The 54,835-nt window shown below is 69.6% G+C and carries 62 protein-coding genes and 2 tRNA genes (1 of these 64 cut by a window edge); 46 read left to right on the top strand and 18 right to left on the bottom strand.

Going from position 1 to position 54,835, the window contains the following annotated elements:
* From IEY82_RS12940 to IEY82_RS12925, 4 genes are all read left to right on the top strand, one after another.
* A protein-coding gene (locus IEY82_RS12940) for a FecCD family ABC transporter permease (protein ID WP_225263209.1) crosses the window boundary here: on the top strand, window positions 1-196 show its final stretch. The gene continues 794 nt to the left of window position 1, outside the view; only the last 196 of its 990 coding nucleotides appear in the window; the start codon falls outside the window, past its left edge; its stop codon occupies window positions 194-196.
* A complete protein-coding gene (locus IEY82_RS12935) occupies window positions 193-1,212 on the top strand; it encodes a FecCD family ABC transporter permease (protein WP_225263207.1) in 1,020 nt (339 codons plus the stop codon). Before IEY82_RS12940 ends, IEY82_RS12935 begins: the two co-directional genes overlap by 4 nt.
* A complete protein-coding gene (locus tag IEY82_RS12930) occupies window positions 1,209-2,021 on the top strand; it encodes an ABC transporter ATP-binding protein (protein WP_189124327.1) in 813 nt (270 codons plus the stop codon). The genes IEY82_RS12935 and IEY82_RS12930 overlap by 4 nt, the downstream gene beginning before the upstream one ends.
* Window positions 2,022-2,075: 54 nt before the next feature.
* Window positions 2,076-2,152: transfer RNA gene (locus IEY82_RS12925), tRNA-Met, on the top strand.
* A 107-nt stretch (window positions 2,153-2,259) separates the two neighbouring features.
* On the opposite strand, the gene IEY82_RS12920 is transcribed toward IEY82_RS12925, so the two are convergent.
* Both IEY82_RS12920 and IEY82_RS12915 read right to left on the bottom strand, forming a co-directional pair.
* Entirely contained in the window at window positions 2,260-2,919 is a 660-nt protein-coding gene (locus IEY82_RS12920; protein ID WP_189124326.1) for a hypothetical protein, read from the bottom strand.
* Between the two features lie 115 nt (window positions 2,920-3,034).
* Entirely contained in the window at window positions 3,035-3,790 is a 756-nt protein-coding gene (locus tag IEY82_RS12915; protein ID WP_189124325.1) for a class I SAM-dependent methyltransferase, read from the bottom strand.
* Between the two features lie 72 nt (window positions 3,791-3,862).
* On the opposite strand from IEY82_RS12915, the gene IEY82_RS12910 reads away from it, so the two are divergent.
* Entirely contained in the window at window positions 3,863-4,429 is a 567-nt protein-coding gene (locus IEY82_RS12910; RefSeq protein WP_189124324.1) for a CGNR zinc finger domain-containing protein, read from the top strand.
* Between the two features lie 227 nt (window positions 4,430-4,656).
* Here the strand turns inward: IEY82_RS12910 and IEY82_RS40145 are convergent, their stop codons facing one another.
* Together IEY82_RS40145 and IEY82_RS12900 are read right to left on the bottom strand one after the other, a co-directional pair.
* Complete coding sequence (locus IEY82_RS40145) at window positions 4,657-5,013, bottom strand: ClpX C4-type zinc finger protein (protein ID WP_189124323.1); 357 nt, start codon at window positions 5,011-5,013, stop codon at window positions 4,657-4,659.
* Window positions 5,014-5,030: 17 nt separating this feature from the next.
* On the bottom strand, window positions 5,031-5,390 hold the full coding sequence (locus IEY82_RS12900; protein ID WP_189124322.1) for a tetratricopeptide repeat protein: 360 nt from the start codon (window positions 5,388-5,390) through the stop codon (window positions 5,031-5,033).
* Between the two features lie 362 nt (window positions 5,391-5,752).
* On the opposite strand from IEY82_RS12900, the gene IEY82_RS12895 reads away from it, so the two are divergent.
* From IEY82_RS12895 to IEY82_RS12880, 4 genes are all read left to right on the top strand, one after another.
* Window positions 5,753-7,543: a glycosyltransferase family 2 protein gene (locus tag IEY82_RS12895; protein WP_189124321.1), complete on the top strand. Its 1,791-nt coding sequence runs from the start codon at window positions 5,753-5,755 to the stop codon at window positions 7,541-7,543.
* Between the two features lie 74 nt (window positions 7,544-7,617).
* Window positions 7,618-8,622 carry an energy-coupling factor ABC transporter permease gene (locus IEY82_RS12890; RefSeq protein ID WP_189124320.1) on the top strand — a complete coding sequence of 335 codons (1,005 nt, stop codon included), beginning with the start codon at window positions 7,618-7,620 and terminating at the stop codon, window positions 8,620-8,622.
* Between the two features lie 25 nt (window positions 8,623-8,647).
* Window positions 8,648-9,403, top strand: a complete 756-nt coding sequence (gene cbiQ / locus IEY82_RS12885) for a cobalt ECF transporter T component CbiQ (RefSeq protein ID WP_189124319.1) — start codon at window positions 8,648-8,650, stop codon at window positions 9,401-9,403.
* Window positions 9,404-9,438: 35 nt separating this feature from the next.
* Complete coding sequence (locus tag IEY82_RS12880) at window positions 9,439-10,182, top strand: energy-coupling factor ABC transporter ATP-binding protein (RefSeq protein ID WP_189124318.1); 744 nt, start codon at window positions 9,439-9,441, stop codon at window positions 10,180-10,182.
* Here the strand turns inward: IEY82_RS12880 and IEY82_RS12875 are convergent.
* Window positions 10,157-11,176, bottom strand: coding sequence for a potassium channel family protein (locus IEY82_RS12875; protein WP_189124317.1), 1,020 nt, complete (start codon window positions 11,174-11,176; stop codon window positions 10,157-10,159). The two genes, IEY82_RS12880 and IEY82_RS12875, sit on opposite strands and share 26 nt — an antisense overlap.
* 73 nt (window positions 11,177-11,249) lie before the next feature.
* Here IEY82_RS12875 and IEY82_RS12870 point away from each other — a divergent pair, with 73 nt between their 5' ends.
* The 4 genes from IEY82_RS12870 (at window position 11,250) to IEY82_RS12855 (ending at window position 13,912) form a co-directional block, all read left to right on the top strand.
* Window positions 11,250-11,588 (top strand): STAS domain-containing protein, encoded by a 339-nt coding sequence (locus tag IEY82_RS12870; RefSeq protein WP_101785558.1) that lies wholly within the window; start codon window positions 11,250-11,252, stop codon window positions 11,586-11,588.
* A gap of 48 nt (window positions 11,589-11,636) precedes the next feature.
* Entirely contained in the window at window positions 11,637-12,410 is a 774-nt protein-coding gene (locus IEY82_RS12865; protein WP_189124316.1) for an SDR family oxidoreductase, read from the top strand.
* A 6-nt stretch (window positions 12,411-12,416) separates the two neighbouring features.
* A complete protein-coding gene (locus IEY82_RS12860; protein WP_189124315.1) occupies window positions 12,417-13,181 on the top strand; it encodes a crotonase/enoyl-CoA hydratase family protein in 765 nt (254 codons plus the stop codon).
* A 101-nt stretch (window positions 13,182-13,282) separates the two neighbouring features.
* A complete protein-coding gene (locus IEY82_RS12855) occupies window positions 13,283-13,912 on the top strand; it encodes a rhomboid family intramembrane serine protease (RefSeq protein WP_189124314.1) in 630 nt (209 codons plus the stop codon).
* A gap of 163 nt (window positions 13,913-14,075) precedes the next feature.
* On the opposite strand, the gene serC is transcribed toward IEY82_RS12855, so the two are convergent.
* Window positions 14,076-15,185 (bottom strand): phosphoserine transaminase, encoded by a 1,110-nt coding sequence (gene serC / locus IEY82_RS12850; protein WP_189124313.1) that lies wholly within the window; start codon window positions 15,183-15,185, stop codon window positions 14,076-14,078.
* A gap of 215 nt (window positions 15,186-15,400) precedes the next feature.
* Complete coding sequence (locus IEY82_RS12845; protein WP_189124312.1) at window positions 15,401-16,507, bottom strand: citrate synthase 2; 1,107 nt, start codon at window positions 16,505-16,507, stop codon at window positions 15,401-15,403.
* A gap of 176 nt (window positions 16,508-16,683) precedes the next feature.
* On the opposite strand from IEY82_RS12845, the gene pdxH reads away from it, so the two are divergent.
* From pdxH to IEY82_RS12820, 5 genes are all read left to right on the top strand, one after another.
* Window positions 16,684-17,337, top strand: coding sequence for a pyridoxamine 5'-phosphate oxidase (gene pdxH, locus IEY82_RS12840; protein ID WP_189124311.1), 654 nt, complete (start codon window positions 16,684-16,686; stop codon window positions 17,335-17,337).
* Window positions 17,338-17,346: 9 nt separating this feature from the next.
* On the top strand, window positions 17,347-18,582 hold the full coding sequence (locus tag IEY82_RS12835; RefSeq protein ID WP_225263203.1) for an MFS transporter: 1,236 nt from the start codon (window positions 17,347-17,349) through the stop codon (window positions 18,580-18,582).
* Between the two features lie 177 nt (window positions 18,583-18,759).
* Window positions 18,760-19,464 (top strand): iron-dependent transcriptional repressor DtxR, encoded by a 705-nt coding sequence (locus tag IEY82_RS12830; protein ID WP_189124310.1) that lies wholly within the window; start codon window positions 18,760-18,762, stop codon window positions 19,462-19,464.
* 123 nt (window positions 19,465-19,587) lie between these two features.
* Window positions 19,588-21,810, top strand: coding sequence for an ATP-binding SpoIIE family protein phosphatase (locus IEY82_RS12825; RefSeq protein ID WP_189124309.1), 2,223 nt, complete (start codon window positions 19,588-19,590; stop codon window positions 21,808-21,810).
* A gap of 16 nt (window positions 21,811-21,826) precedes the next feature.
* Complete coding sequence (locus IEY82_RS12820) at window positions 21,827-22,603, top strand: alpha/beta fold hydrolase (RefSeq protein WP_189124308.1); 777 nt, start codon at window positions 21,827-21,829, stop codon at window positions 22,601-22,603.
* On the opposite strand, the gene IEY82_RS12815 is transcribed toward IEY82_RS12820, so the two are convergent.
* Both IEY82_RS12815 and IEY82_RS12810 read right to left on the bottom strand, forming a co-directional pair.
* The gene (locus IEY82_RS12815; RefSeq protein ID WP_189124307.1) at window positions 22,600-22,761 is read right to left on the bottom strand and encodes a hypothetical protein; all 162 of its coding nucleotides are present in this window, start codon (window positions 22,759-22,761) and stop codon (window positions 22,600-22,602) included. The two genes, IEY82_RS12820 and IEY82_RS12815, sit on opposite strands and share 4 nt — an antisense overlap.
* A 37-nt stretch (window positions 22,762-22,798) precedes the next feature.
* Window positions 22,799-23,944 carry an acyl-CoA dehydrogenase family protein gene (locus tag IEY82_RS12810; protein ID WP_189124306.1) on the bottom strand — a complete coding sequence of 382 codons (1,146 nt, stop codon included), beginning with the start codon at window positions 23,942-23,944 and terminating at the stop codon, window positions 22,799-22,801.
* A 185-nt stretch (window positions 23,945-24,129) separates the two neighbouring features.
* Between IEY82_RS12810 and IEY82_RS12805 the strand changes: the two genes are divergently transcribed.
* The 6 genes from IEY82_RS12805 to IEY82_RS12780 all read left to right on the top strand — a co-directional run bounded on the left by IEY82_RS12805 (window position 24,130) and on the right by IEY82_RS12780 (window position 30,417).
* Window positions 24,130-25,509, top strand: a complete 1,380-nt coding sequence (locus tag IEY82_RS12805; RefSeq protein WP_189124305.1) for a hypothetical protein — start codon at window positions 24,130-24,132, stop codon at window positions 25,507-25,509.
* Window positions 25,506-26,291, top strand: a complete 786-nt coding sequence (locus IEY82_RS12800; RefSeq protein WP_189124304.1) for a class F sortase — start codon at window positions 25,506-25,508, stop codon at window positions 26,289-26,291. The genes IEY82_RS12805 and IEY82_RS12800 overlap by 4 nt, the downstream gene beginning before the upstream one ends.
* Before the next feature lie 194 nt (window positions 26,292-26,485).
* A complete protein-coding gene (locus tag IEY82_RS12795; RefSeq protein ID WP_189124303.1) occupies window positions 26,486-27,760 on the top strand; it encodes a hypothetical protein in 1,275 nt (424 codons plus the stop codon).
* Window positions 27,761-27,766: 6 nt separating this feature from the next.
* On the top strand, window positions 27,767-28,507 hold the full coding sequence (locus IEY82_RS12790) for a class F sortase (protein ID WP_189124553.1): 741 nt from the start codon (window positions 27,767-27,769) through the stop codon (window positions 28,505-28,507).
* Between the two features lie 23 nt (window positions 28,508-28,530).
* Window positions 28,531-29,199: a hypothetical protein gene (locus tag IEY82_RS12785; protein ID WP_189124302.1), complete on the top strand. Its 669-nt coding sequence runs from the start codon at window positions 28,531-28,533 to the stop codon at window positions 29,197-29,199.
* A 72-nt stretch (window positions 29,200-29,271) separates the two neighbouring features.
* Window positions 29,272-30,417 (top strand): acetyl-CoA C-acetyltransferase, encoded by a 1,146-nt coding sequence (locus tag IEY82_RS12780; protein ID WP_189124301.1) that lies wholly within the window; start codon window positions 29,272-29,274, stop codon window positions 30,415-30,417.
* A gap of 144 nt (window positions 30,418-30,561) precedes the next feature.
* Here the strand turns inward: IEY82_RS12780 and IEY82_RS12775 are convergent, their stop codons facing one another.
* The 6 genes from IEY82_RS12775 to IEY82_RS12750 all read right to left on the bottom strand — a co-directional run bounded on the left by IEY82_RS12775 (window position 30,562) and on the right by IEY82_RS12750 (window position 33,099).
* On the bottom strand, window positions 30,562-30,810 hold the full coding sequence (locus IEY82_RS12775; protein WP_225263201.1) for a hypothetical protein: 249 nt from the start codon (window positions 30,808-30,810) through the stop codon (window positions 30,562-30,564).
* On the bottom strand, window positions 30,811-31,674 hold the full coding sequence (locus IEY82_RS12770) for a hypothetical protein (RefSeq protein WP_189124300.1): 864 nt from the start codon (window positions 31,672-31,674) through the stop codon (window positions 30,811-30,813).
* Window positions 31,665-31,973, bottom strand: a complete 309-nt coding sequence (locus tag IEY82_RS12765; RefSeq protein ID WP_189124299.1) for a hypothetical protein — start codon at window positions 31,971-31,973, stop codon at window positions 31,665-31,667. Before IEY82_RS12765 ends, IEY82_RS12770 begins: the two co-directional genes overlap by 10 nt.
* 61 nt (window positions 31,974-32,034) lie before the next feature.
* Entirely contained in the window at window positions 32,035-32,418 is a 384-nt protein-coding gene (locus IEY82_RS12760) for a YbaB/EbfC family nucleoid-associated protein (RefSeq protein ID WP_189124298.1), read from the bottom strand.
* The gene (locus IEY82_RS12755) at window positions 32,415-32,819 is read right to left on the bottom strand and encodes a YbaB/EbfC family nucleoid-associated protein (protein WP_189124297.1); all 405 of its coding nucleotides are present in this window, start codon (window positions 32,817-32,819) and stop codon (window positions 32,415-32,417) included. Before IEY82_RS12755 ends, IEY82_RS12760 begins: the two co-directional genes overlap by 4 nt.
* A gap of 139 nt (window positions 32,820-32,958) precedes the next feature.
* Window positions 32,959-33,099 carry a hypothetical protein gene (locus IEY82_RS12750; RefSeq protein WP_189124296.1) on the bottom strand — a complete coding sequence of 47 codons (141 nt, stop codon included), beginning with the start codon at window positions 33,097-33,099 and terminating at the stop codon, window positions 32,959-32,961.
* Between the two features lie 258 nt (window positions 33,100-33,357).
* On the opposite strand from IEY82_RS12750, the gene IEY82_RS12745 reads away from it, so the two are divergent.
* The 4 genes from IEY82_RS12745 (at window position 33,358) to IEY82_RS12730 (ending at window position 38,537) form a co-directional block, all read left to right on the top strand.
* On the top strand, window positions 33,358-35,220 hold the full coding sequence (locus tag IEY82_RS12745) for an acyl-CoA dehydrogenase family protein (RefSeq protein ID WP_189124295.1): 1,863 nt from the start codon (window positions 33,358-33,360) through the stop codon (window positions 35,218-35,220).
* A gap of 206 nt (window positions 35,221-35,426) precedes the next feature.
* On the top strand, window positions 35,427-36,695 hold the full coding sequence (locus IEY82_RS12740) for an extracellular solute-binding protein (RefSeq protein WP_225263199.1): 1,269 nt from the start codon (window positions 35,427-35,429) through the stop codon (window positions 36,693-36,695).
* A 73-nt stretch (window positions 36,696-36,768) separates the two neighbouring features.
* Window positions 36,769-37,653 (top strand): carbohydrate ABC transporter permease, encoded by an 885-nt coding sequence (locus IEY82_RS12735; protein WP_225263197.1) that lies wholly within the window; start codon window positions 36,769-36,771, stop codon window positions 37,651-37,653.
* Window positions 37,653-38,537: a carbohydrate ABC transporter permease gene (locus IEY82_RS12730; RefSeq protein WP_189124549.1), complete on the top strand. Its 885-nt coding sequence runs from the start codon at window positions 37,653-37,655 to the stop codon at window positions 38,535-38,537. Before IEY82_RS12735 ends, IEY82_RS12730 begins: the two co-directional genes overlap by 1 nt.
* 18 nt (window positions 38,538-38,555) lie before the next feature.
* On the opposite strand, the gene IEY82_RS12725 is transcribed toward IEY82_RS12730, so the two are convergent.
* Window positions 38,556-39,290 (bottom strand): class I SAM-dependent methyltransferase, encoded by a 735-nt coding sequence (locus IEY82_RS12725; protein ID WP_189124294.1) that lies wholly within the window; start codon window positions 39,288-39,290, stop codon window positions 38,556-38,558.
* 124 nt (window positions 39,291-39,414) lie between these two features.
* Between IEY82_RS12725 and IEY82_RS12720 the strand changes: the two genes are divergently transcribed.
* Both IEY82_RS12720 and IEY82_RS12715 read left to right on the top strand, forming a co-directional pair.
* On the top strand, window positions 39,415-39,954 hold the full coding sequence (locus tag IEY82_RS12720) for an RNA polymerase sigma factor (RefSeq protein WP_189124293.1): 540 nt from the start codon (window positions 39,415-39,417) through the stop codon (window positions 39,952-39,954).
* Window positions 39,941-40,852: a hypothetical protein gene (locus IEY82_RS12715; RefSeq protein ID WP_189124292.1), complete on the top strand. Its 912-nt coding sequence runs from the start codon at window positions 39,941-39,943 to the stop codon at window positions 40,850-40,852. The genes IEY82_RS12720 and IEY82_RS12715 overlap by 14 nt, the downstream gene beginning before the upstream one ends.
* A 9-nt stretch (window positions 40,853-40,861) precedes the next feature.
* Here the strand turns inward: IEY82_RS12715 and IEY82_RS12710 are convergent, their stop codons facing one another.
* A complete protein-coding gene (locus tag IEY82_RS12710) occupies window positions 40,862-41,911 on the bottom strand; it encodes an adenosine deaminase (protein ID WP_189124291.1) in 1,050 nt (349 codons plus the stop codon).
* A gap of 69 nt (window positions 41,912-41,980) precedes the next feature.
* On the opposite strand from IEY82_RS12710, the gene IEY82_RS12705 reads away from it, so the two are divergent.
* Genes IEY82_RS12705 through IEY82_RS12690 form a run of 4 tightly spaced genes read left to right on the top strand, consistent with a single transcriptional unit; the run spans window position 41,981 to window position 44,579 of the window.
* Entirely contained in the window at window positions 41,981-42,481 is a 501-nt protein-coding gene (locus IEY82_RS12705; RefSeq protein WP_189124290.1) for a SigE family RNA polymerase sigma factor, read from the top strand.
* On the top strand, window positions 42,478-43,374 hold the full coding sequence (locus IEY82_RS12700) for a PASTA domain-containing protein (protein ID WP_189124289.1): 897 nt from the start codon (window positions 42,478-42,480) through the stop codon (window positions 43,372-43,374). Before IEY82_RS12705 ends, IEY82_RS12700 begins: the two co-directional genes overlap by 4 nt.
* 41 nt (window positions 43,375-43,415) lie before the next feature.
* Entirely contained in the window at window positions 43,416-44,036 is a 621-nt protein-coding gene (locus IEY82_RS12695; RefSeq protein ID WP_189124288.1) for a hypothetical protein, read from the top strand.
* 42 nt (window positions 44,037-44,078) lie between these two features.
* Window positions 44,079-44,579 (top strand): YdgH/BhsA/McbA family protein, encoded by a 501-nt coding sequence (locus IEY82_RS12690; RefSeq protein WP_189124287.1) that lies wholly within the window; start codon window positions 44,079-44,081, stop codon window positions 44,577-44,579.
* Window positions 44,580-44,583: 4 nt separating this feature from the next.
* Here the strand turns inward: IEY82_RS12690 and IEY82_RS12685 are convergent, their stop codons facing one another.
* Window positions 44,584-45,792 carry a pyridoxal phosphate-dependent aminotransferase gene (locus IEY82_RS12685; protein WP_189124286.1) on the bottom strand — a complete coding sequence of 403 codons (1,209 nt, stop codon included), beginning with the start codon at window positions 45,790-45,792 and terminating at the stop codon, window positions 44,584-44,586.
* 169 nt (window positions 45,793-45,961) lie between these two features.
* Between IEY82_RS12685 and IEY82_RS12680 the strand changes: the two genes are divergently transcribed.
* The 12 genes from IEY82_RS12680 to IEY82_RS12625 all read left to right on the top strand — a co-directional run.
* Window positions 45,962-46,034 (top strand) — tRNA-Trp (locus IEY82_RS12680).
* Between the two features lie 77 nt (window positions 46,035-46,111).
* Complete coding sequence (secE, locus tag IEY82_RS12675; protein WP_189124285.1) at window positions 46,112-46,357, top strand: preprotein translocase subunit SecE; 246 nt, start codon at window positions 46,112-46,114, stop codon at window positions 46,355-46,357.
* A 64-nt stretch (window positions 46,358-46,421) separates the two neighbouring features.
* A complete protein-coding gene (gene nusG / locus IEY82_RS12670) occupies window positions 46,422-47,180 on the top strand; it encodes a transcription termination/antitermination protein NusG (RefSeq protein WP_189124284.1) in 759 nt (252 codons plus the stop codon).
* Window positions 47,181-47,317: 137 nt separating this feature from the next.
* Entirely contained in the window at window positions 47,318-47,749 is a 432-nt protein-coding gene (gene rplK, locus IEY82_RS12665; RefSeq protein WP_189124283.1) for a 50S ribosomal protein L11, read from the top strand.
* Window positions 47,750-47,805: 56 nt separating this feature from the next.
* Window positions 47,806-48,525: a 50S ribosomal protein L1 gene (rplA, locus tag IEY82_RS12660; RefSeq protein WP_189124282.1), complete on the top strand. Its 720-nt coding sequence runs from the start codon at window positions 47,806-47,808 to the stop codon at window positions 48,523-48,525.
* A gap of 156 nt (window positions 48,526-48,681) precedes the next feature.
* Entirely contained in the window at window positions 48,682-49,509 is an 828-nt protein-coding gene (locus IEY82_RS12655; protein ID WP_225263194.1) for an SCO4651 family lipoprotein, read from the top strand.
* Window positions 49,510-49,747: 238 nt separating this feature from the next.
* Window positions 49,748-50,272 (top strand): 50S ribosomal protein L10, encoded by a 525-nt coding sequence (gene rplJ / locus IEY82_RS12650; protein ID WP_189124281.1) that lies wholly within the window; start codon window positions 49,748-49,750, stop codon window positions 50,270-50,272.
* 69 nt (window positions 50,273-50,341) lie between these two features.
* Window positions 50,342-50,734, top strand: coding sequence for a 50S ribosomal protein L7/L12 (gene rplL, locus IEY82_RS12645; RefSeq protein ID WP_189124280.1), 393 nt, complete (start codon window positions 50,342-50,344; stop codon window positions 50,732-50,734).
* 249 nt (window positions 50,735-50,983) lie between these two features.
* Window positions 50,984-51,985 (top strand): ABC transporter ATP-binding protein, encoded by a 1,002-nt coding sequence (locus IEY82_RS12640; protein WP_189124279.1) that lies wholly within the window; start codon window positions 50,984-50,986, stop codon window positions 51,983-51,985.
* 92 nt (window positions 51,986-52,077) lie between these two features.
* Window positions 52,078-52,578: an Rv1363c family protein gene (locus IEY82_RS12635; RefSeq protein ID WP_189124278.1), complete on the top strand. Its 501-nt coding sequence runs from the start codon at window positions 52,078-52,080 to the stop codon at window positions 52,576-52,578.
* A complete protein-coding gene (locus IEY82_RS12630) occupies window positions 52,575-53,069 on the top strand; it encodes an Rv1363c family protein (RefSeq protein ID WP_225263192.1) in 495 nt (164 codons plus the stop codon). Before IEY82_RS12635 ends, IEY82_RS12630 begins: the two co-directional genes overlap by 4 nt.
* 437 nt (window positions 53,070-53,506) lie before the next feature.
* Window positions 53,507-54,835: DNA-directed RNA polymerase subunit beta family protein (locus IEY82_RS12625; RefSeq protein WP_506336433.1), on the top strand; the 1,329-nt coding region annotated here is incomplete at its 3' end.

The raw sequence follows: 54,835 nt of genomic DNA, 5'->3' as shown, positions 1-54,835 counted from the left end.
GCGGCTGTCCGCCGGATCCATCCCCTGGCTGATGGCCCACACCGTGCTGCTCGGCCCGATCATGCTGCTGGTGTCGGACATCGCCTCGCGGGTCCTGCTGCCCACCGGTGAGGTGCCCGTGGCCGTCGTCACCGCCTTCCTGGGCGGCCCCGTACTGATCTGGGTCGTCCGGCGCTACGGGGCGGTGTCCCTGTGAGCTCCCTCGTGCTGCGCGCCGGCCCGTACTCGGTCATGGTCGAACGGCGTACCGTGCTGGTGTCGCTCGCGCTCGTCGGCGCCGGGCTGGCCCTCGCCCTCGCCGGGCTCTGCCGAGGCGCCTCCTGGGCCACGCCGTCGGAGGTGCTCTCGGCGCTCGCCGGCCAGGGCGACTCGGTGGTGGTGATCCGTGACTGGCGGCTGCCCCGCGTGGCCGCCGCGCTGGTCTTCGGCGCCTCCCTGGGGCTGGCCGGCGCGGTCTTCCAGAACCTCACCCGCAACGCGCTCGGCAGCCCGGACGTCATCGGCCTCGACGCCGGCGCCTACACCGGCGCGCTGGTCGCGATCACCGTGCTGAGCGGGACCGCCGCGCAGCTCGCCATCGGCTCGGTGGCCGGCGGCCTGCTGGCCGCGCTCGCCATCTACGTCCTGTCGCTGAAATCCGGGCTCAGCGGGCTGCGGCTGATCGTCATCGGCATCGCCATGAACGCCATCCTGACCGCGGTCAACTCCTGGATCGAGCTGCGCGCCGAGCTGGAGGTGGCGATCGCCGCCACCGGATGGAGCGCGGGCTCGCTGAACGGCGTCGACTGGGACGAGGTCCGGCTGCCGTTCCTCATCATCGGCGGGCTCATGCTGGTGCTGGTCACGCTGTCGCACGCCATGCACCAGTCCGCTCTCGGCGACGAGCTCGCCATCACCTCCGGTGTGGGCCTGAACCGGCTCCGGCTGCTGCTCGTCCTGGTCGGTGTCGGCTGCACCGCCACCGTGACGGCGATCGCCGGGCCGATCGTGTTCATCGCGCTCGCCGCCCCCCAGATCGGCCGCCGCCTCACCGGCGCCGCCGGCGTGCCCCTGGTGCCCGCCGCGCTGACCGGCGCGGTGCTGCTCCTGGCCGCCGACCTCGTCGCCCAGCTGCTGCTGGCGCCGATGGCGCTGCCGGTCGGCGTGGTGACGACCGCGATCGGCGGGTGTTATCTCATCTGGCTGCTCTTCAGGGAAGTGAAGCGACCGTGACCGCACCTCCGACCGGACGCCCGGCCGCACCTCCGGCCACCCGGCTCGCCGCCCGGGACATCACGCTCGCGTACGGCGAGCGGGTGGTGTCGGCGAACGTCGACCTGGACGTCGTGGACGGCGCGTTCACCGCGATCATCGGCCCGAACGCCTGCGGGAAGTCGACCTTGCTGCGGTCCTTCGTGCGGCTGCTCAGGCCCACGACCGGCACGGTCTCCTTCGACGGCCGCGACGTCTTCGGCTACCAGCCCAAGGCCATCGCCAGGGAGATCGGATTCCTGCCCCAGCAGCTCGCCGCCCCGGAGAACATCGCCGTCAGGCGGCTCGTCGCCCGTGGCCGCTACCCGCACCAGTCGCTGCTGTCCACCTGGTCGGCCGAGGACGAGCGGGCCGTGCACGAGGCTCTGGCCGCGGCCGGCGTCGAGGAGCTGGCCGAGCGGCCGGTGGAGGAGCTGTCCGGCGGCCAGCGCCAGCGGGTGTGGGTCGCGATGGTGCTGGCCCAGGAGACGCCCTATCTCCTGCTCGACGAGCCCACGACGTTCCTCGACATCACGCACCAGTACGAGTTGCTCGCCCTGTTCGCCCGGCTGCGTGACGAGGGGCGCACGGTCATCGCCGTGCTGCACGACATCAACCAGGCCTGCCGGTTCGCCGACCATCTCGTGGCCATGAAGGACGGGCGGATTGTCGCCCAGGGCGCACCGGCCGACATCGTGGACGCGGCGCTCATCCAGGAGGTGTTCGACCTGCCGTGCGTCGTCGTGCCCGACCCCGCCGTCGGCACCCCCATGATCGTGCCCACCCCCTGATGTCCGCGTGCCTGGCGCGAGTGGTCCAGAAGTCGGGTAGTCTTATCTCAGCGACGCGGGGTGGAGCAGTTCGGTAGCTCGCTGGGCTCATAACCCAGAGGTCGTAGGTTCAAATCCTGCCCCCGCTACCAATCGAAACGCCCTCCTGGAGATCTCCCGGAGGGCGTTTCGCATGTTCGCCGTGTCCGATGGAGGCACGGCCCGCAGATCCGGGCCGTGCCGACGGGGTGTCAGCCGTTCACACGCCGGGGAACTGTGCGTCCGGGCAGCACTTCAGCTGGAAGTCCTTGAACCTCTTCAACGTCGCCTGCCGGGCGGCCTGCTTCTGCTCCGGCGTCATCTGCCCCCAGGTGGCGTCGTTGGTCTCCTGGGTCTTCGCGCCGCCGCGGGCCACCATGAAGGACTGGTAGCGCTTGTAGCAGTCGCGTCCCCGTGCGGACCTGTCCTGCCTGAAGGCGCGGACGCAGGTGCGCTCCGCCGCTCGCCACGCGGCGATCTTCTCGGAGTCGGGGCCCGAACGGTCGTGGTCGTGATCGCTGCCCCGGCCCCGGTCGTGGTCGTGATCGTGGTCACGGCCCTGGTCGCGGCCCCGGCCCCGATCATGGTCACGGCCCCGGTCGTGGTCGCGGCCCCAGTCCTGATCGTGATCGTGGTTGCGGCCCCGGTCGTGGTCACGGCCCCGGTCGTGACCGTGGTCGTGGTCACGGCGTCGGTCATGGTCGTGGTCGTGGTCACGGTAGGACACGGTGGACGCCGGCTGCGGAGCCGCGCCCGCGCACACGGGGCCGCGGGCCTGGGCATAGGCGGCGCTGCCGGCTCCGAGGCCGGGGACGGCGCAGGAGGTGAGCACGACGGCGCCGAGGACCCTGGTAAGCACGGGCATGAGATTTCCGTTCATGTCCTTTGCTTGTAGTCACCCCGATGGCCGGCCTCACCCCGGACGCGCGTGCCGGGGCCGATTCTTGGTGGCTGCTTGGGACGTGGGTGAGGGTGGGACGGTGCGGATGTCCCGATCAGTCGCGGATGGCGCACAGCAGGCGGTTGTTGCCGCGCTGCCACAGGGTGCCGGTTTCCCGGAACCCCGCGTCGCGGAGGGCTCCGACGTGCGTGGAGAGCAGGTGCGACTCGGAGCCGTGGTGGTGGGCGCCCGCGGTGACGCGCTCCACGTGGAGGTCGGCGAAGGCGGGGTCGGCGGCGACCGCGTCCCACCACTGGCGCCAGTCCTCGGGGCGGTCGCCGGCGAACCTGCGCTCGGTCTCCCGATCGTGTACGGCGCGTTCGAGACGGGCGATGGCCGGGGTGGTGTCGTCGCTGTCGAGGTGGTCGCCGTTGAGCAGCAGACCGCCGGGGCGCAGGACGCCGGCCAGTTCGGCGTACATCGGCCGGAGGTCCTCCTCGGAGATCCAGTGCAGCGCCGTGGTGCTCACCGCGGCGTCGGCGGGCCGGTCCAGTCCGAGCGACCGTGACCAGCCGGGGCGGCGCAGGTCGGCGGAGACGAACGTGAGCCGAGGGTAGGCGGCCCGCCCGAGCCCGAGCAGCAGCGGGTCGGCGTCGACCGAGATGACGGTGGCCTTGGGCAGCCGGTCGAGCAGGCGGGCGGAGAGTGACCCGGGGCCACAGCCGAGGTCGATGACCAGCGGATCGGGGCGGTCAAGGGCCTCGACCGCGTCGATCAGCGCGGTGAAGCGCTCCTCGCGGTCGGGCAGGTAACCCTCCTGCTGGCGGTCCCAGCGCGCGATCCAGTCGAGTGCGGCATCGTGGGTGAGCACAATCGTCTCCTTGTGACTGTCATCTATAATTTCGACAGTTACAAGCTAGAACACAAAGGTGTAACCAGTCAATTGAACTTCAACAGTCACACGGACTTGGTCGTGCGGGTGGCGGTGGAGCTGGTCAACGCGCTGACCCCAGGCGAGAGACATGGCCGGGCCGTCCCCCCGCGCGGCGATCGCGTCGCGGCCACTGACAGCGCCCTGCGTGCCGTCTATCCGAGTCATCGCGAAGTCACCGAGGCGGAGGCCGACGAGCTCGCCGCGACCGCGGCCCGGCTCCGCGCCGTCTTCGAGGCGGTCGCGCGGGACGACCTCGACGCGGCGGCTCAGCAGGTCAACGACCTGCTGGCGGAGACCCGCGCCCGGCCCATGCTCGAACGGCACGACGGCGAGCCCTGGCACCTGCACTTTCACGGGCCCGGCGGCACCATGGCCGGCGACTGGGCGGCGAGCTGTGCCACCGGGCTCGCGATGGTGCTGGGCAGTGAGTTCGGCGACCGCCTCGGCGTGTGCACGGCGCCGCACTGTGACCGCGTGTACGTGGACGTCTCCCGCAACGGCACCCGCCGGTTCTGCTCCACGGCCTGCCAGAACCGGGTCAAGACGGCGGCCTTCCGGGCCAGGGGCAGAGCGTGACCGGGCCCCCTGCTCCAGCTCCCCGGAGTGCGGCCGGGGAGCTGGAGCCCGTTTCATTCAGCGGCGAGCCGCTCCGCCTCTTCGTGCAGGGCCACGATCAGGACCAGCTCCAGCTGGATCGCTTCGAGATCGGACCCCGCGAGGCCGTCTAGGACGCGCATGGTGGGCCTCCCTGGTTATGGGACGTCCCACGAGTCACATCGGTTTACCGCCGCCGGACGAGGTCGTTACCGGAAGCGTTCCCAGGCCGACTGTCGCGTCATGCCGAGGGAGGCGCCGATGCGCTCCCAGCTGACGTCGCGGGTGCGCAGGTGGCGCACCCAGTCGTGCAGGTTGTCGTCGATCTGCGCCTGCACGGCGACGATCTTGGGGAGATGGTCGAGGACCTGGTCGTCGGTCAGTGTCTCCCACGGGGGGAGCCGTGGCCCGGTGGAGGCGGAGAGCCGCTCGTCCTTCAGGATCTCGGAGCACAGGCCGACGCACTCGTCGCAGATGTGCACGCCGGCCCCGGCGATCAGCTTGGTGACTTCCTCGCTCGTCTTGTGGCAGAACGAGCAGCGGAGCTTCTCTTTCCAGTCAGGCATGGCCTGACAGTGATGCGTCAGGCAACACCTGACAAGCGGGTCGCCCGCTCACGTTCCATCTGAGCCTGGATGATCTCCTGGCGCTCCTCGTTGATCCTGCGGCAGATCGTGACGTAGGCGTTGAGCACCTTGCGGTACGCCTGACGCGCCTCGTCGAGCTGGGAGGTGAGCATGAGGATCCGCACCGGATCGCCCTCCCGCTCGGCCTCGGCGAGCAGCGCTCGCGCCTCGTCCACGATCTCCTCCGCCCGCACCCTCGTACGGCGGAGCAGCGCCGAGCACTCGTAGAGCTCTGCCAGTCGTGCGGAGGAGACGATGAACTCGGCAGTGTGCACGGCCGAGCCGGACGCCATCCGGCTACGCAGATCAGGTCCCAAATCCGCCCCCTCTCCGGTCAAGGTTGCCTAAGCGTAGACGCGCCGGGGCCCCCAATGGATCACCCGTAACCCTCGGAGGGTAAGGCACCCCTCCCGGTGGAGAAAGTTCTCCACTCCAGGTGGGAAAACAGCGCCCCCTCAGGTGATTCGCTGGTCACTAATTGTGGTGCTTGGCGGATTTACCTGCACTGATCTGCGCTTCGTGGCGAATCGCACGGGACGGGAAATGGGGCGGACGAAGACCGGCGATCGGCCCCCCGGGAACCGGCGTTGGTCACATACTGAAACGAGTCGGGAGCGAATCGTAACGGCTGAGGGGCGCGGCTGTGACTGTGACGACATCTGGGAAAGGCGAGGAGGCAGTGGATGTCAGCATCGTCATCCCGGCCCGCGACGCCCGCCCCTACCTGGACCGATGCCTTACCTCGGCGCTCGTCCAGCGGGTGCGCAAGGAGATCGTGGTCGTCGACGACGGGTCGACGGACGGCACCGCGGAGCTGCTGGAGCTCTACGCCGCCTACCACCCCGACGCCGTCAGGGTGGTCCGCCTCGACGGCCTCGCCGGCAGAGGCGCCGGACGGCCGCGCAACGTCGGCCTCCAGCACGCCACCGGCCGCTACGTCTTCTTCTGCGACGCCGACGACTATCTCGGCGCCGAAGCCCTGGAGCGGATGGTCGCCATGGCCGACCGCAACGGCTCCGACATCGTGCTCGGCCGGATCGCCGGCCACGGCCGCCGGGCGCCGGTCTCGATGTTCACCCGCAACACCGAGCGGGCCGGCTTAGCCGACAGCGCCGTCTACAACAGCCTGTGCTGCTTCAAGCTCTACCGCCGCGACCTGCTCGAACGGCATCGCATCAGGTTCGCCGAGGGAGTGCTCGTCGGCGAGGACCTCCACTTCACGGTGCACGCCTACTGCCACGCCGGCGTGATCTCCGTGGTCGCCGACTACGACTGCTACCACCTGGTCGCCCGGCCCGACGGCAGCAGCGTCATGCAGCAGCCCGACAGCAGGGACCCGGTCGCCTGGCTGGCGATGATCAGGGGCCCGATCCGGCTGATGACCGAGCACATCCCGCCCGGCCCACTGCGCGACCACCTGCTCGGCCGGCATTTCCGGCTCGACGCGTTCGCCCAGCTCGGCGCCCCGTTCCTGGCGGCCGACGAGGTACGCCGCAAGGACATCGCCGAAGGCGTGGCCGCGCTCTGCGACGAGTGGCTGACCCCCGGCGTCTACGAGCGGCTCCACCGCACCGACCGGGAACGGCTGGCCGCCCTCGGCGACGTCGACCGGCTGGCGCGGCTGGCCCGCATAGAGAACGCCGCCGTGCGCCGCCGCCTCACGGGGCTGCGCTGGGAGGCCGACCGGCTGGTGGTCTCCGGCACGGCCGCACTCGACGGCATGCGCGTGCACCACGGCATCTACCTCGTGCTGCGGGCCCGGAGAGACCCGGCGGCCGAGGTGGTGGTGCCCGCCGGCTACGACGGCGACGAGTTCACCGCTCTGGTCGACGTGGGCGCGCTCGACTCCGGGATCTGGGACCTGCGCGTCGCGATCGAGCTGGAGGGCGTCGTCAGGTCCGGCCGGCTGGGCGCCGACCGTGACGACGACGTGGCCCGGCCCGCGCCCCGGCTCATCGACGGCGTCGTCGCCATGCCGTACTTCACCAGGGACAACGGCAACCTCAGCGTCGACATCGGCGGGCACCTGCGGACGGTGCCCGGCAACGCGCGGCTGACCAGGACGAGATGGTCGCTCGGCCACCGGCTGGTGATGGACGGCGAGGTCACGGTCGCGGGGGCGATTCCCGAGGCGTCCGTCGTGCGCCGGGTGGTCTGGCGCGAGCGGCGCACGGGCGGCGAGTACGCCGAGCCGGTGGTCGCCCTGCCGGGCGGCGGCTTCACGGCCCGGCCGGCGGTCGGCGGGTTCGCGCCCGGCACCTGGGACGCCTATCTGGAGGTGGAGCTGGGCGGGCCGCCGGCGAGGTTCAGGATCGAGGCCGACGCCGCGACGGTCGCCAAGCCGTGCCGGTTGCGAGCAGCGGCCCTGCTCAGGAGCGTGCGGCCCTACGCCACCCCGGGTAAGGGGAAGTTGAGCGCCGTTGTGCGCAAAATCACGGCTCGTGCGCTGGTGAGAAGGTTCCTTCGCTAATTGCCATCTATGTGCAACTGCAAGGCGATGTCCTAAAGTAGGCCCTGTTCTTCTCGCCTCTTTCGGAGGATGTCGTGCACGTACCCGATGGCTTCTTCAACGCCGCCGTGTCCATCTCGGCCGGAGCGGTCGCGGCCGCCGGGGTCGCGGTCTGTCTGCGCGGCGCCAAGCGTGAGCTCGACGACCGCACCGCTCCCATGGCGGGTCTCGTCGCCGCGTTCATCTTCGCCGTCCAGATGCTCAACTTCCCCGTCGCCGCGGGGACCAGCGGCCACCTGCTCGGAGGCGCGCTGGCCGCGATACTCGTCGGGCCGTACACAGGTGTCCTGTGCATGGCCGTGGTCCTGCTCGTGCAGGGCGTGTTCTTCGCCGACGGCGGGCTGACGGCGCTGGGCGTCAACATCACGATCATGGGCATCGTCACCGTGCTGGTCGGCTGGGGTGTCTTCCTGCTGGTCAGCCGCGTGGCCAGGGGCAAGGGCGCCATCACGGTGGCCGCGTTCCTCGCCGCGCTGGTCTCGGTGCCCGCCTCCGCGCTGGCGTTCACGCTGCTGTTCTGGATCGGCGGCACCGCGCCGATCGAGGTGTCCGCGGTGGCCGCCGCGATGGGCGGGGTGCACGTGCTGATCGGCGTCGGCGAGGCCGTGATCACCGCTCTCACCGTGGGCGCGGTGCTGGCCGTCCGGCCCGACCTGGTGTACGGCGCGCGCGGCGTGGCCGCTCCGCTGGTGCTGCGGGGTCCGGAGGGCGCCACGACGGTGCAGCCCGAGCGGCCGGTGGCCACGGGCGGCGGGATCAGGCCGTTCCTGCTCGGTGGCCTCGGTGTGACGGCGCTGCTGGCCGGGGTGGTGTCCTTCTTCGCCTCCTCCAGCCCCGACGGGCTGGAGTCGGTCGCCGAGGAGAAGGGTTTCCTCGGCCAGGCGACCGACCACCTGTTCGGCTCATGGGCGCTGGCCGACTACGGTGACGTGGGCGGCATCCCGGTGGGCGTCGCGGGGATCCTCGGCGTGGGGCTGGTGCTGCTCATCGCCGGAGCCGTGGGTTACGCCGCGCGTGGTCGCGACAGGGTCAGGGTCTGAGCACGTGAACGAGAGACGGTGAGTGGTGGGCGCGGGGCATCGGCATCAGCTCTATCTGCCGGGTGGTTCGGCCGTGCACCGGCTGCCGCCGCAGTGCAAGCTGCTCGCCGTCTTCTCCTTCGCCCTCGTGGTCGTGGCCACGCCGAGGGAGCGGTTCTGGGCGTTCGCGGTCTACGCCGTGATGCTGGTGGCGGTCGCGCTGCTCGCCAGGGTGCCCCTGCCCTACGTCCTGCGGCGGATGGTGATCGAGCTGCCCTTCGTGCTGTTCGCCTTCCTCATCCCCGTCATCGGGATGGGGGAGCGCATCACGGTGCTCGGGCTCTCGCTGAGCGTCGAAGGGCTCTGGGCGGCGTGGAACATCCTGGCCAAGGCGACCCTCGGCGTGGTCGCCTCCATCCTGCTGGCCGCCACGACCGAGCCGCGCGTCATCCTGCTCGGCGCGCAGCGGCTCCGGCTGCCGAGCCTGCTGGTGCAGATCGCCATGTTCATGCTCCGCTATCTGGACGTGATCCTGGACGAGATGCGGCGGATGAAGGTGGCTCGGGAGTCCCGGGGCTTCGAGGCACGAAATTTCCGGCACATCCCGGTGATCGCCCGGTCGGCCGGCGCCCTGTTCATCCGCTCGTACGAGCGGGGTGAGAGGGTGCATCTGGCGATGCTGAGCCGCGGTTATTCAGGTCAGATGCCGATAATCGGCGAAATTTCGGCGTCTGCTAGGCAGTGGGGCACCGCGCTCGCCCTGCCGATCCTCGCGCTGGCGGTGTTGGGACTGTCGCTGTGAACTCTCTGAACGTGACTCAACGGAACTCTCCGAACGTGAACTCTCTCGAAGTGAGCCGTCTCGCCTACGCCTACCCCGACGGGACCCAGGCCCTGTTCGGCGTCGACTTCACGATCGGCAGGGGAGAGCGGGTCGCCCTGCTCGGCCCCAACGGCGCCGGCAAGACCACGCTGGTCATGCACCTCAACGGCATCCTCACCGCCGGCCACGGCGCGGTCACCGTGGCCGGCACCCCGGTGCGCAAGGACACCCTCAAGGAGATCAGGCAGCGCGTCGGCCTGGTCTTCCAGGATCCCGACGACCAGCTCTTCATGCCCACGGTCAGGGACGACGTCGCCTTCGGCCCGGCCAACTCCGGCGTCGCCGGAGAGGAGCTGGAACGGGTCGTCAAGGCGGCCCTCGACCGGGTCGGCATGCTCGACGCCATCGACCGGCCGCCCCACCACCTGTCGTTCGGCCAGCGCCGCAGGGTGGCCGTGGCGACCGTGCTGGCGATGGCGCCCGAGATCCTGGTGCTGGACGAGCCGTCGTCCAACCTCGACCCGGCCGCCCGCCGGGAGCTGGCCGAGATCCTGCGCTCGCTCGACGTCACCGTGCTCATGGTCACCCACGACCTGCCGTACGCGCTGGAGCTCTGCGACCGCTCGCTCATCCTGTCGGACGGCGTGATCGCCGCCGACGGGCCCACCCGCGAGCTGCTGGCCGACGTCGAGCTGCTCGCCGCCCACCGCCTGGAGCTGCCGTACGGCTTCGCTATCCCGGCGCCGGAACGTGGATGACCACGACCCGGTCGCCCGCCCGGAGGGTTGACACACGGGGGTCGGCGTAGGTCATGACCTCGCGGCCCCTGACCACGGCCACCACGATCTCCTCGCACGCGGAGGGCGGCCTGCCGACCTCCTCGGGCGCCACCGCGCGCTCGAACAGGTCGAGGCCCCGGCCGTAGGCGAGGAAGTCCTCGATCAGGGTGCTGACCGCGGGGCTCTGGGTGGCCACGCCGAGCATCCGGCCGGCGGCCTCGGATGACGTGATCACCACGTCGGCGCCGCTCTGCCGTACCAGCGGGTCGTTCTCGGCCTCGCGGACGGCGGCCACGATCGTCGCGGTGGGGTTGAGGCTGCGGGCCGTGAGCGTCACCAGAGCCGAGGTGTCGTCGCGCTGGGTGGCGACGATGATCTCCTTGGCGGTGCCGATGCGGGCGCGGTTGAGCACGTGACTGCGGGTGCCGTCGCCGACGACCCCGACGAACCCGTCGGCCGTGGCCTCGTCGATCATCGCCGGCTGGGGGTCGACCACCACGATCGAGTCGCGGGTCCGCTCATTCTCCAGCAGCGTGCGGATCGCCGCCCGGCCCTTGGTGCCGTAGCCGATGATCACCGTGTGATCGTGCAACCTGGCCCTCCAGCGTTCGATCCTGATGGCATCACGGGTGCGCCTGGTGAGAACCTCGAGCGTGGTGCCCACGAGGACGACGAGGAACGCGATGCGCAACGGCGTCACGGCCACGATGTTGATGATCCTGGCCTCGGAGCTGACCGGGGTGATGTCACCGTAACCCGTGGTGGAGATCGACACCGTGACGTAGTAGAGCGCGTCCAGCAGCGACACCTTGCCGTCGGCGGTGTCGCGGTAGCCGTCCAGATCCATCGCCACCAGCGCGAACATCGCCAGGACGATCGCCGCCGCGATCGCCATGCGGCGCAACACCGCTCGCAGCGGGCTCAACGGGATGACCGGAAGGCGCACTCCCGTCTCCGACTCGTCCTCCCGCATGCGACTGATCGTAGTTGTGCATGCCCGGTATCCGGGGATGTCGAAGTACAGTGGCTCATCGAGGAGGGGCCCAATGAAGCTGCGGCTTGCGCGACATGCCCTGGGCGACGCCGTGGTGGTCGCCGTTGAGGGCGAGCTCGATCTGTTCACCGCCCCGTTCCTCCGCGACGAGGTCCGAGACGCCATCAAACAGGACAGCGCCCGGCTCGTCCTCGACCTCCAGCAGCTGTCGTTCATGGACTCCAGCGGCCTGTCCGTGCTGATCGAGGCGTGGCGGCTGGCCACCGGAGAGGGCGGCGGGGTCTCGCTGGCCGCTCCGCAGGCGCCGGTGGCCCGCATCCTGCGCACGACGGGGCTCGACCGGCGCATCAAGGTCTACTCCGACGTCGACAGTGCCGTGGGTGAGATTTAACCGCCCCCGAGTAGAACTTCATTCGGTACGCGGGTTAGGGTCCCGGTTATGGACGTGAACGGATCTGCAGCAATAATCTCCGGCGGTGCCAGCGGCCTCGGTGAGGCCACCGCCCGTGAGCTCGCGCGACAGGGCGCGACAGTGGTCATCGCCGATCTCAACGAGGAGCGCGGCAAGGCCGTCGCCGACGAGCTCGGCGGGGTCTTCGCCAAGACCGACGTGTCGGACGACGAGCAGGTGCAGGCGGCCGTGGACGCCGCCGTCGCCACCGGCAAGCCGCTGCGCGTGGTCGTCAACAGTGCGGGCATCGGCTGGGCCGAGCGCACCGTCAACCGTGACGGCTCCCCGCACAGCCCGGCCTCCTACCGCAAGGTCATCGAGGTCAACCTGATCGGCACGTTCAACCTGATGCGCATCGGCGCGGCCGCGATCTCCAAGACCGAGCCGGTCGACGCCGACGGGCAGCGGGGCGTGGTCGTCAACACCGCCTCCGTGGCCGCCCTCGAAGGGCAGACCGGCCAGCTGGCCTACTCCGCCTCCAAGGGCGGCATCGTGGGCATGACGCTGCCCGCGGCCCGCGACCTGGCGGCGATCGGCGTGCGGGTCAACACGATCTGCCCCGGCATCATCGACACCCCCATCTACGGCTTCTCGGCCAACGCCGACGAGTTCAAGGCCAAGCTGGTGGCGCCCGTGGTGTTCCCCAAGCGCATGGGCCGGGCCGACGAGTTCGCGCACCTGGTGCGCTCCCTGGTGGAGAACGACTACATGAACGGCGAAGTCATCCGCTTCGACGGCGGCATCCGCTTCCAGCCCAAGTGAGGTCCCGTGTCTGACGAAGTACTCGTCGAAGAGTCCGACGGCGTAGCCATCATCACGATCAACCGTCCCAAGGCGCGCAACGCCGTGAACGGGGCGGTGGCACGGGGCATCGCCGAAGCGGTCGACGCGCTCGACGCCCGCCCCGACGTCTCCGCCTACGTCCTGACCGGCGCGGGCGGCACGTTCTGCGCGGGCATGGACCTCAAGGGGTTCCTGACCGGCGACGTGCCCATCGTCGAAGGGCGCGGTTTCGGCGGCCTGACCGAGGCGCCCGCCAAGAAGCCGCTGGTGGCGGCCATCGAGGGCTACGCCCTGGCGGGCGGGTTCGAGCTGGCTCTGGCCTGCGACGTCATCGTGGCGTCTTCGGAGTCCAAGTTCGGTCTGCCCGAGCCCAAGCGGGGCCTGGTGGCCGGCGCGGGCGGCATCATGCGACTGCCGCGCCGCATCCCCTACCACGTCGCCATGGAGATCGCCCTGACCGGCGACCACTACTCGGCCGCCCGGCTGTACGAGCTGGGCCTGGTCAACCGGATCACCGAGCCGGGCGCGGCGCTGGACGGGGCGATCGAGCTGGCTCGCCGGATCGCGGCCAACGCGCCGCTGGCGGTCGCCGCCACCAAGAAGGTGATCATCGAGTCCCAGGACTGGTCCCTGGAGGAGATGTTCAGCAAGCAGGGCGCCATCGTCAACCCGGTGTTCGGGACGAAGGACGCCATGGAGGGCGCGGCGGCCTTCGCCGAAAAGCGTGCCCCCCAATGGAAGGGCGAGTAGCCACGCCATACCCCCTCCCTGCCGGGGAGGGGGTTTCTTTTACGCATGCATGACTTGCGGCCCGTACGGTAAAAGAGAGGACGGTCTAGCAGGAGGAGCGCATGAGCGACTATTCGAGGTCCGCGTTCGAGTCAGCCAAGCGCGGCGCGGGCACCCTCCTGACGGGAGCCGTGAGCGCGCTCGTCATCATGGTCGGCGTGCTGGGTGTCATGTGGGGCGTCGAGATCGTCGACTACATGCTCAACGGCACCCTCGACCACCAGTTCGGCATCGTCGGCTGGGATCCTGACGGGCTCCTCGGCATCGTCTTCGCGCCGTTCCTGCACGTCGGCTTCGGCCACCTCATGGCCAACTCGCTGCCGCTGCTCATCCTCGGCTTCCTGGCGGCGCTCCGCGGCGTCGGCAAGTTCCTGGCGGCCAGCGCGGTCATCATCGTCATCGGCGGCTTCGGCACCTGGTTCACCAGCCCCGGCGTGATCACGGTCGGGGCCAGCGGGCTGGTGTTCGGCTACTTCGGCTTCGTCGTGGCCCGTGGTCTGTTCGACCGCCGCATCCTCGACATCGTGATCGCCATCGGGGTGGCGATCGCCTACTACTCGATCCTGTGGGGCCTGCTGCCCAACCAGCAGGGCATCTCGTGGCAGGGCCACCTGTTCGGGCTGATCGGCGGGGTCATCGCCGCCTGGTTCCTGCGGCGCAAGCGGCCCGAGAGCCCCTATCCCGCCTACTGAGCCACCTGCGGCGCGAGGCGCCGCCGCCGTGCGCTCGCTCCTAGGTGAAGGAGCGGTGTGGAGCCGTACGCGCCCCGTGGCGGGCCGCCAGAAGCCTTCCGCACGCGGCACGTCGAGGAGGGCGACGCGTCACCCTCCTCGACGAGTCGTCACGCGGGACGTGTCAAAGGCGCTCGACCACGTAGTCGACGCAGACCGTCAGCGCCTCGACGTCGGCCGGGTCGATCGCCGGGAACATCGCGATGCGCAGCTGGTTGCGGCCGAGCTTGCGGTAGGGCTCGGTGTCGACGATGCCGTTGGCGCGCAGCACCTTGGCCACGGCCGCCGCGTCGACCCCGTCCGCGAAGTCGATCGTGCCGACCACCTGGGACCGGAACTCGGGCGCCGCGAACGGCGTGGTGTAGGACGTCTTGTCGGCCCACGTGTAGAGGCGCTGGGCGGAGTCGGCGGTGCGGGCGGTGGTCCAGGCCAGGCCGCCGTTGCCGTTCATCCAGTCGAGCTGGTCGGCCAGCAGGAACAGCGTCGCCACGGCCGGGGTGTTGTAGGTCTGGTCCTTGGCGGAGTTGTCGATCGCGACCGGCAGGCTGAAGAACTCGGGCACGTAGCGGCCCGACGCGGCGATCTCCTCGACCCTGGCCAGGGCGCGCGGCGACATGAGCGCGATCCACAGGCCGCCGTCGGAGGCGAAGCTCTTCTGCGGCGCGAAGTAGTAGACGTCGGTCTCCGACACGGAGACGGGCAGGCCGCCCGCCCCGGAGGTGGCGTCGACGAGCACCAGCGCGTCGTCGGAGCCCACCCGCGTGATCGGCATCGCGACGCCGGTCGAGGTCTCGTTGTGGGTCAGCGCGTAGACGTCGACGCCGTCCTCGGCCACCGCGGCAGGGTGGGTGCCGACCTCGGAGGCGATCACCGTGGGCTCGCCCAGCCACGGCGCCTTCTTGGCGACGGTGGCGAACTTCGAGGAGAACTCCCCGAAGGACAGGTGCTGCGACCTGTCGCGGATGAGCCCGAAGGCGGCGATGTCCCAGAACGCGGTGGTGCCGCCGTTGCCCAGCACCACCTGGTAGCCCTCGGGCAGCGAGAACAGGTCGGCGAGCCCGGAACGCACCCGGCCGACCAGGTTCTTGACCGGCTTCTGGCGGTGGGAGGTGCCCATGAGGCTCGCGCCGGAGGCGGCGAGCGCGGCCAGTTGCTCGGTACGGACCTTCGAGGGCCCGCAGCCGAAGCGGCCGTCGGCGGGCTTGATGTCAGCGGGAATCACGATGTCAGCCACCTGACCAGGGTACTGACGTGCCGCTGGTGCCTTGGACCAAGTCCGGATTGTGAGACGCGTGGCGTGAAACTTTCACAGCCGGACGTACGAGAACGGCCCGCCGATGGGTCGGCGGGCCGTTCGCGGGGTCGAAGTCAGGCGGGGGATTCAGACGCTTGAGTCAGGACGCGTGAGTCAGGACGCGTGAATCAGGACGCGTGAATCAGTCGCGTGAATCAGACGGTGCCGGCGACCTCGGCGGCGCCGGGCACGTCGGACAGCGGCCGCGAGGCCGGGCCGATGTAGTCGGCGCTGGGACGGACGAGCCGGCCCGTACGCTTCTGCTCCAGGATGTGCGCGGCCCAGCCGGCCGTGCGGGCGCAGGTGAACATCGAGGTGAACATGTGCGAGGGCACCTCGGCGAAGTCCAGGACCACGGCGGCCCAGTACTCGACGTTGGTGGCCAGCACACGGTCGGGCTTGCGCGCGGACAGCTCCTCGAGCGCCGCCTGCTCCAGCGCCGCCGCCACCTCGTAGCGAGGCGCGTCGAGCTCCTTGGCGGTGCGGCGGAGCACCCGGGCCCGCGGGTCCTCGGCACGGTAGACGCGGTGGCCGAAGCCCATCAGGCGCTGGCCCTTGTCGAGCTCGCTCCGCACGTACTTCTTGGCGTCGCCCATCTGCTCGACGCCCTCGATCATGTGCAGGACGCGGGCCGGGGCGCCGCCGTGCAGCGGGCCGGACATGGCGCCGACCGCGCCCGAGAGCGCGGCGGCCACGTCGGCGCCGGTGGAGGCGATGACGCGGGCGGTGAACGTGGAGGCGTTCATGCCGTGCTCGGCGGCGGAGGTCCAGTAGGCGTCGATGGCCTTGACGTGCCTGGGATCAGGCTCACCGCGCCAGCGGATCATGAAACGCTCGACGATGGTGCTGGCCTCGTCGACTCGGCTCTGGGGCACCATCGGCAGGCCGAGGCCACGGGCCGACTGCGCCACGAACGACAGCGCCATCACGGAGGCGCGCGCGAGCTGGTCGCGGGCCTCCTCGTCGCTGATGTCGTGCAGCGCCTGGAAGCCGTAGGCCGGAGCCAGCATGGCGAGCGCGCTCTGCACGTCTACCCGGATGTCACCGGAGTGGACAGGAATGGGGTACGGCTCCGCCGGGGGGAGGCCCGGCTGGAACTTGTTGTCGACCAGCAAGCCCCACACGTGCCCGAAGGGGACGCGACCCACCAGCTCCTCGATGTCGACGCCCCGATAACGCAGGGCGCCCCCTTCCTTGTCCGGTTCCGCGATCTCGGTCTCGAAAGCCACAACACCTTCGAGGCCGGGTTTGAAGTCGGACATGTCTGGCCGCCTCCCTTTCTTGCCATGTTCCGGCAATGCCTTGATGTCGAGATACCGGCGGGTCAATTTAACCCCCTGCCAGTTCATGCTCGGTCTCCGGACCCGGCCGAACGGCATAACCGCTGGTAGGAGGCGTTGCGTGGGATCTGCCACTAAGCGCGACACAATACCCTCTCGTGGATACATCCTCTCGGCCGCCCTCCCTGGCGGGGCTGCGCCGCACCTACGAAGGTCAGCCGCTGCTCGAGTCCGGAATGGCGGCCGACCCCATCACGCAGTTCACCGTGTGGTTCGAGGAGGCCCTGGCCGCCGGGCTGCCGGAGCCCAACGCGATGGTGCTGGCCACCGCCTCGGCGCAGGGCCTCCCCAGCGCGAGGACCGTCCTGCTCAAGGGCTACGACGAGCGCGGCTTCGTCTTCTACACGAACTACGCCTCGCGCAAGGGCCGCGACCTGGCCGCCAACCCGTACGCCTCGCTGTTGTTCCCGTGGCATCCGATCCGCCGCCAGGTGCGCGTGGAGGGCTCGGTGGAGACGCTCGCGCGCGAGGAGTCGGCCGACTACTACCACTCCAGGCCGTACGGGTCGCGGATCGGGGCCTGGGCGTCGCGCCAGTCCGAGGTGGTGAGCTCGCGGGAGGAGCTCGACTCCCGCTACGAGGAGCTGGCGGCCCGCTGGCCGGAGGAGCCGCCGGTGCCCGACTTCTGGGGAGGCTTCCGGGTCGTGCCGTCCGAGCTGGAGTTCTGGCAGGGACAACTCGACCGGATGCACGACCGGCTCCGTTACCGGCGGGCCGACTCCGGTTGGATCCTGGAAAGACTCGCCCCCTAACCTGCCTAGGTGCATTTAGCCGAACTGGTCAAACGACACCTGGTGGACACCCGGCCCCTGGCGGTCCCCGCCTACCGCCGGCTCTGGTTCGGCCAGGCCGTCTCGCACGCCGGCCTGGCGGTGACCGTCGTCGCCGTCAGCCAGCAGGTCTGGGAGCTCACCCACTCCTCCCTCTGGGTCGGCCTGCTGGGCCTGGCCAACCTGATCCCGCTGGTCGTGTTCGGGCTGTGGGGTGGCGCGATCGCCGACGCGGTCGACCGGCGCAGGCTGCTGATCGTCGGCTCGCTCATCGCCTGGGCGAGCACCCTGTTCATCCTGGCGCAGGCCCTGCTCGGCCTGGACAACGTGTACGTACTGCTCGGCGCGGTCGCGCTGGGCGCCACCGGCTTCGCGATCACCTCGCCCGCCCGGGGCGCGATCATCCCCAGGCTGCTGAGCCCGGAGCAGGTGCCGGCCGCCAACGCCCTCAACTCGCTGGTCTACAGCATGGGCGCGGTCGTCGGACCGATGATCGGCGGGGTCGTGCTGGCCGTCGCCGGTTTCGCGGCGGCCTACGCGGTCGACGCCCTGCTCTTCAGCGCCAGCCTGTACGCCGCGCTGCGGCTGCCCGCCCTGCCCCCGCTCGGCGAGGTCGCCAGGCCGGGCGCCAGGGCGGTGTTGGAGGGCCTGAGGTTCATCCTGGCCAGCCCGGTGCTGCTGATGTCGTTCGTCGTCGACATCATCGCGATGGTGCTCGCCATGCCCAAGGCCCTGTTCCCCGAACTGGTCGCCGAGCGCTTCGGCGGCTCCCCGATCGCGCTGGGCTGGCTGAACTCCGCCATGGCGATCGGCTCGGTCGCCGGCGCGGTGTTCTCCGGCTGGGTCGGCCGGGTCAGCCGGCAGGGGCTCGCGCTGGTCGTCGTCATCGCCGTCTGGGGGCTCGCGGTGGCGGCGGCGGGGCTCGCCCAGGCGTTGTGGCTGGTGGTGGCGTTCATGGCGGTGGGCGGCGCGGCCGACGTGGTGTCCTCGGTGTGGCGGCAGTCCATCCTGCAGCTGTACGCGCCCGACGAGATGCGCGGGCGGATGCAGGGCGCCTTCATGGTGGTCGTGGCCGGCGGCCCCAGGCTGGGCGACCTGCGGGCCGGCGCCTCGGCCGTGGCGTTCGGCGTGACCGGCGCCTGGGTCGGAGGCGGCCTCGCGTGCGCGGCGGTCGTGCTGGCGGTGGGCCTGTCCGTCACCCGGTTCCGGGAGTACCGGTCGCGCTGAGCCCGTACCGGCGGGGGTCAGGCGAGGTGGCGGGGAAGGAACCGGGCCGCCGCGTTGTTCTCGTCCGGTGCCATCGTGGGTCCTTCTCACAAGTAGGGTCTCGGGTGACCCCTGTGCCCGAGGCGGACGGGCCCAGTCCCTGCCACCAGCGGCGTAGCATTTGAGTTGGGAGGAGCCTTGACCGCACACGGCCTGATCGATACGACGGAGATGTACCTCCGTACGATTTACGAGCTCGAGGAGGAGGGCATCGTCCCCCTTCGCGCGCGCATCGCCGAGCGGCTTCAGCAGAGCGGCCCCACCGTGAGCCAGACCGTGGCCCGCATGGAGCGCGACGGCCTGGTCCGGGTCGAGGGTGATCGGCACCTGTCGATGACCGACCTCGGACGCGTCCTCGCCACCCGCGTGATGCGCAAGCATCGGCTCGCGGAGTGCCTGCTGATCGACGTTGTCGGGTTGCCCTGGGAGGAGGTGCACATCGAGGCCTGCCGGTGGGAGCACGTGATGTCCGAGTCCGTGGAGGCGAGGCTGGTGATGTTGCTCAACAACCCCACGGTCTGCCCGCACGGCAACCCCATTCCCGGGCTGGCCGAGTTGGGCGTGGCCGAGGCGGGTGAGGGGGGCACCGGTGTGCTGATGTCGATGTCCGACCTCGCCGGGCCCCGTGACATCCCGGTGGTGGTGCGACGAATTAGCGAACAAGTGCAAAGCGATCCCGCCGTGATGCTTAAACTCAAGCAAGTTGGGATACAACCCGGACGCGAGGTCACGCTCGCGGCGAGCGACGACGGTGTGCGGGTGACAGGTGACGGAGACGCAAAGGACACTCCTGCGGAGCTTCCGCGGGATGTCGCCGCGCACGTTTTCGTCTCCAAGCGGTGACGCCAGCGCTGCTGCTTGGTTGAATTCCTCCAGGGAGACCCCCAACTCCCCGCCGGTCAAGACTGTTGCAGGAGCGCCCGTGGTTCGCTTTGCGCACATGCCTCCCCTAGGAGTGGTCTCCGGATGAAGCGTTGGGGGGATCTGTCACAGGATGCGGCTGATCATCTCGCCGCCGCATCCGTACTTGATCATGCGGAGATGGCCGTCGTCGTGACGGACCGCTTCAGCAACCTCCTCTACTGGAATCCCTTCGCGGAACAGCTGTTCGGCCGTTCCGGCAAGTCGCCCTCCCGGGAGACGAAGGTGCTGTCTCTCGGGATCATGGAGAAGGACCACCCGCTCGCCGTCGAGCTGTCCAAGCACGTGCTGAAGGGCGGGGTCTGGGAGGGCACCTTCGACGTGCGCCGCGGCGACGGCACCATCGTCTACGTGCGCGCCCAGGCGGTGCCGCTGCGCCACCCCTCCGGCTCGGTGACCGGCATCGTCATCACCGCCCGCGAGGCGCTGCGCAGCAACGAGCGCGAGAAGGACCGCTTCGGCCTGCTCGAACGCATCGGCGAGCGGCTCGCCGGCTCCCTCTACGTCGAGGAGACGCTCAAGCGCGTCGCCGAGATGCTCGTCCCGCAGTTCGCCGACCACTGCTTCATCGAGTTGATGGAGGGCGACCGGCTGGTCCGCCGGGTGTCGCAGCACGTACAAGGCTGGACGCCTCCGCCCGGCACGTGGAAGCCGGTCGGCGCGGAGATCCGCTACCCGCCGGCCCACTACGCCAGCACCGCGATGAGCCGCCAGGAGACGATCCTGGTCGAGGACTTCGCCACCAGCAACTACCCCAGCCCCTCCGAGAGCGGCGCCAAGCTGTGCGGCGAGGTCGGCATGACCTCGGCCATCGTGGCCCCGCTCTGTGTGCGGGGCGAGACGCTCGGCCAGATGTATCTCGGGCTGTCCAACCTCACCGACCGGCGCAGCCCCCACTACGACGCGTTCGACCGCGACTTCGTCGGCGCCATCGCCACCCGGGTCGCGCTCGCCATCGACAACGCGCTGCTGTTCGAGGAGGAACGACACACCGCCGAGTCGTTCCAGAAGCACCTGCTGCCCCGGGCGTTGCCGCAGCTCGACGGCCTCGACATCGCGGTCCGCTACTATCCGGCGGCGCCGCTCGCCTCCCACGGGCAGGGCATCCAGACCCAGGTCGGCGGCGACTGGTACGACGTGATCCCGCTCTCGGCCGGCCGGGTCGGCATCGTCATCGGCGACGTCGAGGGCAGAGGCGCCAAGGCCGCGGCCATCATGGGCCAGCTCCGGGCGGCGCTGCGGGCCTTCGCCCAGGACGACAAGTCACCCGCCGACATTCTGGCCAGGCTCGACGAGTGGACCCGCATCATCGCCACTCCCGAGAAGGACGACAGCGGCGCCGACGTCAGCATCCCGCCCATCGTGACCTGCCAGTACCTCGTCTACGACGCCTGGTCGCGGCAGCTGTCCTTCGCCAACGCCGGCCACGCCCCGCCGCTGCTGCTGGTCGACGGCAAATGCGTGGAGCTGGAGATCGAGGAGGTCGGCCAGCCGCTCGGCGTGCGGGCCAAGGGCCTGCACGCCGATCTGGTCTACAAGGAGGAGACGCGGACCCTCCCACCGGGCGCGGCGCTGCTCCTCTACACCGACGGCCTGATCGACCGGCGTCCCGGTCGCGACGGCCGGATGCCCAGCGACGCCGAGACGCTCGCGGTGCTCCGCGAGAAGCTGGCCAGGGTGGCCGACGCCGAGGTCGAGCGGGTGGCCGAGGCCGCCACGGTCGCGGTGCCCGGCGAGATCGACGACGACATGGCGATCCTGGTGGTCCGCTCCACCCAGACCGACCTCGACGTCGAGGAGCGCACCTTCCCCGCCCAGCCGATCATGGTCGGTGAGGCCCGCCGGATGGCGTCCGAGGCCTTCTCCAGCTGGAATGTGCCCGAGGAGCGGGCCGAGCTGGCCTGCCTGCTCGTCTCCGAGGTCGTCACCAACGTGGTGCTGCACGCCGCGACCGCGAGCGTGCCGCGCCGGGAGCTGGTCGTCGAGGGGCCGCCGCTGCCGTTCGAGGAGTCCTGGGACGTGCCCGGCTTCGAGGACGAGGTGGTGAGCGACAAGGAGTTCACGCTGAGGCTGCGCAGGGGCGAGGAGTCGGTCTGGGTCGAGGTGTTCGACCAGGACCTCCGCCTGCCGCGCATCCGCAGCGCGGGCGAGAACGACGAGGGGGGCCGCGGGCTCTACCTGGTCGACCAGCTCGCCCGGCGCTGGGGCTCGCGACCCACCAGGGAAGGCAAAGCCGTCTGGTTCGAGATTCCCACACGCAGTCGTTAGTGGTTCACTCGTCGCCATGGACCTGGCCTTCGAACGGCGTGGCGCCGGCGCGCCGCTGATCCTCATCCACGGCATCGGGCATCACTGGCAGGCGTGGCTCCCGGTCCTCGACCGGCTCGCCGCCTCGCGTACGGTGATCGCCCTTGACCTGCCCGGTTTCGGCGTCTCGCCAGGGTTGCCGCACGGCACCCCCTACACCGCGGAGACTCTGGCCGACGCGGTCGAGTCGTTCTGCGCGCTGCTCGGGGTGCGCGAGCCGCATGTGGCGGGCAACTCGCTCGGCGGCTACATCGCGCTGGAGCTGGCCTCACGCGGGGTCGTCCGCACGGCCACCGCGCTGTCGCCCGCGGGCTTCTGGTCGCGTCCGGAGCTGCTCTACTGTCAGACGGTGCTGCGCGGGGTGCGCGCCTCCGCCACGTCGATGCCGCCCGAGCAGGCCATCAAGGTGGCCGAGAACCCGATCGGCCGGGCGCTGTCCTCGGCGCTGCTGGTCGCCCACCCGTCCCGGCTTCCGCCGACCGCGCTGCTCGCGGCCACCCAGGCGCTCGGCGCCTCGGCGGGGTTCGACGAGACGCTGGAGTCGTTCGCCGGCATGATGCCGCCCGCGCCGCCGAAGGCGCCCATCACGATCGCCTGGGGTGAGCGTGACCGGCTGCTCCTGCGCCGCCAGGCCGTACGGGCCGCCAAGTGGTCGGGGCAGCGGGTCAAGCTGCTCAAGGGCTGCGGCCACGTGCCGATGAGCGATGACCCCGAGCTGGTGGCGAAGGTGCTGCTGGAGGCCAGTGCCGGTTAGGCGTACTGCTGGCCGTAGATGAGCAGCATCACGATGACGAAGACGATCACTACCCCGGCGTAGCCCACGGGCCCCAGTCGCAGCGCACGGCGCACCCGGTTGAGGCCCCAGGCGAACAACAAGGCCAGGAAAACAAGGAGAATCAGGCCGCTGTCCATCTGACCAGTATGCGTCGTCGGGGCGCGGCCCGCGCTCTCAGAAGCCGAAGGACCTGCCGATGATCTCCTTCATGATCTCGGTGGTGCCGCCGTAGATCGTCTGGACGCGGCTGTCGATCCAGGCCTTGGCGACCGGATACTCCATCATGTAGCCGTAGCCGCCGTGCAGTTGGAGGCAGCGGTCGATGACCTTGGTCTGCAGCTCGGTGGTCCACCACTTGGCCTTGGCCGCGTCGACCACGGTCAGCGTGCCGGCGTTGAGCGCCCGGATGCACTTGTCCACGTAGTGGCGGGCGATCTCGGTCTCGGTGGCCAGCTCCGCGAGGACGAACCGGGTGTTCTGGAAGGACCCGATGGTGCGGCCGAACGCCTGGCGGGTCTTGCAGTATTCGATGGTCTGCTCCAGCACGGCCTCGGCCGCGGCCACCGCGGCCACCGCGATCGACATGCGCTCCTGGGGCAGGTTGCGCATCAGCTGGAAGAAGCCTTCGCCGTCGTTCGGGCCGAGCCGGTTGGCCACCGGCACCCGGACGTTCTCGAAGAACAGCTCGGCCGTGTCCTGGGCCTTCATCCCGATCTTGTCGAGGTTGCGGCCGCGGCCGAACCCCTCCATCCCGCGCTCGACGACCAGCAGCGTGGTGCCCCGCGCCCCGGCGTCCGGGTCGGTCTTGGCCACCACCACGACCAGGTCGGAGTTGATGCCGTTGGTGATGAACGTCTTCTGACCGTTGACCAGGTAGTGGTCGCCCTCGCGGACCGCGGTGGTCCGGATGCCCTGCAGGTCGCTCCCGGCGCCCGGCTCGGTCATCGCGATCGCGGTGATGAGCTCGCCGCTCACGAACCCGGGCAGCCAGCGCTGCTTCTGCTCCTCGTTGGTCAGGTCCACGAAGTACGGGGCCATGACGTCGTTGTGCAGGGTGAAGCCGAGGCCCGAGGCGCCGTTCCGCATGATCTCCTCGACGATCACCGTGTTGTACCTGAAGTCCGTGATGCCCGCTCCGCCGTACTGCTCGGGGACGGAGAATCCGAACATGCCGATCTCGCCGGCCTTCTTCCAGACCTCGCGGGGGACCACGCCGTCCTTCTCCCAGCCGCCGTGGTGGGGCATGACCTCACGGGCCATGAACTCGCGCACGGTCTCACGGAAGAGCAGGTGCTCCTCGTCGAAGAGGTCTCGCTCCATCGGTCGCCTCCAAGCAGGGGGTGTGGTGGACGACAGAATACGATTCTGTTACTGCGAGGTATACCCGGTTTCCGGTACGGGTTCGCAGGGGACACGGGTTCATCACAAGTGTCCCGAGGCGCTCTGATCGTCGGACTTGAGGGCCCTAAGATCTACCTTCGGTCTAGGTGTGAGCGGAGTGTCCGGTGAAACGGTGGCGCAAGGCGTTGATCGCCGCATCGGTCGGAGCGGCGGCATCCGCCGCCTTGGTGGCGATCCCTGCGAGAGCGGACACGTTCAGCCTCGTGGTCGACTACACCTGCACGGGCGGCATCGCCGGGTCGGACGAGGTGAAGCTGCGGGCCCGGGTGCAGATCCCGACCACGGTCCAGCAGGGCGGCATGCTCAAGCTGGGCTGGGCGATCGAGCACGTCAACGCGCCGAGGTTCAAGTCGCCCGACTACTACGCCGAGGGCGCCAAGGTCTCACTGATCGGCAACGTCAAGCTCGACGGGGCGTGGAACGGCACACTTGAGGCGCACGGCAGCAAGGACCAGGGGGCGCTCAAGCCCAACCAGCCGCTCACCTCGCCGGAGGGCATGTCCTCCGAGGCGCACATGACCGAGACCGGGGTCATCAAGCTCAGGCCGCAGGCGATGACCGTCGACTTCGTCCCGCCCGCCGGAGAGGTCGTGGTCAACAACGACGACCCCCGCGTGATCTACCGCGATTCGTGGGTCCACGACAAGGCCACCCGTCCCGAGTACGGCGACTGGCTGCGCGACGTCCACACCACCACCACGCGCTCGGACGAGGCGATCATCCGTTTCCGGGGCACCGGCTTCGAGTACATCGGACGGGAGATGCCCGACGTGGGCCGGGTGCGGGTGATCATCGACGGGGTCGACGGCCACGACGCCTCGGCGATCGTGGACCCGACGAAGGACGGCAACGGCAACCCCACCAACGCGACCAAGGGCAACATCTCCCTCTGGGAGCGCAAGGACCTGTCCTACGGGCAGCACACGCTCCGGATCAGGAGCATCGACGACGGCAAGCCGGTCCATCTGGACGCCTTCAAGCTGCACACGCGCGAGATGATCGACCCGCCGACCGAGCACAGGTCCACCTGTGTGGTCACCAACAATCCCGGCGCGGTCGAGATCACCGTGGGAGGCGCGACCTCGCCGACGCCCTCGGGCACTCCCACCGGCACCGGCGACCCCACCGACGACCCCACGGACGATCCGACCAGCACTCCCAGCGGCACGCCCACGACTAGCGGCAGTGCCACGCCGACGACGTCGCAGGGCCAGCCCATCGGCGACCATGTCGGCGTGGTGATCGGGGGAGTGACGACCGTCAGCCCTTCGCCGAAGCCGACGACCACGGTGACCAAGACCGTCAAGCCGCAGGTGATCAAGACCCCCAAGGGCGGGGTGGACACCGGACAGGCGCCTGAGGAGCCGGAGAACGGGTCGTACGGGCTGATAGCGGGCGGGTCGCTGCTCCTGATGGGCAGTGCCACCGGCGGGCTGCTGCTACGGCGGCGGCGTGCCGCACACGCGGGAGGAGCGAACCGATGACCGAGCAGAAGTCGCCGACGAACAGGGCCATGCCGGCCCTGCTGATCGCCGGTTCGCTGGGCGGCGTGGGCGCCATCATGGTGGGGCTGCTGTCGCTGGCCCCCGCCGTCGACGACGGTTCGGGCCCCGGCCCGATCGCGCAGCCCGAGCCCAGCACCGTCCAGATCCAGAACGCGGGCGCGTTCGTGCTCCCGCCCACGGTCGGCCCGGGCGGCAAGAACACCCCGCTGACCCCGGCCCGTCTGGACGCGCCGCCACCGCTGGCCGCGGAGCCGCTCGTGGCCCCCATCCCGGCTCCCAAGAAGGTGGGGGTCAAGGCCACGAAGGTCAGGCCGACCCGGATCAAGATCCCCAAGCTCAAGGTCAACGCGGTGATCGGCGCGGTCACGCTCGACAAGAAGGGCAACCTGACCACCCCGCCCCTGAGCAAGCCGAACCGCACCGGCTGGTACCGCTACTCGCCGCTGCCCGGCGAGCTGGGCCCGTCGGTGATCAACGGGCATGTCAGCACCCGCAAGGGCGCGGCCGTGTTCAGCCGGCTCCGCGAGCTGGCCAAGGGTGACCACATTTACGTCTACCGGTCGGACAAGAAGGTCACCCGCTTCACGGTGAGCGGGATCGAGCAGGTCAGCAAGTCGACGTTCCCGACCGCCCGGGTCTACGGCAACACCGACGGCTCCCAGCTCCGGCTCATCACCTGTGGCGGTATCTACAACAAGAAGGCCCACAGCTATACCGACAACATCGTGGTGTACGCGACGTTGTCCAAGAAAAAGGGCTGATGGGAAGTTAATGTAGTTTTTGCCGTTTGCAGGAGATTCGCAGAGAGACCTCGTAAGATCTCAACCTAACCGTGACCAATGGCTGCGAGTCTGGTACGCCTGTTGGAACCTGCCCGCTGAAACGGAGAAGGACAGTGCTGACGTCCAAGGCGCGGTGTCGCCGCCTCGCCCCCAAGACATCTGCCCTGGGACTGATGGCCACACTGGTCCTCTTCGTGGGCGCGGTCGTCGCCCTCTCGTCTCCCGCCTCCGCACTGGTCGACAAGACGATGGAAGTCACCTACACCTGCCAGGGGACCACGTTCACTCCGGCGGAGCTCAAGGTGACGATCACCGCCCCTGAGTCCGCCGCGCTGAGCGGGACCGCGGCGGTGAAGTGGAAGCTTCCTCAGCTGACCGCCTCCAAGGCCCTGGCGGGCACGTTGAAGATCGACGGCAGCCTGGCGGTGGCCGGAGGCTCCGCAGCGACCTTGAGCGCGACGCAGTCGCCCACGGTCACCGTCGCCGCGTCCGGCACCTACACCCCGCCGGAGATGACGGGCACTCTGACCGCCCCGGCCACGGCGGGGACCCTCACGCTGACCCCGGTGCCCACGACTCCGAGCCTGACCCTGGCCTACACGCCGACCGCCGGAGGCACGACGCCCGAGACGACCAACTGCACGTTCAAGACCGGCGGCGCCACCCCCGCCAGCCTGGCCATCGAGGTCAAGCAGGGCGGCGGTGGGGGCGGCACGGGGACCGACATCCTCGCCTACACCTGCTCTCTCGGCGTCACCGACACCGACCCGGCGACCGTCGACATCAAGGTCGTGCTGACGGTGCCGACCAGCGCGAAGGCCAACGAGGACGCGTCCATCACCTGGACCAGCACGATCCAGACCACGGGCGACCCGCTGAAGGCGCCCGCCGCGGGCCTTCCCACGGGCAGCAAGCTCTTCGCCACGCTGAAGGCGAGCGGCGCCGGAGCGCCCGCGACGGCCACGGGGGAGGTGGCGATGCCCGCCACCACGGCGGGCCAGGACATCACGACCCTCCCGGCCGTCACGGTCAAGCTGAGGCCGACGACCACGGGCAGCGTCACCATCACGCCGGGCGACCTGGCGTTCGGCACCTCCGCGACCGCGGCGGCGCTCACGTGCAAGGCGCCCACGACCGGGCTCAAGACCTACACGCTCACCGTGGGCAACGGGTCGCCCAGCCCGTCGCCCTCACCGAGTCAGACGCCGAGTCCTTCGGAGAGCAACAGCCCGAAGCCCACGAAGACGACGACGGTCACGGTGACCGAGACGCCGGCCGACGAGACGCCGACGCGGTCGTCGAAGACGCCGAAGGCCGGGGCCGACACCGGGGCGGGCGGAGAGACGGGGCCTGACGGCAGGTTGTTCGTCCTGACCGGGTCGATGCTGATCGTCGCCGCCGGGGCGGGGGGCCTGATGATGCGTCGCCGTACGATCGGCAAGGGCTGACCGGTGATGGCGCCCCAGTATCCGTATGACAGCGGGCCCGACCCCAAGTCCGGCACCGCACTCAGGTCCGTGCTGATCCTGGCGGCGGTCGCCGGAGTGGTGACGGTCATCGCCGGGATGCTGATCGTGGTGAGCTCGCCCGAGGAGTACGGCCTGGCCAGTCAGCGCGACCAGCTGACGGTCGACACGCAGCCCGGCGGAGGGCAGCCGGCGCAGGCCCTGTTCCAGGCGGCGCCCACGGTGCCGCCGCCGCTGCCGCAGATCCAGGCGGCGCCGCCGATGCAGCCCTCGACCCCGATGCGCATCGTGATCTCGAAGCTCGGCGTCAACGCCCCCGTGAAGTCGGTCGGCCTGGCCAAGAACGGCACGATCCAGGTGCCGCCGGCCGACAATCCCAACCTCGCGGGCTGGTACCGCAACATGTCCACCCCGGGCGAGGTGGGCCCGGCGGTGATCCTGGGCCACAAGGACACCCGCACCCGCAGCGCGGTGTTCAGCCGGGTGCACGAGCTGCGCCACGGCGACACCATCGAGGTCAAGCGCCAGGACGGCACGACGGCGGTGTTCACGGTCGGCGGCGTGGAGCAGGCCAGCAAGCAGACGTTCCCCACCCAGCGCGTCTACGGCACCCAGGCCAACGCCCAGCTCCACCTGATCACCTGCGGCGGCACGTACAACCGCAACACCGGTCACTACACCGACAACGTCATCGTGTATGCGACGATGACGAGCTCCTATCGAAGCTGATCGCGGAGGCGCGCATGGGCTGGATGGCGAAGCGGAGACTGCGGACTGGCCCCACGGCGGCGTTGCCCGCCAAGCCGAGCCAGTCGGAGCTCCTGCGGATCGTACGGCTGGCCGATCCCGACGCCCGAGCCGACGGCGACGACGTGCTGGCGGTGGACGTCCGGGTCCATGCCCCGGTCGAGGCCGAGCCCGAGCTGGTGGGCGGCGAGCTGGAGAAGGTCTGGGCGTGCCGGGTGACGGCCGAGGGCCCGATGCCGTTCGACTTCTTCGACCGCTACCTGGCCGAGGGCATCGCGTTCCGGCTCGGTGGGCTGGCGGTCTGCAGGGGCGAGGTGACCGATCCGGCCGAGCCGGGCGAGGCCGACCGGGGCGGGCCCGCGGTGATCCTGCCGGTGCGCCCGACGGACGAGGAGCTGCTGCCGCTGCTCGACGGTGAGGTCGAGCAGGAGGAGGAGTTCGTCTACACGGTCGACGGCGTCCGGGTCCTGGTCGTGCCGGAGAAGGGCCGGCCGCCGGCCGCGCGGGAGTTGCTGCCGTTCGCGACCGAGCTGACCGCGATCGAGCTGCGCGGTGACGATCCGGCCCGGCTCGGCGCGCTCGCGTTGCGGCTGGCCGACGGCCTGAACGGCCTGGTCGTGGACCGGTGGCGGTTCCGGGTGGACGCGGCGGAGGATGTTCTACCGCCGGCGTGAGAGGGCACAGAGCATCGTTCTGTTGTAGTCTCTCCCTTAATAACCGAATAATGCTCGGTTTCAGGAGGCACTGTGGCAGAGGCGTACATCGTCGGGGCCGTCCGGACCCCCGTCGGCAAGAAGAAGGGCGGCCTTTCCACCGTCCATCCCACTGATCTTGCCGCTCACACACTCAAGGCGCTGATGGAGCGCACCGGCGTCGACCCGGCGGCGGTCGAAGACGTCATCATGGGCTGCGTCATGCAGTTCGGGCCCCAGAGCATGGACATCGCGCGCAACGCGTGGCTGTCCGCGGGCCTGCCGGAGACCACCGCAGGCGTCACGATCGACCGTCAGTGCGGCTCCTCGCAGCAGTCGATCCACTTCGCCGCGCAGGGCGTCATGTCCGGCACCCAGGACCTGGTCGTGGCGGCCGGGGTCGAGTCGATGAGCATCGTGCCCATGGGCGCCTCGATCACCGCCGCGCTGGAGAAGGGCATGCCCTTCCCGTTCGGCGAGGGATGGGTCGAGCGCTACGGCAAGCAGGAGATCTCGCAGTTCCGCGGCGCGGAGCTGATGTGCGAGAAGTGGGGCTTCAAGCGCGACGAGCTCGAGAGGTTCGCCTACGAGTCCCACCAGCGGGCGGCGAAGGCCATCGCCAACGGCTACTTCAAGGACCAGATCGCCCCGATCAACGGGGTCTCCGACGACGAGGGGCCGCGGCCCGACTCGACGCTGGAGAAGCTGGCCTCGCTCAAGACCCTGAAGGAGGGCGGCCAGATCACCGCGGCCACCTCCTCGCAGATCTCCGACGGCTCGGGCGCGGTGCTGATCGCCTCCGAGCAGGCCGTACGCGACCACGGCCTGACGCCGCGGGCCCGCATCCACCAGCTGGCCCTGGTCGGCGACGACCCGGTGTACATGCTCACGGCGCCGATCCCGGCGACCCAGAAGGCGCTCAAGAAGGCCGGCATGTCCATCGACGAGATCGACGTGACGGAGATCAACGAGGCGTTCGCGCCGGTGCCGCTGTCCTGGATCAAGGAGCTCGGCGCCGACCCGGCCAAGGTCAACCCCAACGGCGGCGCCATCGCCCTCGGTCACCCGCTCGGCGGCACCGGAGCCATCCTGATGACCAAGCTGCTGCACGAGCTGGAGCGCACCGGCGGCAGGTACGGCCTGCAGACGATGTGCGAGGGCGGCGGCCAGGCCAACGTCACCATCATCGAGCGTCTCTGACCTCGGGCGAAGGCTCGTCAGGGCGGAGCGGGCGCCCTCGCCGGGGGCTCCGGCGGGCTCCCCTCGCGCCGGGTTCGCCCGGACCGCCCCTGGCGTGACGGTGCCCCGGCCCTTCGGATCCGAAGGGCCGGGGCACCACTGGTTTCAGCCGCCCGTCATGTCGTCGCCGGGTGGGTTCTCCTCGTCGTAGTCGAAGTAGACCGTGACGCTCGGCCAGGACGTGCCCTCGTCGTCCAGGTCCGTGTGCAGGATGAGATCGCGGATCTCGATCGCCCCCAGCCCGTCGAGGGTGTCGGCGACCCTGCGCAGCAGCGTGGGAACGTCCTCCTGCCCCTCGCCCTGCGGGTTGGCCAGCGAGAAGTGATGTGTCTGATATCCGATCCGCTCGGCCACCTAATTCTTCCTTCCCCTCTTCTGCACGTTGACGTCGCCCTCGAACTTGCCGGCCCTGCGCTCCTTCGCGTCCGCGGCCTTGGCTGCCTTCCGGTCGAACGGCTGCCCGGCGGCCTTGGCGTCCTTCGCCGCCTGCTCCGCGGCGTTGAGGTTGGCGCTGCCCTCGGTGCTCGGCTTGCGCCCGCCTCCGCGACCGCCCTTGGCCTGCATGATGCCAGGCATGTTGTCGAAGGACCTGCGGCTGCTCGGACCGACGAGGCGCGTGGGGACGCCGGCCAACGCCGGAGCGCCGAATCCGCCGCCGGGTCCGCCCGGCCCGCGCAGGTTCTGCAGGATCCGCTGCATCGGCTCTGTGATCCGCCGGGTGATGCCCGGGGCGAGCACCCTGCTCGTGCCCTCCCCGGCCTCGCGCAGCACCCTCACGCCCGCCTGCCGCGTGGCGAGCAGTGAGGCCGTCGCGGAAACCCCCGCGAAGGGCCCGCCCGTCAGCAGGGCCGTGGCCAGGCGCACCGCGCCCACGGCGGCGATCGTGCCCACGGCGACCTTGGTGCCCGTCACCACGTACGCGAAGCCGTCCAGCGCGACCGGTGCGATCCTCGCCGCGATCGAGGCCTGCGCCAGGTGGCCGGTGCCGTTGCCGACCTCGCCCCAGTAGCCGGCGAGGTGGGTCGCCGAGTCGCCCGTGTAGGTCGTGGCCGTGCTGTTCAGGGTGGTGTCGGCCTCGGTGGCCACGAGCGACGTGCCCGCCTGGACGACGCGGACGGCGTCGGCGTCCAGGTGGACCTCGTCCTCGTCGAGGTTGGGGAAGGGCAGGCCGGCCAGGTCCAGGATCGCGTCCAGCTCCGGCGACAGGGTCAGACCCATGCGCCGTCCTCGGGCATCGTGGCGGCGGTGTCCGCGTCGCGAATGTTGCGGGCGACCGTCGTCAGGCCGCCGCCCGTGTCCCGTACCTCATCCGACAGAGCGCTCTTCGTGGCGACGATGGTCTGGCTGCACTGCGCCCATACCTGGTTGACGATGGCGAACAGGCCGTCGTCGCCCCACGATGCTCCGGCTCGTTCCCGTAACCGTTGTACTGCCGCGTCGTACTCTTCCCCGTGTATCCGCATGCGTGACGCCTGCTGCGCCAGAGTGTCGGCAGCGATGCCAAATCCCGAGCTCATTCAACTGACGATAGCCAGAAGCTGTGACAGTTGCGGCAAAAGGGGCTGATCTTTCGCTGAGTCAGTCGAGGAGGCGCCCGAGCCGCTCCTGGAGGGCCTGGGCGTCGAGGGAGGGCAGAGCCTCGGCCAGTGACTCCCGCAGCAGGGCTTCGGCCTGCCGCTGGGCGTCCAGCTGGGCTCTCTGAACGGCCCGTTGGATCTCCTCGGCGAGCGCCTCGCTGCCGTCGCGGGTCGCGCGTGGCTGGAGGGTGACCTCGAGCACCCGGCCGTCGGCCGCCACCAGAGCGCTCACCTGGCCGCTGTCGCCCCCGCCCGTGCCGACGATCTCCGACACGCGCCGCTCCTCCTCGGCGAGCAGCGCCTGGACGCGCTCCGCCTGTCGCTCGGCCTCCTCCACGTCCTGGGCGCGGACATTGCCGGGATCGATCCTGAATCCGTACGTCATGGCCGCTCCGAGTAGAGGTCGGCGGCGGCGAGTTCGATGCGGTCGCGCACGAAGGTCTCGTCCAGGGGCGCGGGAAGGCCGCCGGCGCGGGCGACGGCGTCCTGGACGATCTCACCGGTGATCCGGCCGGCGTGTTCCTGGGCCGCCTGGATGACCTTGGTCACCTCGGCGCCGAGCGTCCTGGTGTCGAGGCGCAGGGCACGCGGATTGAGAGAGACCCCGATGAGCCCGCCGCGTCCGTCGGCTCTCACCCTGATCAGCCCCTGGGCGGCCTCGCCGGTGCCCTCCGCCTCACCGATCAGGCGTTTGGCCTGGCGGAGGTGGTCCATCGCGGTCCGGGTCTGTGTGATCAGCTGCTCTAGATATCGCCGGTCTTCGTCGGGTGTGGGGGGAGATGTCATAGTTAGCCTCCATATCGGCCGGTTTTCGGGGTACGAGGACGCCCCGGTTCCTCGGAATGAGGAACCGGGGCGTCGGGGTGTGCGGGGGCCCGGGCGTATGGGGGCCGCGCGCCGCACTCACCACCATCCTGGTAGTGGTCTAGCGCCCCTTGGGCGGAATGCGCCTCGGCGGGGCGATCGGCCGCTGGGGCAGCTGCCGTGGTGCCGGGGGCAGGTTCCGTCCGGGAACTCCGGGGACGTTCTTCTTGCCACTCTTCTTGTTGCCTGCGCGTACTCGCATGGAGTGCTCCTTTACGTGACTCGTGACGCGGCCGGGGCCGGTCGACAAGCTCAGCTGCCGCGTCGGGACGGACTTCGGCGGGGTGTGAACACCGCCGGGCGGTTCGGCTGAGTAACCGGGCTGATCCAGGTCAGCCCCGGCGTTCTACTGGTAAAGGCGCATGTCCCAGACACTACGGACACGCTTCGACAGAGCGCAACCGATTAATCCTGCCTACACAGGAAAGCTCGGGACGCGTAGCGTCGGCGGGAGGATGCCATGAGCGAGTACGCCAAGGCAAGAGAGCTCGGCGAGCAGGCCCGCGAACAGGAGTGGACGCGGCCGAGCTTCGCGAAACAGCTGTTCCTGGGGGATTTCCGGCTGGATCTGGTCCATCCCGCGCCCACGCCGGGTGACGAGGCGACCAAGCGGGGTGAGGAGTTCGTCAGGGCGGTGCGCAGGTTCCTCGACGCGCACGTCGATCCGGCCGCGATCGAGCGGACCGCGCAGGTGCCCGACGACGTGGTGAAGGGGCTGGCCGGGCTCGGCGCGTTCGGGATCACGATCAGCGAGGAGTACGGCGGGCTGGGCCTGCCGTATCTCTACTACTGCCGGGCGCTGATGCTCGTCGGTTCCTACTGCCCGGCGCTGGCGACGCTGCTCTCGGCGCACCAGTCGATCGGGGTGCCGCAGCCGCTGAAGCTGTTCGGCTCCGAGGAGCAGAAGCGTGAGTTCCTGCCCCGGTGCGCGCGAGGGGAGATCTCGGCGTTCCTGCTGACCGAGCCCGACGTCGGCTCCGACCCCGCCAGGCTGGCGACCACCGCGGTCAGGGACGGCGACGAGTACGTGATCGACGGCGTCAAGCTGTGGACCACGAACGGCGTCGTCGCCGACCTGCTCGTGGTGATGGCGCGAACGGGCAAGAAGATCAGCGCCTTCGTCGTCGAGGCCGACTCTCCCGGCATCACGGTCAAGCGGCGCAACCAGTTCATGGGCCTGCGCGGCATCGAGAACGGCGTGACCGAGTTCGCCCAGGTCAGGGTGCCGGCGCGCAACCTCATCGGCCGTGAGGGCGAGGGGCTGAAGATCGCCCTCACCACGCTGAACACCGGCCGCCTGTCCCTGCCCGCCACCTGCGCGGGCAACGCCAAGTGGGCGGTGAAGATCGCCCGCGAGTGGGGCAACGCGCGCGTGCAGTGGGGACGCAGGATCGGCGAGCACGAGGCGGTGGCCACGAAGATCGCCTTCATCGCCGCCACGGCCTACGCGCTGGAGGCGGTCAGCGACCTGACCGGCCGGATGGCCGACGACCAGCGCAACGACATCCGGATCGAGGCCGCGCTGGCCAAGCTGTACGCCACCGAGCTCTCCTACCAGGCGCTCGACGAGCTGGTCCAGATCAGGGGCGGGCGCGGCTACGAGACCGCCGAGTCACTGGCCGCGCGCGGTGAGCGGGGCGTGCCGGTGGAGCAGATGCTGCGCGACTCCCGGATCAACCGCATCTTCGAGGGCTCCTCCGAGATCATGCGGCTGCTGATCACCCGCGAGGCGGTCGACGCGCACCTGTCGGCCGCCGGGGAGCTGATCAACCCGGAGGCGTCCCGCCCGGAACGCGCCCAGGCGCTCAGGCGGGCCGGCGGCTTCTACGCCCGCTGGCTGCCGACCCTGCTGGCGGGCGGCGGCAACCTGCCCACGGCCTACGCCTCGTTCGGGCCGCTGGCGGCCCACCTGCGCTTCGTGGAGCGGACCAGCAGGAAACTGGCCCGGTCCATCTTCTACGGCATGTCCCGCTGGCAGGGGCGGCTGGAGCACCGGCAGGCGTTCCTCGGCCGGATCGTCGACATCGGGGCGGAGCTGTTCGCGATGACGGCCGTGTGCGTCAGGGCCGACGAGGACTCGGGCGACCTCGGCCGCCGGCCGTACGAGCTGGCCGACACGTTCTGCGGGCAGGCCAGACGACGGGTCGCCACGCTGTTCGACCGGCTCTGGGACAACAGCGACAGCGAGGACGCGCGGCTCGCCCGGTACGTGCTGGAGGGCCGATACACCTTCGTGGAGGAGGGCATTCTCGACCCGTCCATCGAGGGCCCGTGGATCGGCGTGCCGGAGAGCGGGGAGAACCTCCGTCGTACGATCATCTGACATGTGGTCTAGACCGGATGTGCGGCCGGAACCGCCTCGATGTTGTGGAACCGCAACCAGCCGGTATAGACCGGCTGCCGAATAGAGGCTTACTCTGGCGCACACGTGTGGGGTCACGGCTCCACACGCCCCCAGTTCCACGGGGCGGCGTCGGCAGCTGGTACGGACCAGCAGGGACCCGTCCGACGAGAAGGCGGTACTTAACGGTGAACATCAAGCTTGTGGGCGGCGCCGCTCTCGGCCTGGCGACCATGCTGGTCCTGTCCAGCTGCGGCTCGGGCGACTCCGGCACGGCGACCGGCGACCAGGCCGCGGACGGCGGCCAGGTCACGCTGAAGATGGTCGCCGCCGACTACGGCGACGGCCCAGGCAAGCCCAACTCGGGTGAGACGTTCTGGAGGGGCGTCGTGGACGAGTTCCAGGCGGCCAACCCCGGCATCAAGGTGGACGTCCAGGTCATCAACTGGAACGACATCGACAAGCAGGTCGCCACCATGGTCCAGAACGGCCAGGTGCCCGACATCCTGCAGACCGGCGACTACTCCGGCTTCGTCCAGGACGGCCTGCTGCACAAGGTCGACGAGGTGCTCTCGCCGAACGTCTCCGGTGACCTGCTGCAGAAGTTCGCCGACTTCGGCAAGGTCGACGGCACCGCCTACGGCATCCCGTTCGTCTCCTCGGCCCGCGCCATGTTCTACAACAAGGAGCTGTTCTCCAAGGCCGGCATCGCCGAGCCGCCGAAGACCTGGGACGAGCTCAAGGCCGCCGCCGAGAAGCTGAAGGCGGCCGGCGTGAGCCAGCCGTTCGGCCTTCCGCTCGGCCAGGAGGAGGCCCAGGGCGAGTCGTTCCTGTGGATGCTGGGCAACGGCGGCGGCTACAAGGACGCCTCCGGCAAGTGGGCGATCAACTCCCCCCAGAACGTCGAGACCTTCACCTACGTCAAGGGCCTGGTCGACGCCGGCCTGACCACCCCCAACCCCGGCACCAAGGACCGCAAGACGGTCTGGGAGGACTTCGGCGCCGGCAAGGTCGGCATGGTCAACGGCGGCCCCATGTCGATCCCGATCTTCGACGCGGCCGGCCTGAAGGACTACGGCGTCACGGCGATTCCCGGCAAGGCCGGACCGCTCGACACCACCCTCGGCGTCATGGACTGGATCATGGCGTTCAACAAGAACGGCCACCCCGCCGAGATCAAGAAGTTCCTCGACTTCTTCTACACCGGCTCCGCCGCGCAGAAGATCAGCGACACCTACAAGCTGCTGCCCGTCACCAACGGCGGCATCGAGAAGCTGTCGGGCGACGAGAAGCTCAAGCCGTTCCTCGACGCGCTGCCCAACGCCAGCTTCTACCCGTTCCAGGACCCGAAGTGGGCCGTGGTGAACCCGCAGATCAAGCAGACCATCGGCGGGGCCGTCAAGGACGATCCGGCCAAGGTCCTCGGCGAGCTCCAGAAGACCGCCGAGAGCAGCTGATCCAACGGGGATCCGTACGGCCGGCGCCCAGTTTCCCGGGGCCGCCGGCCGTACCGTTCATGGAAGGTTCCGCATGAGAAGGTTGCGCCCCCTGGAGCCCCTCGTCTGGGTGGGGCCCGCCATCGTGCTGATCGCGGTGGTCGTGCTCTGGCCGGTCGTCGAGATGATCAGGTCGTCGTTCCTGAAGATCAGCCGGTTCGGCGTGGTGCAGGGCTCCAACGGCCTGGCCAACTACGAGAAGCTGTTCGGCGAGAAGGATTTCGCGGACATCATGGTCCGCAGCGTGATCTGGGTGGTGGCCGTCGTCGTCCTCACCGTGCTGATCTCGCTGGCCCTCGCCCAGCTGTTCAACCAGAGCTTCCCCGGCCGCAAGTTCGCCCGCTGGGCGCTGATCGCGCCGTGGGCCGCCTCGGTGCTGATGACGGCGATCATCTTCAAGTGGATGCTCGACCCCGAAGTCGGGGTGATCAACCAGATCCGGCTCAAGCTCGGGCTCATCGACGCGCTCGGCGGGGCCTCGGCCGACCAACTGGGCGACGCCTCCACCGCGATGCCGTGGCTGGTGTTCGTCGCGGTGTTCGTGTCGGTGCCGTTCACCACGTACGCGCTGCTGGCCGGGCTGGCCACGATCCCGGCCGACGTCTACGAGGCGGCCAAGATGGACGGCGCCTCCCGGATCCGTACGTACTGGTCGATCACGCTGCCGCTGCTGCGCCCGGCGCTCACCGTGGCCGCGCTGATCAACGTGATGAACGTCTTCAACAGCTTCCCGATCATCTGGGCGATGACGCACGGCCAGCCCGGCTACTCGACGGCCACCTCGACGATCTTCATGTTCATCCTCAAGAGCTCCGACATCGGCGAGTCCGCCGCCATGTCGGTCGTGAACTTCGGCATGGTGATCATCCTGACCGTCATCTTCCTCAAGGTGTCCCGCTGGAACAAGGAGGTGGCGTGATGGCCGTCAAGACCGCCTCCCGCCCGGCCGCGCACCACCACGCCCGGCTCCGGCCCCCGCCCGCCCGGCGGCTGCCCAGGGTCAGGACCGTGCTCGTCGCGGGCCTGGCGTACGTCGTCGCGTTCATCTTCCTGTTCCCGTACCTGGTGATGCTGCTCACCTCGCTGCGGCCACAGGACTCACTGCGCGACGCCACGTTCTTCCCGTCGGAGTGGGAGTGGTCCAACCTCGCCAACTTCTGGAGCAGCGGCCTGGCCGGCAACCTCGTCGTCACGCTCCAGGTGGCGGCCGGGTCGACGATCCTGGTGCTGCTCGTCGCGCTGCCGGCGGCGTACTACTCGGCCCGGCACAACTTCAGGGGGCGTACGGCCTTCCTGATCCTGGTGCTGATCACCCAGATGTTCCAGCCGACGGCCATGCTGGTCGGCATCTACCGGGAGTTCTTCCAGTTCGGGCTGGTGGACTCGATCTGGTCGCTGATCCTGGTCAACGGCGGGTTCAACCTGGCGTTCGCGGTGTGGATCCTCAACGCGTACTTCTCGTCGATCCCGCGTGAGCTGGAGGAGGCCGCGTTCATCGACGGCAACGGGAGGTTCGGGGCGTTGTTCCGGATCACGCTGCCGCTCGCCATGCCCGGCGTGATCACCGCGCTGATCTTCACGTTCATCGCCGCCTGGAACGAGTTCGTGGTGGCCCTGACCCTGACCACCACTCCCGCCAACCAGCCGCTGACCGTGGCGCTCAACTCGTTCATCGGGCAGTACCAGGTCGACTGGCAGAACCTGTTCGCCGGCTCGGTGATCGCCACCATCCCGGTGATCATCCTCTTCGCCCTGATCGAGCGGAAGGTCGTCGGAGGCCTGACCGCCGGCTCCATCAAGTGACCGGCAGGCCCCGGGTGCTCAGGAGGGCACCCGGGCCACGCAGAAGACCGTCTGGCCGAACGGCGGCCGGATGAACCGCTCGATCAGCCGGGTCGCGGGCACCACCGTGCGGTCGTAGATCTTGACCAGGCGCGGGTCGGGATAGCCGACCCCGCCGCGCCGCACCGCGGCCCACCAGGCGATGCCGCCCAGGAAGTTGATCGGCTTGAGCACGTCGACGTCGAGGCCCGCCCTGGCGACCGTCGCGGAGAGGGTCTTGGGGGTGTAGCGCTGGACGTGGCCGACCTTGCGGTCGAAGTCTCCGTAGAGCTGCATGTAGCCGGGCACCCAGATGATGATGCGCCCGCCCGGCTGGGTGACGCGGGCCAGCGAGCGCAGCGCCTCGGCGTCGTCCTCGATGTGCTCCAGGACGTTCATCATCACGACGGTGTCGACCTTGTCCTCAAGGGGGATGTCGGTCGGCAGGCCGAACTGCAGCACGTCGATGTCGTCGCGCCCGGCGAACCGCTGCCGGAGCTGCTCGACGCAGTAGGGGTCGAAGTCGGACACCACGAGCCGGTCGAGCCGCGGCAGGAACTGCTCGGCGAAGTGGCCCAGGCCCGAGCCGATCTCCAGCATCGAACGGCCGACATGCGGGGCGACCATGTCGAACTCGTACTGCCGGTAGTTCTTCGCCTCGTCCCCGCCGAGGTGGTTCTCCAGGGCCTCGTCACCGGCCGCCGGTTGCACTACGCGGTCATACCCAGAAGACATAGTCCCGTTCCTTCGAGGGCTCGTGAATCTGCCAGAGTCTAGTGCCCGGCGCGGCTTCGGGCTCACCTGATCGACTCGACGCCCTTCCCTTGGTGCCCTGTTCTGGGATGGAATCTGATTCGCCATGGACGACGACGAGGCGATCGGCCGCTCACTCGCCGGTGACCTGAGCGCCTACGAGGCGCTGGTCACCCGCTACAGCGCGCTCGCCCACCGTACGGCCGCCCTGCTGGGAGCGGGGGACGAGGCGGAGGACGTGGTGCAGGAGGCGTTCGTCAAGGCGTTCAGGCACCTGTCGTCGTTCCGCCGCGACGCGCCGTTCCGGCCGTGGCTGCTGCGCATCGTGGCCAACGAGACCCACAACCTCAACCGTTCGCGCGGGCGCAGGTCCGAGCTGACCGCGCGCCTCGGCGCCACGGCCGAGGTCGCGGCCCCGGACGACCCGGCGGGCACCGCGGTGGCCACCGACCGCCGCGCCCGCCTCCTGGACGCGGTGCGCCGGCTGCCCGAACGGGAACGCCAGGCCGTGGTCTGCCGGTACTTCTTACAGCTGTCCGAAGCGGAGACCGCCCAGGTGCTCGACTGGCCCCTGGGCACCGTCAAGTCCAGCACCCATCGCGGTCTGGCCCGGCTCAGAGAGGGGGTGGGCGGTGAGCTCGCATGAGTCGTTCGACGACCTCGAAGCCCGGCTTCTCGACCTGGGCGCCTCACTCGACGTCCCCGCGCCGCCGCCCGCCGACGTGGCCGCCGCGGTCCGCACCCGCCTCGCCACCGGCGCCACCCCGGAGAGCGCCTCCGGGACCGCGCCCGAGCCCGCGCCCGAGCCCGCGCCCGGGACCGCGCCCGGGACCGCGCCCGGGACCGCGCCCGGGACCGCGCCCGAGCCCGCGCCCGAGCCCGCGCCCGAGACGCCCGCGCCCAAGCCCGCTCCTGAGCTGGCTCCTGAGCCTGCCCGGAAGCGGCGGCCGGCTCGGCCTGGCATCCGGCGCAGGAGGTGGACGGTCGTCGTGGCCGTGGTGCTCGCCGTCGTCGCCGTCACGGCCGCCACCCCCCAGGGGCGGGCGGCGGTCACCGCGATCCTCAGGTACGCCGGCATCGAGCTGCGCCTGGGCGAGACCCCGGCACCGGTGATCACCCCCACCACGCTGCCGGGGGAGCGCGAGGTCGAGCCGAGGAGGCTGGGCTCCCTGGTCGCCTTCACGGTCAGGACCCCGGCCGCCCTGGGCCCGCCCAGCGCGGCCACGGTCGGCGACGACGGGCGGGTGGCGTCGATGTTCTGGCCGGACGGCATCCGGCTCGACCAGTTCGACGGCACCATGGAGCCCTTCTTCTTCAAGCGGCTGGGCCCGCCCCATCCCCAGGACGTGCCGCTCGGCACCACCACGGCCTGGTGGATCGGCGGCAGCCACCCGCTCGGCTACATCGAGCGCGACGACGGCACCTCGGTCCCGCTGCGTCAGGCGGCCCCGACCCTCATCTGGCAGTCGGGCGCCGTCGGTTACCGCCTGGAAGGCGCCGGGACCAAGGAACGAGCCGCGGAGATCGCCGCCTCACTCCGCTGACGAGCCGCCTCACTGGGGTGACGACTCCGCTGACGACTCCGGTGGGGGAGTCATCAGCCAGTCGTCGATCTCCTTCATCAGCTCCTTGCGCAGCGCCTCCGGCGCGGACGACGACCTGATCGACTGCCGCGCCAGCTCGGCGATCTCGCCGTCGCGGAAGGCGTACACGTCGCGTGCCAGCTCGTACTGCCGCAACAGCCGCGAACCGAACAGCAGCGGGTCGTCGGAGCCCAGCGCGATCGGCACCCCCGAGTCGAACAGCCGCCGCACCGGCACGTCGGCGGCCCGTTCGGCCACCCCGAGCCCGACGTTGGAGGTGGGGCAGACCTCGCAGCAGATCTGCCGGTCGGCCAGCCGCTCCATCAGCCGCTGGTCCTCGGCCGCCCGGATCCCGTGGCCCACGCGGTCGGCCTCCAGGTCGTCGACGCACTGCGCGATGCTGCGCGGCCCGAGCAACTCGCCCCCGTGGGGCACGGCCAGCAGCCCCGCCCGCTTGGCGATCCTGAACGCCCGGTCGAAGTCGCGCGCCTGCGCCCGTCGCTCGTCATTGGACAGCCCGAACCCGACGACGCCCTTGCCGGCGTACTGGGCGGCCAGCCGGGCCAGCGTGTTGGCGTCGAGCGGATGCCGGGTGCGGTTGGCCGCGACGACCACCGCCATCCCGATGCCCGCCCGCTCGGCCGCCCTGGCCGCCGCGTCCAGCACCAGCTCCAGCGTGGCCGTCAGCCCGCCGAAGCGTTGCGCGTAGCCCGAGGGATCGACCTGGATCTCCAGCCACCTCGACCCGGCGGTCGCCTCGTCCTCGGCCGTCTCCAGGAGCAGCCGGTAGACGTGCTCGGGCTTGGCCAGCACCGACCGGGCGATGTCGTACAGCCGCTGGAACCTGAACCAGCCCCGCTCGTCGGTGGCCCGCAACCGGGGCGGCCAGTCCTGTTCGAGCGCGTCGGGTAGGTGCAGCCCCTGCTCCCTGGCCAGCTCGATCAACGTCGAGTGCCGCATGGACCCGGTGAAGTGCAGGTGCAGATGTGCCTTGGGCAGCTTGTCTAGCGGACGTGGCATTTCCATATCCTGCCACTCAACCCGGGGGAGGATTCGTGCGTTGGGGAGGGCGAAAGGGGACCCTTGCCTATGACGGACGAAGACGAAGCGGCATTCGACGAGTTCCTCGCCGCGCGGAGCACCTCGCTCCTGCGCACGGCGATCCTGGTCTGCGGTGCGACCAGGCATGACGCCGAGGATCTCGTCCAGCACGCGCTGGAGAAGACCTACCGGCACTGGTCCCGGATCCGGCGCGACAACCCCGAGGCGTACGCCCGCAGGATCGTGGTGAACGCGGCCATCAGCAGGGCGCGCCGGAACCGGGTGATCCGGGAGATCACGTTCGCCCGGCCACCCGACACCCCCGCGAACTCTCCCGACCTCGACCTGCGTGACGCGCTCATCGAGGAGCTGCGCAGGCTGCCACCGAAGATGCGGGCCGTGCTCGTCCTGCGCTACTGGGAGGACCAGTCGGAGGCGTCGACCGCCGCCCAGCTGGGGTGCTCGGTCGGCACCGTGAAGTCCCAGGCCGCGCGCGGCCTGGCCCGGATCCGCGAACGCATGCACATCACAGAAGGAGCGTTGCAATGAAGGCAGAGGAGGCGCTCGCGCAGGCCATGGCCGACCACGTCGCCGACGTGCAGGCCTCTCCCACGCTGGGCGGGGCCGTGCGCCGCGGCCACCGCGCGCACGTGGTCAGATTCCGTACGGCCGGCGCCGCGCTCGCCACCGCCGCCGTCGCCGTGGCGGTCCCGCTGGTGCTGACCACCGGCCAGCCGGCGGCGCGGCCCGCCACCGCGCCGCTCACCACGGGCGAGAACCGGGCGGTGGTCGCGCCGGTGAAGGTGCCGTCAGTCGTGGGCATGGACGTCGCCGACGCGGTCAGGACGCTGAGGGACGCCGGGCTGGTGGTGAACGACCCCGAGACGGAGACAGCCAAGGGGAACGTGAGCCGGCAGGACCCGGCCCCGGAGACCGAAGTGGGCAAGGGAGAGGTGGTCATGCTGACCGTCGAGCCGCCCAGCTCGATGCCACAGGACCTGGGCGACCTGGGCGACGGACGGACGTTCGGCGGCATCCACCTCGGCTACCTGCCCGAGGGCCTGGCCTGGAGCAGGTGGTCGGGCAAGGACGGGTTTGGCAAGACGAGCTACACCACCACGTTCTCCCCAGGAGGCGACGAGAAGGACGGTTACGGCATCCAGGTCGTGGTGTTCGAGGGCCAGGCGGCCCGCTCCGTCCGGCAGCGGCTCAGCACCTTCCCCGGCCGCGTGGACATCGGCGGCGAGAAGGGTTACCTGACGAACGTCACCGAGGGCGGCAAGCCCGTGCGGGAGGCCGCCGACGACACGACGCTCACGATCGGCTGGGTTCCGCGCGCGGGGCTGGCCGTCGAGGTGTACCTGAGCCCCATGTACGCCGGAAAGGTCGACGGACCCGCCGAACTGAGGAAGGTCGCCGAAGGGATCGAACTGCGCGAGTAAACTCCTGGGGCAGTTGATGTCAAGCCGGGGATCGGTCGTCCATGATGCCTGAGGGGCCGAGGAGTGCTGAGTGGCGGCGGGCCGCCCTCGCGTCCGGCGCCTTCGGCGTCACCGCCCTGATCATCTACGGGCTGTTCTCCTCGGGGTTCGGGCGGCCCACGCCGACGGTCGCGGCGTCGCCCACGCCCGTTCCGGCCGTCGAGCCGGTTCCGGCGACCGGCGGTCCCGGTAGGCCCGCGGTGGGGCGGCCCGGCGGCGTCGCCGCCCCGAAGGCCACGCTCGCGGTGGTCGCCGGTGACTTCTGGCTCACCTATCTGCCCGCCGGTCTGCGGCGTACGGGCGGGGGAGCGATCCCGCCCGGCCCAGGCGTCGAAGGCGCCTGGGCCAGGTTCGGCTCCGCCGGCAGGTACGTCGAGGCGCAGGTCGAGCGCGGTACGGTGGCAGCGGACTGGGAGTCCTACCGCGAGCGGGTCTCCCTGGCGGACGCCAGGGGCACCACGATCCGCGGCCGGCCCGCCATGGTCGGCCGGCCCCCGAGCGGCGGCCGGATGATCGTCTGGCTGGAGCGGGTCGGCACCGGAGCGTGGATCCGGGTGAGCGAATCACTCGGCAGGGAGCTTCTCCCTCTTGCCGCCTCGGTGCGGGCTCCTGTAGGAGACTAAGGCTTTTCCCTGGTCACCCACTCGTATAGCCAAGGGGGGCTGATGCGGCGCCTGGCACCGGTCGTTCTCGTGCTGGCACTGTCCGGATGCGGCGCGCCGGCGGCCGAGCCCAGCCTCGCCCGCTCCAGCCCCGTCCCGGCACCCGCCGCCGAGGAGGGGCCCGCCCTGACCTGCGGGTCCGGGCCCTTGACGATCACCTACCTGCCCGAAGGGCTGACCCGGGGCCGGGGGTTCGCGCAGATCAGTTCGCTCACCGAACGACTCAAGGTGCGGGGAGCGTCCTGGCGTGGCGGCGGCGAGGAGCTGCGCGTCGGCGTCGTGTGCGGGGTGCGCTCGGCCGAGAGGTTCGCCTCGCTGGTCACCCGCTCCGCCCTCACCGCCCACCTGGGCAAGCCCGCGCTGCGCTGGCACACGCGCGGCGACGTGCGCAACTACATGTGGCTCGAACGGCCCGGCACCGCTGTCTACGTCTCGGTCACACCAGGGCTCGCCCGCGAGCTGGACCGCGTCGCCGCGGGGGTCGCCCCCAAGGAAGGCTCCTGAGCGGTCAGCGCGCCTCGGCGAGCAGCTTGGCCAGCCGGCTGACGCCCTCGACCAGGTCGTCGTCGCCCAGCGCGTAGGACAGGCGGAAGTAGCCGGGAGTGCCGAACGCCTCGCCCGGGACGACCGCGACCTCGGCCTCCTCCAGGATCAGCTCGGCCAGCTCCGCCGACGATCGCGGACGCCTGCCGCGCAGCTCCTTGCCGATGAGCTCCTTGACCGACGGGTAGGCGTAGAACGCGCCCTTCGGCTCGGGGCAGAACACGCCCGGGATCTCGTTGAGCATGCGCACCATCGTCTGGCGGCGCCGGTCGAACGCCTCGCGCATCCGCTCCACGGCCGACAGGTCACCCGAGACGGCGGCCAGCGCGGCCATCTGGGACACGTTCGCGACGTTGGAGGTGGCGTGCGACTGCAGGTTGGTCGCCGCCTTGACGACGTCGGGCGGGCCGATCAGCCAGCCGACACGCCAGCCCGTCATCGCGTAGGTCTTGGCCACTCCGTTGAGGATGACGACCCGGTCGCCCAACTCGGGAACGGCCGTGGCGATGCTGGTGAACTCGGTGTCGCCGTACACGAGATGCTCGTAGATCTCGTCGGTGACGACCCAGAGGCCGTGCTCGGCCGCCCAGCGGCCGATCGCCGCGGTCTGCTCGGGCGAGTGGACGGCGCCGGTCGGGTTGGACGGCGAGACGAACAACAGCACCTTGGTACGCGCGGTGCGCGCCGCCTCCAGCTGCTCGACGCTCGCGAGGTAGCCGGTCGTCTCGTCGGTGACGACGTCGACCTGGACGCCCCCGGCCAGCTTGACCGCCTCGGGGTAGGTCGTCCAGTAGGGCGCCACGACCAGGACCTCGTCACCCGGGTCGAGCAGCGTGGCGAACGCCTCGTAGACGGCCTGCTTGCCGCCGTTGGTGATCAGCACCTGGGACGGCTCGACCCGGTAGCCGGAGTCGCGCAGCGTCTTGGCGGCCACCGCCTGCCTGAGCTCGGGCAGCCCGCCGGCCGGGGTGTACTTGTGGAAACGGGGCTCGCGCGCCGCCGCCACCGCCGCCTCGACGATGTAGCCGGGTGTCGGAAAGTCGGGCTCGCCCGCCCCGAAACCGATGACCGGGCGGCCCGCCGCCTTCATCGCCTTGGCCTTGGCGTCCACGGCGAGCGTGGCGGACTCGGAAATCGCGGAGATCCGTGTGGAGACACGGGGTCGAGTGGACATGTCTCCATGCTCCCACGCGGCCCTCATGAGCGGCATGACCTGCGCGATCGGTTCTGGTTCGACGGAACGGCCTTTACCCCGTTACACTTTGGCCTGGTCGTGCCGCCGCATGTCGACGTGCGGTTCGGTCCAGGCAGTGAGCCGATCAGGGTAGTGTGGTTGGCGACATAGGGCACTGGCGCAATTGGTAGCGCACCGGTCTCCAAAACCGGCGGTTGGGGGTTCGAGTCCCTCGTGCCCTGCGAGTGCGGTCCGCGCAATGAAGGCGTGTAAGCGCGCCGCAACCTGCGTTGGATACCGACAGATTCAGGTGAGGACTGTGGCGATCGACACGCGCGGCGAGACCGCAGACAAGCCTAGTGGCGAGAAGAAGACTCGCACGACCCCTGCCCTTTTCTACCGGCAGGTCGTCAACGAGCTCCGCAAGGTCATCTGGCCGACACGCAAGGATCTCATCACCTATACCACGGTCGTTCTGATATTCGTTCTGATCATGGTTGCCATCGTGTACGGACTCGACAGCGCTCTCGGGTGGGCCGTGCTCCGCATCTTCGGCGGGGCCTGACCTGACGCCGCCGGAGACACCTGACGGAGTCGCCGTTCGATTCGACGAAAGAGGAAGAGTCACCGTGTCCGAGTCTTCAGTGCCGGCGGAGGAGCCCCGCGACAAGTGGGGCGACGAGTCGGAAGAGGCCGTCGAGGCCACTGAGGAGACCGTCGACGCCGAGGTCGCGGAGAGCGACGAGGCCACCGACGAGGCTCCCGCCGTCGACGAAGACGGTGACGTCCTGCCCGACGTCGACCCGATCGAAGAGTTCAAGCGTTCCCTGCGCGGTCAGCCCGGCGAGTGGTACGTGATCCACTCCTACGCCGGCTACGAGAACCGCGTGAAGTCCAACATCGAGAGCCGCAACGTGTCGCTCAACATGGAGGACTACATCTACCAGGTCGAGGTGCCGACGCACACCGTCCAGGAGTTCAAGAGCGGCAAGAAGGTGCCGGTCAAGGAGCGCGTGCTGCCCGGCTATGTGCTGGTGCGCATGGAGCTGACCGACGAGTCGTGGGCCGCGGTGCGCAACACGCCCGGTGTGACCGGCTTCGTGGGCCTGTCCAACAAGCCGAGCCCGCTCAGCATCGACGAGGTCGCCAAGCTGCTCGCCCCGGAGCCCTCCGAGGAGAGCAAGAAGGCCGCGGCCAAGACCGCCACCGGCCCGACGGTCGAGTTCGAGATCGGCGAGTCGGTCACGGTCATGGACGGCCCGTTCGCCACGCTGCCCGCCTCGGTGAGCGAGATCAGCCCCGAGTCGCAGAAGCTCAAGGTGCTCGTCTCGATCTTCGGCCGCGAGACCCCGGTGGAGCTGTCGTTCAACCAGGTCTCAAAGATCTAAGACGATCACATACACTAGTTAGTCGTCCTCACGCCCCGTGGGAGTGAGCCGAGTTCGGCGTCGCCAACGTCCGGCTCCCGGCCTTCACTCCGCGCCTGTGGGGGTTTCATGTAATCCAGGACCCGGAGAGTTCAACCATGCCTCCAAAGAAGAAAGTGGCGGCCCTGGTCAAGGTCCAGCTTCCCGCTGGCCAGGCCACGCCCGCTCCGCCTGTCGGCACCGCCCTCGGTCCGCACGGCGTCAACATCATGGACTTCGTCAAGCAGTACAACGCTGCGACGGAGGCCCAGCGGGGCAACATCATCCCCGTTGAGATCACCATCTTCGAAGACCGCAGCTTCACCTTCGTCACGAAGACGCCGCCGGCGCCCGAGCTGATCAAGAAGGCTCTGGGCATCGACAAGGGCAGCGCGGTCCCGCACAAGGACAAGGTCGGCAAGCTCAGCCGCGAGCAGCTTCGCAGCATCGCCGAGACCAAGATGCCCGACCTCAACGCCAACGACGTCGAGGCCGCCGAGAAGATCATCGCCGGCACCGCCCGGTCGATGGGCATCACCGTCGCCGACTGAGACTTTTTCGACCCGTGGGAGGGCCGGCACGGCCCGCGCACCACTAGGAGACAGACATGCAGCGCAGCAAGGCGCACAAGGACGCCGCGGCGAAGATCGACCGCGACAAGCTCTACTCACCCGCCGAGGCGGCGAAGCTCGCCAAGGAGACCTCGGCCACCAAGTTCGACGCCACCGTTGAGGTGGCGCTGCGACTGGGTGTCGACCCTCGCAAGGCCGACCAGATCGTGCGCGGCACGGTCAACCTTCCGCACGGCACCGGCAAGACCGCCCGGGTCCTGGTCTTCGCGACCGGTGACCGTGCCGAGGCGGCCCGCGAGGCGGGCGCCGACATCGTCGGCGCCGACGAGCTGATCGACGAGATCGCCAAGGGCAACCGCCTCGGCGAGTTCGACGCGGTCGTGGCCACGCCCGACCTCATGGGCAAGGTCGGCCGTCTCGGCCGGGTCCTCGGCCCCCGCGGTCTCATGCCCAACCCCAAGACCGGCACCGTGACGCCCGACGTCGCCAAGGCCGTGACCGAGATCAAGGGCGGAAAGATCGAGTTCCGCACCGACCGGCAGGCCAACCTGCACTTCATCATCGGCAAGACGTCGTTCGGTGACCGCCAGCTCATCGAGAACTACGCCGCCGCCCTCGACGAGGTGCTCAGGCTCAAGCCGTCGGCCGCCAAGGGCCGCTACGTCAAGAAGGTCACCTTCTCGACGACCATGGGCCCCGGCGTCCCGGTCGACCCCAACGCCACCCGCGGCCTCACCGCCGACCTGGAGGCGTGAGCGGGTCAACGCGCTCCCCTGAACGGCCTCCGCCCGATCGTCGGGCGGGGGCCGTTCGCGTTCCCGGCATCCCGGCGGTCCGGGATGACCCTGGGTTTTCCCCGAGATCTTGCGGGAAGTCGCCATGTTCCGAGCGCCTACACGTAGGGTCAAAACATGCTGAAGCGCAGGATTAATCTCGCCACCGCCGCGGCCGGCGCCGCACTGGTCGCGGTCGCCGTAGCCGGTTGCGGGTCGAACGCGCAACCTATCCAGGTCAACCTGGCCGCCTCCGAGGTGCTCGCGCAGGCCGCGCAGAAGACCGCGGAGGTCACCAGCTACACCGTCGACGCCGTCGTAGAAACGGCGCATCCCCAGGAGAGCAAGGGCAAGGTCCAGGGCCGGATGCTCTACCAGAGCAAGCCGCAGCTCGCCGCCGACCTCACCCTCGACACCCTCGACATGGGCGGCAAGGGCCTGCCCGGCGGCGTGCGCGCCGTCCTGCAGGGCGACGTCGTCTACGTCAAGGTCGAGGCCCTCAAGGAGCTCGTCGGCGCGACCAAGCCGTGGATCAAGGTGTCGCTCTCCGAGATGGGCGGCTCCGGTGAGGTGAAGCAGTACCTCGACCAGATCCAGCAGTTCGACCTGGCCAGCGTCACCAAGATGGTTACGGCGTCGAAGGACGTGAAGTCCGTCGGCACCGAGAGCGTCGACGGCGCCGACACCACCCACTACAGCGGCACGTTCCCCGTGGACGTGGCGGTCCAGCAGCTCCCCGCCGACCAGCGGGAGCAGGCGAGCCGCAACCTCGCGGAGCTCAAGGACGTCAAGTTCGACATCTGGGTCGACAGTGACGGCCTGCCCCGCAAGCTCGCGCTGAGCGGTGCCAAGGAGGGCGCCACGCTCAACGCCACCCTGTTCTTCAAGGGCTTCAACGAGCCGGTGAAGATCGAGGCTCCGCCTGCCGACCAGGTCGGTGAGCTGCCGAAGGGCACCACCAACTGAGAACGATTTGGAAACTCGGCGACCAGGCCGTAGTCTGGTCGATGCCAAAGACCGTCGGTCGTCGTCAGGTGCCTCATGACCTGGCGACCGAAGGATCCGCTTTCTGCGGACGGCCCACGCAGGTGTGAATACGAGTTTCCCGCATGGTGATCCATGCGTACGAGCCCCGTGTGCGCCCTGCGCCCGGGGCTGTTCTCATTCTCGGGACTTCGCCGGCGGCACATCTGGAAGGAGGCCCATGGCGAGGGCGGATAAGGCGACAGCGGTTGCCGAGCTCAAGAACGAGTTCGAAGGCAGCGCTGCCGCCGTTCTGACCGAGTACCGCGGTCTCACCGTCGCCCAGCTCAAGCAGCTGCGCGTCTCTCTCGGTGAGAATGCGAAGTTCGCCGTGGCGAAGAACACCCTGACCAAGATCGCGGCCAATGAGGCGGGTATGTCGGGTCTCGACGACCTGCTCACCGGTCCCACCGCGATCGCCTTCGTCAACGGCGACGTTGTCGAGGCGGCCAAGGGTCTGCGTGACTTCGCCAAGGCCAATCCCCTTCTGGTGATCAAGGGCGGCGTCCTCGACGGCAAGAAGCTGGACGCAGCCGAGATCACCAAGCTCGCCGACCTCGAGTCCCGCGAGGTCCTCCTCGCGAAGCTTGCTGGCGCGATCAAGGCGAAGCAGAGCGCTGCTGCCGCGATGTTCGCCGCATTGCCCACCAACATGGCTCAGCTGGCCGACGCCCTTCGCGCCAAGCGCGAAGAGGCGGGCGAGTAACACGGGGATTGCCGCAGATTCCGCGGTCCCGTTCCTAAATTTCGCAAGTCCCATACGGAGGAAATCATCATGGCGAAGCTCAGCACCGACGAGCTGCTCGACGCGTTCAAGGAGATGACCCTCCTTGAGCTCTCCGAGTTCGTGAAGCAGTTCGAGGAGGTCTTCGACGTCAAGGCCGCCGCCCCCGTCGCGGTCGCCGCCGCCGCCCCGGCCGCTGCCGGTGGCGAGGCCGCCGCCGCCGAGGAGCAGGACGAGTTCGACGTCATCCTCGAGGCCGCCGGCGACAAGAAGATCCAGGTCATCAAGGAGATCCGCGCCCTCACGTCCCTCGGTCTCAAGGAGGCCAAGGACCTGGTGGACGGCGCTCCGAAGAACGTCTTCGACGGCAAGGTCAACAAGGAGCAGGCGGAGAAGGCCAAGGCCGCCCTTGAGGGCGCCGGCGCGACCGTCACCGTCAAGTAACACCTCTCGCGGCGCCGTTTCCCGGCGCTCACCGAGATCGTTTCATCCAGGAGGGGCGGTCACACCCAGGTGCCGGGTGTGCCGCCCCTTTTGCGTGCCCGGATTTCCGCGGGCCGTTCAATGCCCGTTCGGGCCGGCCCTGAGACGCCTGATAACCACCCAGCAACAAGTTATTAGAATAGGTTCCAATTTCCTCGAACGTCGCTAGCGTGATGGCAACCTGTATCCCCCGCGACGGGAAGGTGACCGGTGGGCGTCGAAGTAGTGGTCGACGGGCTGACCAAGTCGTTCGGACGGCAGGTCATCTGGGAGGACGTCTCGCTCACCCTGCCCGCGGGTGAGATCTCGGTGCTGCTGGGCCCGTCCGGCACGGGCAAGTCGGTCTTTCTGAAGACGCTGGTCGGGCTGCTCAGGCCGGACCGCGGGCACATCTGGATCGACGGCCACGACCTGGCCAACTGCACCGAGAACAAGCTCTACGAGCTGCGCCGGCTGTTCGGCGTGCTGTTCCAGGATGGCGCCCTGTTCGGCTCGCTGAGCCTGTACGACAACGTCGCCTTCCCGCTGCGCGAGCACACCAAGAGGTCCGAGTCCCAGATCCGCCAGATCGTGATGGAGAAGATGGAGCTCGTCGGCCTGGTCGGGGCCGAGGGCAAGCTGCCCGGCGAGATCTCCGGCGGGATGCGCAAGCGGGCCGGTCTGGCCAGGGCGCTGGTGCTCGACCCGGAGATCATCCTGTTCGACGAGCCTGACTCGGGGCTCGATCCGGTGCGCACCGCGTACCTGAACCAGCTCATCGTCGACCTCAACGCCGAGACCGAGGCGACGTTCCTGATCGTCACGCACGACATCAACACCGCGCGCACGGTCCCCGACGACATCGGGCTGCTGTTCAGGCGCGAGCTGGTCATGTTCGGGCCGCGCGAGATGCTGCTGTCCAGCGACGAGCCGGTGGTGCGGCAGTTCCTGAACGCCCGCAAGCACGGGCCCATCGGCATGTCGGAGGAGAAGGACATCTCCGAGCTGGAGGCGGAGGCGCAGCAGGGTCACGACCCGGGCACGCTGCCGCCGATCCCGCCGCAGCTGATGCCGAGCGGCAACCGGCTGCGCCGCACCCAGCGTCCGCCGGGCACCTGGCTGGCCGCCAACGGGGTGATCCCGCCCCAGGGCTCGTTCGTGGACGACCGCGGTCGCAACTGGCTGGAGGAGTATCCCCGCCTGATCAATGCTCACCTCAACGGCGTCAGGTAGCCGCCGCCTCTCTTACCACCTCGGCCGAATGCCGGTCTGGGGGCGGCTCGCGCGTTATGATCCCGGCGACCGGCCGGAAGGGGTGAGCAAACGTGACAGACGTCCCCGCTCGGCCGGCTCGGGTGCTCGTCGCCGTGCTGACCGTGCTCGCGGTGCTGCTGGTGGGGGCGGGTGTGTGGCTCGGCGCGCAGGCGCGCGACGAGCAGGCGAGGGCGGACGACCGGCGGGCCGTCCTCGACGCGGCGGGCACCCACGCGGTCAACCTGCTCTCACTGAACTACAAGACCATCGACACCGACGTACGACGCATTCTGGCCACCTCGACCGGCGGAGCCCGCGATGAGTACGAGAGCAACCTCCAGCGACTGAAGAGCACCACGGTCGCCAACAAGGTGACGCAGAACGGCGTGCTGCGTGCGACCGGTCTGGTCTCGCTGTCGGAGGGCAGCGCCAGGGTGCTGGTCGTGGCCGACGTGGACATCCGGTGGGAGGGGTCCAGGACACCCCCGCAGGACCGGTTCTACCGGTGGTCGATGGAGCTGACCAAGGTCGGCGGCGTCTGGCTGGTGTCGAAGGCGGTGCAGGTGCCGTGAGGACGGTCACGATCGGGCTGATGGCCGTCGTCACGGTTCTGGGCGTGGTGGTGGGGATGATGTGGTTCGACCTGAAGGCCATGCGCGACGCCGACGCCGCGGGGGTGGAGGCGCTGGCCGCGGCCCGCTCGATGGCGCCCGACCTGCTCTCGTACGACTACCGGACGATCGAGCAGGATTTGGCCCGGGCGGCCGGGCACACCACGGGCCCGCTGACCGCCCAGTACAGAGAGCTCGCCGCGACCCTGGGGAGCAAGGCCAGGGCACAGAAGACGGTGCAGACGGCGGCCGTCGTCGCGGCGGCCGTGGAGCGGGCCGAAGCCGACCGGGCGGAGATTCTGCTCTTCGTGAACACGGGCACCGTCAAGGAGGTCCCGGGCAAGGCGGAGCCCCAGCGGCAGATCAGTCAGAACCGAGCCAGGTTCGTCATGGTCCGGCAGGAGGCCCGCTGGCTCGTGGCCGACCTGTCGACGCTGATCGGCACCGCATGAGGGCCTCGGGCGTGGCGCGTCCTCCAATTGTTACCAAAAAACGAGTTTGGTGAACGCCATGCAAGGGGTACCTGAGTCACGACCACACCGGTTGTCGGCATGGGTTCGACCCTCGGTGTGACGGAGCGTTAGCCGTCCCCGTTCGCGGGTATCGTCTTGGGCCTGACGGTAGGCGCCCGGTCACACAGGGGAGAAAACCCAGCGTCCGGGCCCATAGTCGGCGAAAAGTACGGCTAGCGGGCTTGACGTATCCGCTCGAACGGGCGATGCTGCGACCAACGTGAAGCATGCAGCGAGAGCGAAGTGGACAGGCGTGTGCCGTTCGGCTACACTGCCCCTTTGCGCTGCCCTTTGACGACCCGCTCCGCTTGCTCACGTTGCGAGGTTGTCTGGCGTGCGTGTAGTCAGTCCGCCGCGAGCCCTCGGAAGGACATCTGTTGGCAGCCTCGCGCAACGCCTCCGCCGTACCCGCCGGTCCCCGTCGCGTCTCTTTTTCGCGCATCCAGGAGCCCCTCGAAGTTCCTGACCTTCTCGCCCTGCAGACCGAGTCCTTCGACTGGCTGCTCGGCAACGAGAAGTGGAAGGGCCGGGTAGAGGCGGCTCGCCAGGCCGGGCGCAAGGACGTCCCGACTCAGTCGGGCCTCGAAGAGATCTTCGAAGAGATCAGTCCCATCGAGGACTTCTCGGGGACCATGTCCTTGTCGTTCCGCGACCACCGGTTCGAACCGCCCAAGTACTCAGTAGATGAGTGCAAAGACAAGGACATGACCTTCTCCGCCCCGATGTTCGTGACGGCGGAGTTCATCAATAACACCACCGGTGAGATCAAGAGCCAGACGGTGTTCATGGGTGATTTCCCGCTCATGACGCCGAAGGGCACCTTCATCATCAACGGCACCGAGCGTGTCGTCGTCTCGCAGCTGGTCCGGTCCCCTGGAGTCTATTTCGAACGTAATGTCGACAAGACTTCGGACAAGGACCTCTACGGCTGCAAGGTCATCCCGTCCAGGGGTGCCTGGCTGGAGTTCGAGATCGACAAGCGCGACAGCGTCGGTGTGCGCATCGACCGCAAGCGCAAGCAGGCCGTCACCGTGCTTCTCAAGGCACTGGGATGGACCAACGAGAAGATCCTCGAGCGTTTCGGCCAGTACGAGTCGATGCGCGCCACCCTGGAGAAGGACCACACGTCCGGCCAGGACGACGCCCTGCTCGACATCTACCGCAAGCTGCGGCCGGGTGAGCCGCCGACCAAGGAGTCGGCGCAGACCCTGCTGGAGAACCTCTACTTCAACCCCAAGCGCTACGACCTCGCCAAGGTGGGTCGTTACAAGATCAACAAGAAGCTCGGGGTCGGTAGCGAGATCACCCAGGGCACGCTGACCGAAGAGGACATCGTCGCCACGATCGAGTACATCGTCCGGCTGCACGCCGGCGAGGACTCCATGCCGGCCGCCGCCGAGGCGCCGGTCGACACGGTGATCGTCGAGGTCGACGACATCGACCACTTCGGCAACCGCCGCCTGCGCAGCGTCGGCGAGCTCATCCAGAACCAGGTCCGTCTGGGCCTGGCCCGCATGGAGCGCGTCGTCCGCGAGCGCATGACCACGCAGGACGTCGAGGCCATCACGCCGCAGACCCTGATCAACATCCGCCCGGTCGTGGCGTCGATCAAGGAGTTCTTCGGCACCTCGCAGCTGTCCCAGTTCATGGACCAGACCAACCCGCTGGCCGGCCTGACGCACAAGCGGCGTCTGTCCGCGCTCGGC

The organism is Nonomuraea cavernae (assembly GCF_014646355.1).
In the GTDB taxonomy this organism is placed as follows: Bacteria; Actinomycetota; Actinomycetes; order Streptosporangiales; family Streptosporangiaceae; genus Nonomuraea; species Nonomuraea cavernae.
The sequence above is the reverse complement of the archived record's forward strand: the minus strand, read 5'-3'. Positions and strand labels throughout refer to the sequence as shown.

Bases quoted from the DNA above. Each gene is read 5' to 3' on its own strand.
- IEY82_RS12920 (WP_189124326.1), bottom strand. From the start codon at position 2,919: ATGAACGGAAATCTCATGCCCGTGCTTACCAGGGTCCTCGGCGCCGTC.
- IEY82_RS40145 (WP_189124323.1), bottom strand. From the start codon at position 5,013: ATGCCTGACTGGAAAGAGAAGCTCCGCTGCTCGTTCTGCCACAAGACG.
- IEY82_RS12875 (WP_189124317.1), bottom strand. From the start codon at position 11,176: ATGCGGGAGGACGAGTCGGAGACGGGAGTGCGCCTTCCGGTCATCCCG.
- IEY82_RS12870 (WP_101785558.1), top strand. From the start codon at position 11,250: ATGAAGCTGCGGCTTGCGCGACATGCCCTGGGCGACGCCGTGGTGGTC.
- IEY82_RS12865 (WP_189124316.1), top strand. From the start codon at position 11,637: ATGGACGTGAACGGATCTGCAGCAATAATCTCCGGCGGTGCCAGCGGC.
- IEY82_RS12855 (WP_189124314.1), top strand. From the start codon at position 13,283: ATGAGCGACTATTCGAGGTCCGCGTTCGAGTCAGCCAAGCGCGGCGCG.
- IEY82_RS12845 (WP_189124312.1), bottom strand. From the start codon at position 16,507: ATGTCCGACTTCAAACCCGGCCTCGAAGGTGTTGTGGCTTTCGAGACC.
- IEY82_RS12825 (WP_189124309.1), top strand. From the start codon at position 19,588: ATGAAGCGTTGGGGGGATCTGTCACAGGATGCGGCTGATCATCTCGCC.
- IEY82_RS12820 (WP_189124308.1), top strand. From the start codon at position 21,827: ATGGACCTGGCCTTCGAACGGCGTGGCGCCGGCGCGCCGCTGATCCTC.
- IEY82_RS12815 (WP_189124307.1), bottom strand. From the start codon at position 22,761: ATGGACAGCGGCCTGATTCTCCTTGTTTTCCTGGCCTTGTTGTTCGCC.
- IEY82_RS12810 (WP_189124306.1), bottom strand. From the start codon at position 23,944: ATGGAGCGAGACCTCTTCGACGAGGAGCACCTGCTCTTCCGTGAGACC.
- IEY82_RS12800 (WP_189124304.1), top strand. From the start codon at position 25,506: ATGACCGAGCAGAAGTCGCCGACGAACAGGGCCATGCCGGCCCTGCTG.
- IEY82_RS12795 (WP_189124303.1), top strand. From the start codon at position 26,486: ATGGCCACACTGGTCCTCTTCGTGGGCGCGGTCGTCGCCCTCTCGTCT.
- IEY82_RS12790 (WP_189124553.1), top strand. From the start codon at position 27,767: ATGGCGCCCCAGTATCCGTATGACAGCGGGCCCGACCCCAAGTCCGGC.
- IEY82_RS12785 (WP_189124302.1), top strand. From the start codon at position 28,531: ATGGCGAAGCGGAGACTGCGGACTGGCCCCACGGCGGCGTTGCCCGCC.
- IEY82_RS12770 (WP_189124300.1), bottom strand. From the start codon at position 31,674: ATGGGTCTGACCCTGTCGCCGGAGCTGGACGCGATCCTGGACCTGGCC.
- IEY82_RS12765 (WP_189124299.1), bottom strand. From the start codon at position 31,973: ATGAGCTCGGGATTTGGCATCGCTGCCGACACTCTGGCGCAGCAGGCG.
- IEY82_RS12760 (WP_189124298.1), bottom strand. From the start codon at position 32,418: ATGACGTACGGATTCAGGATCGATCCCGGCAATGTCCGCGCCCAGGAC.
- IEY82_RS12755 (WP_189124297.1), bottom strand. From the start codon at position 32,819: ATGACATCTCCCCCCACACCCGACGAAGACCGGCGATATCTAGAGCAG.
- IEY82_RS12750 (WP_189124296.1), bottom strand. From the start codon at position 33,099: ATGCGAGTACGCGCAGGCAACAAGAAGAGTGGCAAGAAGAACGTCCCC.
- IEY82_RS12745 (WP_189124295.1), top strand. From the start codon at position 33,358: ATGAGCGAGTACGCCAAGGCAAGAGAGCTCGGCGAGCAGGCCCGCGAA.
- IEY82_RS12735 (WP_225263197.1), top strand. From the start codon at position 36,769: ATGAGAAGGTTGCGCCCCCTGGAGCCCCTCGTCTGGGTGGGGCCCGCC.
- IEY82_RS12730 (WP_189124549.1), top strand. From the start codon at position 37,653: ATGGCCGTCAAGACCGCCTCCCGCCCGGCCGCGCACCACCACGCCCGG.
- IEY82_RS12725 (WP_189124294.1), bottom strand. From the start codon at position 39,290: ATGTCTTCTGGGTATGACCGCGTAGTGCAACCGGCGGCCGGTGACGAG.
- IEY82_RS12720 (WP_189124293.1), top strand. From the start codon at position 39,415: ATGGACGACGACGAGGCGATCGGCCGCTCACTCGCCGGTGACCTGAGC.
- IEY82_RS12710 (WP_189124291.1), bottom strand. From the start codon at position 41,911: ATGCCACGTCCGCTAGACAAGCTGCCCAAGGCACATCTGCACCTGCAC.
- IEY82_RS12705 (WP_189124290.1), top strand. From the start codon at position 41,981: ATGACGGACGAAGACGAAGCGGCATTCGACGAGTTCCTCGCCGCGCGG.
- IEY82_RS12700 (WP_189124289.1), top strand. From the start codon at position 42,478: ATGAAGGCAGAGGAGGCGCTCGCGCAGGCCATGGCCGACCACGTCGCC.
- IEY82_RS12695 (WP_189124288.1), top strand. From the start codon at position 43,416: ATGATGCCTGAGGGGCCGAGGAGTGCTGAGTGGCGGCGGGCCGCCCTC.
- IEY82_RS12690 (WP_189124287.1), top strand. From the start codon at position 44,079: ATGCGGCGCCTGGCACCGGTCGTTCTCGTGCTGGCACTGTCCGGATGC.
- IEY82_RS12685 (WP_189124286.1), bottom strand. From the start codon at position 45,792: ATGTCCACTCGACCCCGTGTCTCCACACGGATCTCCGCGATTTCCGAG.
- rplK (WP_189124283.1), top strand. From the start codon at position 47,318: ATGCCTCCAAAGAAGAAAGTGGCGGCCCTGGTCAAGGTCCAGCTTCCC.
- rplA (WP_189124282.1), top strand. From the start codon at position 47,806: ATGCAGCGCAGCAAGGCGCACAAGGACGCCGCGGCGAAGATCGACCGC.
- IEY82_RS12655 (WP_225263194.1), top strand. From the start codon at position 48,682: ATGCTGAAGCGCAGGATTAATCTCGCCACCGCCGCGGCCGGCGCCGCA.
- rplJ (WP_189124281.1), top strand. From the start codon at position 49,748: ATGGCGAGGGCGGATAAGGCGACAGCGGTTGCCGAGCTCAAGAACGAG.
- rplL (WP_189124280.1), top strand. From the start codon at position 50,342: ATGGCGAAGCTCAGCACCGACGAGCTGCTCGACGCGTTCAAGGAGATG.